Source organism: Citrobacter sp. Cpo030 (assembly GCF_030333005.1).
Lineage (GTDB): Bacteria > Pseudomonadota > Gammaproteobacteria > Enterobacterales > Enterobacteriaceae > Citrobacter > Citrobacter portucalensis.
On record NZ_JAOWGT010000048.1, the window covers coordinates 1 to 57,671 of the forward strand.

Annotated in this window: 50 protein-coding genes and 1 pseudogene (1 of these 51 running past the window's edge); 22 read left to right on the forward strand and 29 right to left on the reverse strand. The window is 51.9% G+C overall.

What is annotated here, in order from left to right:
* Positions 1–977: pseudogene (locus tag OGY37_RS06060) on the forward strand (IS3 family transposase); the annotation flags it as partial.
* Positions 978–1,274: 297 nt separating this feature from the next.
* On the opposite strand, the gene OGY37_RS06065 reads toward OGY37_RS06060, so the two are convergent.
* Complete coding sequence (locus tag OGY37_RS06065) at positions 1,275–1,520, reverse strand: hypothetical protein (RefSeq protein ID WP_057687788.1); 246 nt, start codon at positions 1,518–1,520, stop codon at positions 1,275–1,277.
* Between the two features lie 191 nt (positions 1,521–1,711).
* Here OGY37_RS06065 and OGY37_RS06070 point away from each other — a divergent pair, with 191 nt between their 5' ends.
* From OGY37_RS06070 to OGY37_RS06115, 10 genes are all read left to right on the forward strand, one after another.
* A complete protein-coding gene (locus tag OGY37_RS06070; RefSeq protein ID WP_071681678.1) occupies positions 1,712–1,921 on the forward strand; it encodes a hypothetical protein in 210 nt (69 codons plus the stop codon).
* Between the two features lie 993 nt (positions 1,922–2,914).
* A complete protein-coding gene (gene tdcA, locus OGY37_RS06075) occupies positions 2,915–3,853 on the forward strand; it encodes a transcriptional regulator TdcA (protein ID WP_286620343.1) in 939 nt (312 codons plus the stop codon).
* Between the two features lie 98 nt (positions 3,854–3,951).
* The gene (tdcB, locus tag OGY37_RS06080; RefSeq protein ID WP_003828594.1) at positions 3,952–4,941 is read left to right on the forward strand and encodes a bifunctional threonine ammonia-lyase/L-serine ammonia-lyase TdcB; all 990 of its coding nucleotides are present in this window, start codon (positions 3,952–3,954) and stop codon (positions 4,939–4,941) included.
* 22 nt (positions 4,942–4,963) lie between these two features.
* Positions 4,964–6,295 (forward strand): threonine/serine transporter TdcC, encoded by a 1,332-nt coding sequence (tdcC, locus tag OGY37_RS06085; RefSeq protein ID WP_079938296.1) that lies wholly within the window; start codon positions 4,964–4,966, stop codon positions 6,293–6,295.
* A 31-nt stretch (positions 6,296–6,326) separates the two neighbouring features.
* Positions 6,327–7,535, forward strand: a complete 1,209-nt coding sequence (gene tdcD, locus OGY37_RS06090; protein ID WP_286620345.1) for a propionate kinase — start codon at positions 6,327–6,329, stop codon at positions 7,533–7,535.
* A gap of 28 nt (positions 7,536–7,563) precedes the next feature.
* The gene (pflB, locus tag OGY37_RS06095; RefSeq protein WP_043017750.1) at positions 7,564–9,858 is read left to right on the forward strand and encodes a formate C-acetyltransferase; all 2,295 of its coding nucleotides are present in this window, start codon (positions 7,564–7,566) and stop codon (positions 9,856–9,858) included.
* Positions 9,859–9,871: 13 nt separating this feature from the next.
* Positions 9,872–10,267, forward strand: a complete 396-nt coding sequence (locus OGY37_RS06100; protein ID WP_003828585.1) for an enamine/imine deaminase — start codon at positions 9,872–9,874, stop codon at positions 10,265–10,267.
* Between the two features lie 87 nt (positions 10,268–10,354).
* Positions 10,355–11,719, forward strand: a complete 1,365-nt coding sequence (tdcG, locus tag OGY37_RS06105) for an L-serine ammonia-lyase (protein WP_286620347.1) — start codon at positions 10,355–10,357, stop codon at positions 11,717–11,719.
* Between the two features lie 342 nt (positions 11,720–12,061).
* The gene (locus tag OGY37_RS06110; protein ID WP_003828582.1) at positions 12,062–13,393 is read left to right on the forward strand and encodes an SLC5/6 family protein; all 1,332 of its coding nucleotides are present in this window, start codon (positions 12,062–12,064) and stop codon (positions 13,391–13,393) included.
* Between the two features lie 24 nt (positions 13,394–13,417).
* On the forward strand, positions 13,418–14,728 hold the full coding sequence (locus OGY37_RS06115; RefSeq protein ID WP_008785880.1) for an L-cysteine desulfidase family protein: 1,311 nt from the start codon (positions 13,418–13,420) through the stop codon (positions 14,726–14,728).
* A gap of 54 nt (positions 14,729–14,782) precedes the next feature.
* Here the strand turns inward: OGY37_RS06115 and OGY37_RS06120 are convergent, their stop codons facing one another.
* Together OGY37_RS06120 and OGY37_RS06125 are read right to left on the reverse strand one after the other, a co-directional pair.
* On the reverse strand, positions 14,783–14,932 hold the full coding sequence (locus OGY37_RS06120) for a protein YhaL (protein WP_003828578.1): 150 nt from the start codon (positions 14,930–14,932) through the stop codon (positions 14,783–14,785).
* A 26-nt stretch (positions 14,933–14,958) separates the two neighbouring features.
* Positions 14,959–15,660, reverse strand: coding sequence for a pirin family protein (locus tag OGY37_RS06125; protein WP_003024860.1), 702 nt, complete (start codon positions 15,658–15,660; stop codon positions 14,959–14,961).
* A gap of 104 nt (positions 15,661–15,764) precedes the next feature.
* Here OGY37_RS06125 and yhaJ point away from each other — a divergent pair, with 104 nt between their 5' ends.
* The gene (gene yhaJ / locus OGY37_RS06130) at positions 15,765–16,661 is read left to right on the forward strand and encodes a DNA-binding transcriptional regulator YhaJ (RefSeq protein WP_003024855.1); all 897 of its coding nucleotides are present in this window, start codon (positions 15,765–15,767) and stop codon (positions 16,659–16,661) included.
* 64 nt (positions 16,662–16,725) lie between these two features.
* On the opposite strand, the gene OGY37_RS06135 is transcribed toward yhaJ, so the two are convergent.
* The 11 genes from OGY37_RS06135 to OGY37_RS06185 all read right to left on the reverse strand — a co-directional run bounded on the left by OGY37_RS06135 (position 16,726) and on the right by OGY37_RS06185 (position 24,005).
* On the reverse strand, positions 16,726–17,091 hold the full coding sequence (locus OGY37_RS06135) for a DUF805 domain-containing protein (RefSeq protein ID WP_003828575.1): 366 nt from the start codon (positions 17,089–17,091) through the stop codon (positions 16,726–16,728).
* A gap of 125 nt (positions 17,092–17,216) precedes the next feature.
* The gene (yqjG, locus tag OGY37_RS06140; protein WP_286620349.1) at positions 17,217–18,203 is read right to left on the reverse strand and encodes a glutathionyl-hydroquinone reductase YqjG; all 987 of its coding nucleotides are present in this window, start codon (positions 18,201–18,203) and stop codon (positions 17,217–17,219) included.
* A 72-nt stretch (positions 18,204–18,275) separates the two neighbouring features.
* Positions 18,276–18,668, reverse strand: coding sequence for a DoxX family protein (locus OGY37_RS06145; protein ID WP_003024847.1), 393 nt, complete (start codon positions 18,666–18,668; stop codon positions 18,276–18,278).
* A 173-nt stretch (positions 18,669–18,841) separates the two neighbouring features.
* Positions 18,842–19,141 carry a YqjK-like family protein gene (locus OGY37_RS06150; protein ID WP_003828569.1) on the reverse strand — a complete coding sequence of 100 codons (300 nt, stop codon included), beginning with the start codon at positions 19,139–19,141 and terminating at the stop codon, positions 18,842–18,844.
* The gene (locus OGY37_RS06155) at positions 19,141–19,536 is read right to left on the reverse strand and encodes a phage holin family protein (RefSeq protein WP_003828567.1); all 396 of its coding nucleotides are present in this window, start codon (positions 19,534–19,536) and stop codon (positions 19,141–19,143) included. Before OGY37_RS06155 ends, OGY37_RS06150 begins: the two co-directional genes overlap by 1 nt.
* A 2-nt stretch (positions 19,537–19,538) precedes the next feature.
* The gene (locus OGY37_RS06160; RefSeq protein WP_003024832.1) at positions 19,539–19,844 is read right to left on the reverse strand and encodes an ElaB/YgaM/YqjD family protein; all 306 of its coding nucleotides are present in this window, start codon (positions 19,842–19,844) and stop codon (positions 19,539–19,541) included.
* 33 nt (positions 19,845–19,877) lie between these two features.
* The gene (locus tag OGY37_RS06165; RefSeq protein ID WP_032934183.1) at positions 19,878–20,246 is read right to left on the reverse strand and encodes a DUF1090 domain-containing protein; all 369 of its coding nucleotides are present in this window, start codon (positions 20,244–20,246) and stop codon (positions 19,878–19,880) included.
* 148 nt (positions 20,247–20,394) lie between these two features.
* Positions 20,395–20,763 carry an EnvZ/OmpR regulon moderator MzrA gene (mzrA, locus tag OGY37_RS06170; protein WP_162623447.1) on the reverse strand — a complete coding sequence of 123 codons (369 nt, stop codon included), beginning with the start codon at positions 20,761–20,763 and terminating at the stop codon, positions 20,395–20,397.
* 18 nt (positions 20,764–20,781) lie between these two features.
* A complete protein-coding gene (yqjA, locus tag OGY37_RS06175; protein WP_003828561.1) occupies positions 20,782–21,444 on the reverse strand; it encodes a DedA family general envelope maintenance protein YqjA in 663 nt (220 codons plus the stop codon).
* Between the two features lie 348 nt (positions 21,445–21,792).
* Positions 21,793–22,569: a transcriptional regulator ExuR gene (exuR, locus tag OGY37_RS06180; protein WP_003828559.1), complete on the reverse strand. Its 777-nt coding sequence runs from the start codon at positions 22,567–22,569 to the stop codon at positions 21,793–21,795.
* 134 nt (positions 22,570–22,703) lie between these two features.
* Positions 22,704–24,005 (reverse strand): MFS transporter, encoded by a 1,302-nt coding sequence (locus OGY37_RS06185; RefSeq protein WP_003828557.1) that lies wholly within the window; start codon positions 24,003–24,005, stop codon positions 22,704–22,706.
* Positions 24,006–24,476: 471 nt separating this feature from the next.
* Here OGY37_RS06185 and uxaC point away from each other — a divergent pair, with 471 nt between their 5' ends.
* The 3 genes from uxaC (at position 24,477) to OGY37_RS06200 (ending at position 28,085) form a co-directional block, all read left to right on the forward strand.
* A complete protein-coding gene (gene uxaC / locus OGY37_RS06190; RefSeq protein ID WP_003828556.1) occupies positions 24,477–25,889 on the forward strand; it encodes a glucuronate isomerase in 1,413 nt (470 codons plus the stop codon).
* 15 nt (positions 25,890–25,904) lie between these two features.
* Positions 25,905–27,392, forward strand: a complete 1,488-nt coding sequence (locus tag OGY37_RS06195) for a UxaA family hydrolase (protein WP_032945078.1) — start codon at positions 25,905–25,907, stop codon at positions 27,390–27,392.
* Between the two features lie 138 nt (positions 27,393–27,530).
* A complete protein-coding gene (locus OGY37_RS06200; protein WP_063941813.1) occupies positions 27,531–28,085 on the forward strand; it encodes a YgjV family protein in 555 nt (184 codons plus the stop codon).
* A gap of 16 nt (positions 28,086–28,101) precedes the next feature.
* On the opposite strand, the gene sstT is transcribed toward OGY37_RS06200, so the two are convergent.
* From sstT to OGY37_RS06220, 4 genes are all read right to left on the reverse strand, one after another.
* Entirely contained in the window at positions 28,102–29,346 is a 1,245-nt protein-coding gene (gene sstT, locus OGY37_RS06205; RefSeq protein WP_148361434.1) for a serine/threonine transporter SstT, read from the reverse strand.
* A gap of 242 nt (positions 29,347–29,588) precedes the next feature.
* Positions 29,589–30,557, reverse strand: a complete 969-nt coding sequence (locus tag OGY37_RS06210) for a TerC family protein (protein WP_003828551.1) — start codon at positions 30,555–30,557, stop codon at positions 29,589–29,591.
* Positions 30,558–30,828: 271 nt separating this feature from the next.
* The gene (locus OGY37_RS06215; protein ID WP_286620351.1) at positions 30,829–31,827 is read right to left on the reverse strand and encodes a Gfo/Idh/MocA family protein; all 999 of its coding nucleotides are present in this window, start codon (positions 31,825–31,827) and stop codon (positions 30,829–30,831) included.
* A gap of 72 nt (positions 31,828–31,899) precedes the next feature.
* Positions 31,900–32,400, reverse strand: coding sequence for a M48 metallopeptidase family protein (locus OGY37_RS06220; protein ID WP_016154609.1), 501 nt, complete (start codon positions 32,398–32,400; stop codon positions 31,900–31,902).
* A gap of 82 nt (positions 32,401–32,482) precedes the next feature.
* Between OGY37_RS06220 and rlmG the strand changes: the two genes are divergently transcribed.
* Positions 32,483–33,619: a 23S rRNA (guanine(1835)-N(2))-methyltransferase RlmG gene (gene rlmG, locus OGY37_RS06225; RefSeq protein WP_003828544.1), complete on the forward strand. Its 1,137-nt coding sequence runs from the start codon at positions 32,483–32,485 to the stop codon at positions 33,617–33,619.
* Between the two features lie 151 nt (positions 33,620–33,770).
* Here rlmG and OGY37_RS06230 read toward each other — a convergent pair whose 3' ends face one another.
* The 7 genes from OGY37_RS06230 to ebgR all read right to left on the reverse strand — a co-directional run bounded on the left by OGY37_RS06230 (position 33,771) and on the right by ebgR (position 45,759).
* Positions 33,771–35,789: an oxidoreductase gene (locus OGY37_RS06230; protein ID WP_286620352.1), complete on the reverse strand. Its 2,019-nt coding sequence runs from the start codon at positions 35,787–35,789 to the stop codon at positions 33,771–33,773.
* A gap of 229 nt (positions 35,790–36,018) precedes the next feature.
* Complete coding sequence (gene ygjK / locus OGY37_RS06235; RefSeq protein WP_286620354.1) at positions 36,019–38,370, reverse strand: alpha-glucosidase; 2,352 nt, start codon at positions 38,368–38,370, stop codon at positions 36,019–36,021.
* A 16-nt stretch (positions 38,371–38,386) separates the two neighbouring features.
* Positions 38,387–39,448 (reverse strand): protein YgjJ, encoded by a 1,062-nt coding sequence (ygjJ, locus tag OGY37_RS06240; RefSeq protein ID WP_126317361.1) that lies wholly within the window; start codon positions 39,446–39,448, stop codon positions 38,387–38,389.
* An 82-nt stretch (positions 39,449–39,530) separates the two neighbouring features.
* Positions 39,531–40,964: an amino acid permease gene (locus OGY37_RS06245; protein ID WP_286620356.1), complete on the reverse strand. Its 1,434-nt coding sequence runs from the start codon at positions 40,962–40,964 to the stop codon at positions 39,531–39,533.
* Positions 40,965–41,029: 65 nt separating this feature from the next.
* Positions 41,030–41,479, reverse strand: coding sequence for a beta-galactosidase subunit beta (locus OGY37_RS06250; protein WP_003828536.1), 450 nt, complete (start codon positions 41,477–41,479; stop codon positions 41,030–41,032).
* Positions 41,476–44,568 carry a beta-galactosidase subunit alpha gene (gene ebgA, locus OGY37_RS06255; protein ID WP_286620359.1) on the reverse strand — a complete coding sequence of 1,031 codons (3,093 nt, stop codon included), beginning with the start codon at positions 44,566–44,568 and terminating at the stop codon, positions 41,476–41,478. The genes OGY37_RS06250 and ebgA overlap by 4 nt, the downstream gene beginning before the upstream one ends.
* 207 nt (positions 44,569–44,775) lie before the next feature.
* On the reverse strand, positions 44,776–45,759 hold the full coding sequence (ebgR, locus tag OGY37_RS06260) for a transcriptional regulator EbgR (RefSeq protein ID WP_032945068.1): 984 nt from the start codon (positions 45,757–45,759) through the stop codon (positions 44,776–44,778).
* Between the two features lie 209 nt (positions 45,760–45,968).
* On the opposite strand from ebgR, the gene OGY37_RS06265 reads away from it, so the two are divergent.
* Positions 45,969–46,301, forward strand: a complete 333-nt coding sequence (locus tag OGY37_RS06265; protein ID WP_003828529.1) for a tRNA-binding protein — start codon at positions 45,969–45,971, stop codon at positions 46,299–46,301.
* A 77-nt stretch (positions 46,302–46,378) separates the two neighbouring features.
* Here OGY37_RS06265 and ygjG read toward each other — a convergent pair whose 3' ends face one another.
* Positions 46,379–47,758 (reverse strand): putrescine aminotransferase, encoded by a 1,380-nt coding sequence (ygjG, locus tag OGY37_RS06270; protein WP_057067552.1) that lies wholly within the window; start codon positions 47,756–47,758, stop codon positions 46,379–46,381.
* Positions 47,759–48,188: 430 nt separating this feature from the next.
* Between ygjG and OGY37_RS06275 the strand changes: the two genes are divergently transcribed.
* Positions 48,189–49,709, forward strand: a complete 1,521-nt coding sequence (locus OGY37_RS06275) for a methyl-accepting chemotaxis protein (RefSeq protein ID WP_063941807.1) — start codon at positions 48,189–48,191, stop codon at positions 49,707–49,709.
* A 53-nt stretch (positions 49,710–49,762) separates the two neighbouring features.
* Here the strand turns inward: OGY37_RS06275 and OGY37_RS06280 are convergent, their stop codons facing one another.
* The gene (locus tag OGY37_RS06280) at positions 49,763–50,443 is read right to left on the reverse strand and encodes a PadR family transcriptional regulator (protein WP_165612482.1); all 681 of its coding nucleotides are present in this window, start codon (positions 50,441–50,443) and stop codon (positions 49,763–49,765) included.
* Between the two features lie 235 nt (positions 50,444–50,678).
* Between OGY37_RS06280 and OGY37_RS06285 the strand changes: the two genes are divergently transcribed.
* A complete protein-coding gene (locus OGY37_RS06285; RefSeq protein WP_149281702.1) occupies positions 50,679–51,452 on the forward strand; it encodes a siderophore-interacting protein in 774 nt (257 codons plus the stop codon).
* Here the strand turns inward: OGY37_RS06285 and OGY37_RS06290 are convergent, their stop codons facing one another.
* The gene (locus OGY37_RS06290) at positions 51,453–52,301 is read right to left on the reverse strand and encodes a helix-turn-helix domain-containing protein (RefSeq protein WP_003828520.1); all 849 of its coding nucleotides are present in this window, start codon (positions 52,299–52,301) and stop codon (positions 51,453–51,455) included.
* A 67-nt stretch (positions 52,302–52,368) separates the two neighbouring features.
* On the opposite strand from OGY37_RS06290, the gene cfa reads away from it, so the two are divergent.
* Positions 52,369–53,523, forward strand: a complete 1,155-nt coding sequence (gene cfa / locus OGY37_RS06295) for a cyclopropane fatty acyl phospholipid synthase (protein WP_032934180.1) — start codon at positions 52,369–52,371, stop codon at positions 53,521–53,523.
* 225 nt (positions 53,524–53,748) lie between these two features.
* On the opposite strand, the gene OGY37_RS06300 is transcribed toward cfa, so the two are convergent.
* Entirely contained in the window at positions 53,749–55,407 is a 1,659-nt protein-coding gene (locus tag OGY37_RS06300) for a glycerone kinase (protein WP_286620362.1), read from the reverse strand.
* A gap of 561 nt (positions 55,408–55,968) precedes the next feature.
* Between OGY37_RS06300 and OGY37_RS06305 the strand changes: the two genes are divergently transcribed.
* Both OGY37_RS06305 and dhaR read left to right on the forward strand, forming a co-directional pair.
* On the forward strand, positions 55,969–57,066 hold the full coding sequence (locus OGY37_RS06305) for a glycerol dehydrogenase (RefSeq protein ID WP_003024745.1): 1,098 nt from the start codon (positions 55,969–55,971) through the stop codon (positions 57,064–57,066).
* Positions 57,067–57,156: 90 nt separating this feature from the next.
* Positions 57,157–57,671 carry the beginning of a dihydroxyacetone kinase operon transcriptional regulator DhaR gene (gene dhaR, locus OGY37_RS06310; protein WP_286620364.1) on the forward strand. The gene runs 1,411 nt beyond the window's last position, so the window shows 515 of its 1,926 coding nt (coding positions 1–515); it begins with the start codon at positions 57,157–57,159; its stop codon lies beyond the right edge, outside the window.

Sequence of the window (57,671 nt, forward strand, 5' to 3'; positions counted from 1 at the left end):
GATGCTCAGGCCGAGATCCGCCGTCTCCAGAAAGAGCTGAAACGGGTTACCGACGAACGGGACATATTAAAAAAAGCCGCGGCGTACTTCGCAAAGCTGTCCGACTGAGGTACGCCTTTATCCGTGACAACTCCTGTTGCTGGCCTGTTCGCCTGCTCTGTCGGGTGCTGGATGTTCATCCCAGTGGTTTTTACGCCTGGCTTCAGCAGCCGCATTCACAACGCCATCAGGCAGACCTGAGACTGACAGGACAGATTAAACAGTTCTGGCTGGAGTCGGGATGCGTCTATGGTTATCGCAAAATCCATCTGGATCTGCGTGACAGCGGGCAACAGTGCGGAGTAAACAGAGTCTGGAGACTGATGAAACGTGTCGGAATAAAGGCTCAGGTCGGATACCGAAGCCCGCGGGCACGTAAAGGCGAGGCCAGTATCGTGTCACCCAACAGGCTCCAGCGACAGTTCAATCCGGATGCTCCTGATGAGCGTTGGGTAACGGACATAACCTACATCAGGACCCACGAAGGCTGGCTGTATCTTGCCGTTGTTGTTGATCTGTTCTCACGCAAAATTATCGGCTGGTCCATGCAATCCCGGATGACAAAGGACATTGTCCTGAACGCACTGCTGATGGCTGTATGGCGGCGTAATCCCGAAAAACAGGTGCTGGTTCATTCGGATCAGGGCAGTCAGTACACAAGCCATGAGTGGCAGTCGTTCCTGAAATCACACGGCCTGGAGGGTAGCATGAGCCGTCGCGGTAACTGCCATGATAATGCGGTTGCAGAAAGTTTTTTCCAGTTGTTGAAACGTGAACGGATAAAGAAAAAGATCTACGGAACGCGGGAAGAAGCCCGCAGTGATATTTTTGATTACATCGAAATGTTTTATAACAGTAAGCGTCGGCATGGTTCTAGCGAACAGATGTCACCGACAGAATATGAAAACCAGTATTATCAACGGCTCGGAAGTGTCTAGATTATCCGTGGCGATTCAGTCGTCAGAGTCCGCGTGTAACTCTTTCACTGTGAGTTCGTCATTTCGAACCATAAACACCACATTAAATTCAACATTACCAGTGCCCCGCCAACGGTTAGAACTTTGACCTGACTCTGTCCAAATCACGTTGTCATCAGATAATTTACAGTCGAATGAAAAACGCTAGTTATCCGAAGGGCGCATGTATGAAACAGTAAACACTCCAGCCGTTTTCGTTTTGGCTACTTGAGTTTTACCCACACTCTCTGCAAGACCTCATTGCCATGATACAAGTCCTTAATCATTAACTTCGACGGTATACCGCCCGCCTTTGTCCTTAATTATGTACTGATATACGTCATCGCAGAACACAGTGACTGAGCCACCAAAAGCAGCAGGGAAGACACCATTCACTTTGTCACATTGATAACCAGCATTACGAATAACAGCCTGGCTTTCTGATTTCAGTTCAGGCGATCCATCACTCGCCAGCACGCAATTGGACATGCTAACCCCCAGAAATACCGCAACAATCTTTTTCATAACAGCCTCATTAGTTGAGTAAAGTTTGTGCACCATAGGCAAACACATGGATGTGCTTAGATTACTTTAATCGATTGATATTATAAAATCGATCGGTAAAATTGATCAATATGGTTACTATAATCGCCTAAGGAGATTGAAGATTGCTAAGTAGTAGTGATTGGTGAAAAACGAACATTGAGGGGTTAAGGATGAAAGGTTCTGTATTGATGTTTTGCAGTTTGTTGTTGCCGTTTAACGCCAGCGCGGGTCGAATAACGATGAGTAACCCAGATCAATCGACGATGGAAAATGGTCGGACTCTCTGTGTTTATAGCAATAGCATTTACACGTTTACCTATATCACGAAGTCGAAACATTGCCCGTACAGCAAAAGCTTCGACACGGCTGATAGCGAGTAAATTTCAGGACTATCGTTGTGATACAAAGTGGGATACAGTCTGTGATACAAGACAACACAAACGCCACAGATGCCTGACGTATGGTTGATTTTTCCTGACTTATCGGTCAGCTTCACTCTTTATAAAACCCCGCTTCGGCGGGGTTTTTGCTTTGTAGGTTTTGAATCACCGCACTGGTTGTTATGCCTGATGGCGCTGCGCTTATCAGGCCTACAAGGATGGCAGGAACGGGTTTTGTAGGCCGGATAAGGTGTTTACACCGCCATCCGGCAGACGTTTTCCCTGTCGCGTTATGATTGGTTTAACACGATTCTGGCGTTTATTTTCTCTTCATCTACTCTTTATTTGACCTTTATTTATGCGCTGAACGTCTTTTATTTGAGGGAATACGTTGTGGGATATTTCTAATTTTGTGACGACCAACACAAAACGCTGTGCGATACGTTTTTATCGAGAATAATCGAACGCAATCGATCGCCATCACAAAATTACTTGCTAATAAATCGCACAAAATCAGTGTTAATGTGATGTTACATATGATAATTGTTTGTGTTTTTTAGATTGAATTTTAATAAATGTAATGTTTCTTTACAAACAAATATGGCGAAAAAATGTGATGCATAACGTTATTTAATCGCCATAATCATTAAAATATAATTAAATTTGATAAGTTGTTTATTAAATTTAAGCGCCATCTTGCCTGATAATTGTTCTGTAATTGATTGAAATATAGCCTTTCATGGTTTTAAAAAATAGTGGAAAAAATGGAGGTGTTATAGCCATAAAAAATCGTTATCCCCCCATCTTTTTTTGATTAAAGTCAGGATAAAGCGAGATCGATAATTCATATCTATATGATTATTAAGTGATTTAAATTTTAACGATAGTCTTACAAAATGTAAGTCAAGGGGATTTGTGAGGGGTAGCACATATCCTTGTTCGCTTAATTTGGTACACTTCCTGCCGTCAACAAAGTAATTAACGCAGGTCGATATGAATACTATTACACTCCCTAAAACACAGCACTTAGTGGTCTTTCAGGAAGTCATTAGAAGCGGTTCTATCGGCTCAGCTGCAAAAGAATTAGGTTTAACTCAACCCGCTGTCAGTAAAATCATCAATGATGTTGAGGCTTATTTTGGTATTGAGTTGGTAGTACGTAAAAATACTGGTGTGACATTGACTCAGGCAGGTCAGGTGATGCTCTCATGGTCTGAATCTATTACCCGTGAAATGAAAAACATGGTTGATGAGATGAACAGCATGACGAGCAACGCGGTCGTTGATGTGTCGTTTGGCTTTCCTTCACTGATTGCCTTCACCATCATGTCCGGCATGATTAAAAAATTCAAAGAAGTGTTCCCGAAGGCGCAGGTTTCTATGTATGAAGCTCAGCTCTCCTCCTTCTTACCGGCGATTCGTGACGGACGTCTGGATTTCGCCATCGGTACGCTGAGTGATGAGATGAAACTGCATGATCTGCACGTTGAGCCGCTCTTTGAGTCAGACTTTATCCTGATTGCCAGCAAGTCCCGAACATGCACCGGCATCACCTCGCTGAGCGCGTTGAAAAACGAACAGTGGGTGTTGCCACAAACGAATATGGGGTACTACAGCGAACTTCTTACCACGTTACAGAATAATGGCATCAGCAGTGAAAACATCGTTAAAACAGACTCTGTCGTTACGATTTATAATCTTGTTCTCAATGCTGATTTCTTAACAGTAATTCCCTGCGATATGACCACACCGTTTGGCTCAAACCAGTTTATTACTATCCCGGTAGAAGAAACTTTACCCGTCGCGCGTTATGCCGCCGTGTGGTCGAAAAATTATCGAATTAAAAAAGCAGCATCTATTTTGGTGGAATTAGCCAAAGAGTATTCATCATATAATTGTCGGAGACGAAGGCAATTAATTGAAATTGATTAAAAATTGAATTTGTTTTAACACGAAATAAACGCCATCTGTCTATATCTGACAATGGTCACGGCTATCTATTTACTTTAATACCCAGGTAAGAGGTTCTAATGCACATTACATACGATCTCCCAGTTGCAATTGAAGATATCCTCGAAGCGAAAAAAAGACTTGCGGGGAAAATTTATAAAACGGGAATGCCTCGCTCTAACTATTTTAGTGAACGTTGCAAAGGGGAAATTTTCCTCAAATTTGAAAACATGCAGCGTACCGGTTCATTTAAAATCCGTGGTGCTTTTAACAAGCTCAGTTCATTAACCGAAGCTGAAAGATGTAAGGGCGTGGTGGCTTGCTCTGCAGGTAACCATGCGCAAGGCGTTTCTCTCTCCTGCGCTATGCTCGGAATCGACGGCAAAGTGGTGATGCCGAAAGGCGCTCCGAAGTCTAAAGTAGCGGCAACCTGCGATTATTCTGCAGAAGTTGTACTGCACGGCGACAACTTCAACGACACCATCGCTAAGGTTAGCGAGATTGTGGAAACTGAAGGCCGTATCTTTATTCCACCCTATGATGACCCGAAAGTTATTGCTGGTCAGGGCACTATTGGTCTGGAAATTCTGGAAGATCTGTACGATGTCGATAACGTGATTGTGCCAATTGGCGGTGGCGGACTGATTGCTGGTATTGCGGTGGCAATTAAATCTATTAACCCGACCATTAAAATTATTGGCGTGCAGTCTGAAAACGTTCACGGCATGGCGGCTTCTTTCCACGCTGGAGAAATAACCACGCACCGAACGACCGGCACCCTGGCGGATGGTTGTGACGTTTCCCGCCCGGGTACTTTAACGTATGAAATTGTTCGTGAGTTGGTGGATGACATTGTCCTGGTCAGCGAAGACGAAATTCGCAACAGCATGGTGGCATTAATTCAGCGAAATAAAGTTGTGACTGAAGGTGCCGGCGCGCTGGCATGCGCAGCATTATTAAGCGGGAAATTAGATAGCTATATCCAGAACAGAAAAACAGTCAGCATTATTTCTGGCGGTAATATCGACCTTTCTCGTGTATCTCAAATTACTGGTTTAGTTGACGCTTAATATACTTCGTTGAGGATAGGATATGAGTACTACTGATAGCATTGTATCCAGCCAGACAAAACAGTCGTCCTGGCGCAAATCGGACACCACCTGGACACTGGGTTTATTTGGTACAGCCATCGGCGCTGGGGTGCTGTTCTTCCCTATCCGCGCAGGTTTTGGCGGACTGATCCCCATTCTGATCATGCTGGTGCTAGCATACCCCATCGCCTTCTATTGCCACCGTGCGCTGGCACGCCTGTGTCTTTCCGGTTCTAACCCTTCCGGCAACATCACAGAAACGGTTGAAGAGCATTTTGGTAAAACGGGTGGCGTGGTTATCACGTTCCTCTACTTCTTTGCGATTTGTCCGCTGCTGTGGATTTATGGCGTCACCATTACCAACACCTTTATGACCTTCTGGGAAAACCAGCTGCAGATGCCAGCGTTAAACCGTGGCTTCGTGGCACTCTTCCTGCTGCTGTTGATGGCATTCGTCATCTGGTTTGGTAAAGATCTGATGGTTAAAGTGATGAGCTACCTGGTATGGCCGTTCATTGCCAGCCTGGTGCTTATTTCTCTGTCCCTGATCCCATACTGGAACTCTGCGGTTATCGATCAGGTTGATCTCAGCAATATCGCACTGACCGGCCATGACGGCATCCTGGTTACCGTGTGGCTGGGTATTTCCATCATGGTGTTCTCTTTCAACTTCTCACCGATTGTTTCTTCCTTCGTGGTCTCCAAACGTGAAGAGTATGAGAAAGATTTTGGTCGCGAGTTCACCGAGCAGAAGTGTTCTAAAATCATCTCTCGCGCCAGTATGCTGATGGTTGCCGTGGTTATGTTCTTCGCCTTTAGCTGCCTGTTCACGCTGTCTCCGGCAAACATGGCGGATGCGAAAGCACAGAACATTCCAGTACTGTCTTACCTGGCAAACCACTTCGCTTCACTGTCCGGTACGAAGTCCACCTTCGCGACCGTTCTGGAGTACGGTGCTTCAATCATCGCACTGGTTGCTATCTTCAAATCTTTCTTCGGCCACTATCTGGGCACGCTGGAAGGTCTGAACGGTCTGGTGCTGAAGTTTGGTTACAAAGGCGATAAAACGAAAGTTTCTGCCGGCAAACTTAATACCATCAGCATGATCTTCATCATGGGCTCCACCTGGGTAGTGGCTTACGCCAACCCGAACATCCTGGACCTGATTGAAGCAATGGGCGCGCCGATTATTGCCTCTCTGCTCTGCCTGCTGCCGATGTATGCCATCCGTAAAACGCCATCACTGGCGAAATACCGTGGCCGTCTGGATAACGTGTTTGTTACCGCGATTGGTCTGCTGACCATCCTGAACATCGTCTACAAACTGTTCTAATCCTTAAGCTCAGGATGAGCGGAGTAGTGAAATGAATGAGTTTCCGGTAGTACTGGTTATTAACTGTGGTTCGTCTTCTATTAAATTCTCAGTGCTGGATGCAGCAAACTGTGAAGTTTTAATGGCGGGGATCGCAGACGGTATTAACTCTGAAAATGCGTTCATAGCAATTAATGGAGGAGAGCCAGCTAAGCTGGCTCACCACAGCTACGAAGATGCATTAAAAGCAATTGCCGTTGAACTAGAGAAACGTAATTTAATGGACAGCGTGGCCTTAATTGGCCACCGCATTGCCCACGGCGGAAATATCTTTACTGAATCAGCAATTATTACTGACGAAGTTATCGATAATATTCGCCGGGTATCACCATTAGCACCGCTACATAATTATGCGAACCTGAGTGGGATCGAATCCGCTCAGCACCTTTTCCCGGGTGTGCAGCAGGTTGCGGTATTTGATACCAGCTTCCACCAGACGATGGCTCCTGAGGCCTATCTGTACGGTTTACCGTGGAAATATTTTGAGGAGTTGGGCGTTCGTCGTTATGGCTTCCACGGCACGTCGCATCGCTATGTTTCTCAGCGAGCGCATGAGCTTCTCGACCTGCAGAGTGATGACTCCGGTCTGGTTGTGGCGCACCTGGGCAACGGCGCGTCAATCTGTGCGGTACGTAATGGACAGAGCGTTGATACCTCAATGGGCATGACGCCGCTGGAAGGGCTGATGATGGGCACACGCAGCGGCGACGTCGATTTCGGCGCCATGGCGTGGATTGCCAGCGAAACCAACCAGACGCTGAGCGACCTTGAGCGCGTAGTGAATAAAGAGTCCGGTTTACTGGGTATTTCCGGTTTGTCCTCTGACTTACGTACGTTAGAAAAAGCCTGGCACGAGGGACATGAGCGTGCGCAGCTGGCGATTAAAACGTTTGTGCATCGTATTGCACGCCATATCGCCGGACATGCCGCATCGCTGCATCGTCTTGATGGGATTATTTTCACCGGCGGAATTGGTGAGAACTCGGTATTAATTCGTCGTCTGGTTATTGAACACCTTGCCGTTTTAGGTGTGAATATCGACAGCGAGATGAATAGCCTGCCAAATTCCCATGGCGAAAGAATTATCTCTAATAAAGATACTCGTGTTATTTGTGCGGTAATTCCCACAAATGAAGAGAAAATGATTGCACGTGATGCCATTGCCTTAGGCAAAATTAATACACCAGTAGAATTTGCATAATTAATTTTCAGCAGAGAGATTATTTTTCATGAAGGTAAATATCGATACCAGCGATATGCTGTATGCCGAAGCCTGGAATGGCTTTAAAGGTACGGACTGGAAAGAAGAAATTAATGTCCGTGATTTTATTCAGCACAACTATACGCCTTATGAAGGGGATGAATCTTTCCTCGCCGAAGCAACGCCTGCGACCACTGCATTGTGGGAAAAAGTTATGGCGGGCATCCGTATTGAAAACTCGACGCACGCGCCGGTTGATTTCGATACCAATATTGCTACCACGATAACCGCGCATGATGCGGGTTATATTGAACAAGAACTGGAAAAAATCGTCGGTCTGCAAACGGATAAGCCGCTCAAGCGCGCTCTGCATCCTTTTGGCGGCATCAACATGATCAAAAGCTCTTTTGATGCTTATGGTCGTGAGATGGATGCTGATTTTGAATACCAGTTTACTGAACTGCGTAAAACCCATAACCAGGGCGTATTCGACGCCTACTCTCCGGATATGCTGCGCTGCCGTAAATCCGGGGTGCTGACCGGCCTGCCGGATGGTTACGGTCGTGGTCGTATCATCGGTGACTATCGCCGCGTCGCGCTGTACGGTATCCGCTATCTGGTGCGTGAGCGTGAACTGCAGTTTGCCGATCTCCAGTCGAACCTGGAGTGGGGCCAGAATCTTGAAGCCACGATTCGTCTGCGCGAAGAGCTGTCTGAACACCGTCGCGCCCTGCTGCAAATGCAGGAAATGGCGGCGAAATACGGCTGCGATATCTCCCGTCCGGCGCGTAATGCGCAGGAAGCGGTGCAGTGGGTGTACTTTGCTTACCTGGCTGCGGTGAAATCTCAGAACGGTGGCGCTATGTCGCTGGGCCGTACCGCATCGTTCCTCGACATCTACATTGAGCGCGATTTCAAAGCGGGAATTTTAAACGAGCAGCAGGCGCAGGAGCTGATCGACCACTTCATTATGAAGATCCGTATGGTGCGCTTCCTGCGTACGCCGGAATTCGACACCTTGTTCTCAGGCGACCCTATCTGGGCGACCGAAGTTATCGGCGGTATGGGGTTGGATGGCCGCACGCTGGTGACGAAAAACTCGTTCCGCTATCTGCATACGCTGCACACCATGGGCCCGGCACCTGAGCCGAACCTGACGGTGCTTTGGTCTGAGCAGCTACCGATTGCCTTCAAAAAGTACGCCGCCCAGGTGTCTATCATCACTTCGTCTTTGCAGTATGAAAACGACGATCTGATGCGTGCCGACTTTGACAGCGATGACTATGCCATTGCCTGCTGCGTCAGCCCGATGGTTATCGGCAAGCAAATGCAGTTCTTCGGGGCGCGTGCCAACCTCGCCAAAACGTTGCTGTATGCAATCAACGGCGGCGTGGATGAGAAGCTGAAAATCCAGGTCGGGCCGAAAACGGCACCGCTGATGGATGACGTGTTGGACTACGACACGGTGATGGAGAGCCTGGACCACTTTATGGACTGGCTGGCGGTGCAGTACATCAGCGCGCTGAACATCATCCACTATATGCACGACAAGTACAGCTACGAAGCTTCGCTGATGGCGCTGCACGATCGTGATGTCTATCGCACGATGGCCTGTGGTATGGCGGGTCTGTCCGTGGCGGCGGATTCTCTGTCGGCTATCAAATACGCTCGCGTGAAACCGATTCGCGATGAAAATGGTCTGGCGGTTGATTTCGAAATCGAAGGCGACTATCCGCAATACGGTAACAACGACGAGCGCGTAGACAGCATTGCCTGCGACCTGGTCGAACGCTTTATGAAGAAAATTAAGGTGTTGCCAACCTACCGTAACGCGGTGCCGACGCAGTCCATTCTGACCATTACCTCCAACGTGGTGTACGGACAGAAAACCGGTAACACGCCGGATGGACGTCGCGCAGGTACGCCGTTTGCGCCAGGGGCGAACCCGATGCACGGCCGCGATCGCAAAGGTGCGGTAGCGTCGTTAACCTCGGTTGCCAAACTGCCGTTCACCTATGCCAAAGACGGTATCTCGTACACCTTCTCCATTGTGCCGGCAGCGCTGGGCAAAGAGGATGGAGTGCGTAAAACCAACCTGGTCGGTCTGCTGGACGGTTACTTCCACCATGAAGCACATGTGGAAGGTGGTCAGCATCTAAACGTTAACGTTATGAACCGTGAAATGTTGATGGATGCCATTGAGCACCCGGAAAACTATCCGAACCTGACGATCCGCGTGTCTGGCTATGCGGTGCGCTTCAACGCGCTGACCCGCGAACAGCAGCAGGATGTTATTTCACGTACTTTCACCCAGGCGCTTTGACGCTGGAGGGGCTATGAGAAAAGTAATTGCAACCGAATGTGCGCCAGGGGCGATTGGGCCTTACGTACAGGGTGTGGATCTGGGCAGCATGGTGTTGACGTCAGGTCAAATCCCGGTGTGTCCACAGACAGGTGAAGTGGCTGAAAACGTAGCCGATCAGGCGCGTCAAAGTCTGGAAAACGTGAAAGCGATCGTCGAGTCCGCAGGTTTGAAAGTAAGCGATATCGTGAAGACGACCGTTTTCGTTTCCGACCTGAACGACTTCGCCACCATTAACCAGGTGTACCAGCAGTTCTTTGATGAGCATAAGGCAATCTACCCCACGCGCAGCTGCGTGCAGGTCGCCCGCTTACCCAAGGATGTGAAGCTGGAGATTGAAGCCATCGCCGTACGTGGCGACACGCTGTAATCCCTTGCGGGGCGATCTCAGGATCGCCCCGATCCTTAATGAGTGTGAAACCTGGTCTTCACTGAACGGCAATCCGAGGGTGTGGATATGATTAGCGCATTCGATATTTTTAAGATTGGCATTGGACCTTCCAGCTCCCATACCGTGGGGCCAATGAACGCAGGTAAAAGCTTTATCGATCTGTTGGTCAGCTGCGGGGAACTTCCCAAAGCTACGCATATTGTGGTCGATCTTTATGGATCGCTTTCCCTGACCGGAAAAGGTCATGCGACAGATGTCGCCATCATGATGGGACTGGCCGGTAACAGTCCGCAAAACGTTAATATAGATTCTATCGCTGGTTTTACTCAGGAAGTGGCCCGTACCGGACGTTTACCGGTTGCAGAGGGCACGCATATTGTCGATTTCTCCCCAGACAAAAATATCCTCTTTCACGCCGAAACGCTGCCGCGCCATGAAAATGGCATGCGTATCACCGCATGGAACGGCACCGAGACGCTATTAAGCAAAACCTATTACTCCGTCGGCGGTGGTTTTATCGTTGAAGAGGAGCAATTTGGTCAGGCGCATGATGTTGAAGCACACGTGCCCTACAATTTTCATTCCGCCAGCGAACTGCTGAAATTGTGCGAGCGCAACGGGCTATCCGTTTCCGGCCTGATGATGCAGAACGAACTGGCGATGCGTAGCAAAGAAGAAATCGATGCTGGTTTTGCCGCCATCTGGGACGTCATGCAAGCCGGAATCGAGCGCGGCATGAACACCGAAGGCGTCCTGCCGGGTCCATTGAACGTCCCGCGCCGCGCCGTGGCATTACGCCGGTTGCTGGTTTCCAGCGATAATCTGTCCAGCGACCCGATGAACGTTATCGACTGGATCAACATGTTCGCGCTGGCCGTGAGCGAAGAAAACGCTGCCGGATGCCGGGTTGTGACGGCACCGACCAACGGAGCATGTGGGATTATCCCTGCCGTATTGGCCTATTACGACAAGTTCCGCCGTCCGGTAAATGCAAACTCCATTGCTCGTTATTTGCTGGCCGCTGGGGCGATAGGCGCGCTGTATAAGATGAACGCCTCTATTTCTGGTGCTGAAGTCGGCTGCCAGGGTGAAATTGGTGTAGCCTGTTCAATGGCGGCTGCCGGGCTGACCGAGTTGCTCGGCGGTAGCCCGTCGCAGGTTTGTATTGCGGCGGAAATCGCCATGGAGCATAACCTGGGGCTGACCTGCGATCCGGTTGCTGGACAGGTGCAAATACCGTGTATTGAACGCAATGCGATCAACGCGGTAAAAGCCGTCAACGCCGCACGTATGGCGCTACGTCGCACATCTGAGCCACGCGTTTCGCTCGATAAAGTGATCGAGACCATGTATGAAACGGGCAAAGATATGAACGACAAATACCGCGAAACGTCACGCGGTGGCCTGGCGATTAAAGTGGTTTGTACCTGAGATGAAAGGGTGCGTTTGTAGGCCGGATAAGGCGTAAGCGCCGCCATCCGGCAATTAATGATTTAATCAACATAGCAGAATAAAAAAGGTGCACTTTAGTGCACCTTTTTTGTTGTGATCGGCTTCAAAAATAGAAATTACATTCTATATATGCATATAAAAGAGAAATTATTTCTTAACTTTTAGAAATTACAGGGGTTTTTTTGTGAAGTTTTTCTCTGATCCTGCGCGTATGATTTCTTCATTACTCCAATAGCTCACCTGCACCTAAGTACTGCGTATCGCATTGATGCAGTACGAAAAAAATATAAAAACCTCTACCTACAAATTGAGCGGAAAATTATGGAAACGGCAACGAATAGTAGCGTAATACTCGACGCATCTGCTCCGGCACGTCGGGCGGGAATGACCGAAAGCGAATGGCGCGAAGCTATTAAATTCGACAGCACGGATACCGGCTGGGTCATTATGAGTATCGGTATGGCAATTGGCGCGGGGATTGTTTTTCTTCCTGTCCAGGTAGGATTGATGGGGCTGTGGGTGTTCTTGCTCTCCTCTATCATCGGTTACCCAGCCATGTACCTGTTCCAGCGCCTGTTTATCAACACGCTGGCTGAGTCCCCAGAGTGTAAAGACTACCCGAGCGTGATCAGCGGCTATCTGGGTAAGAACTGGGGCATCCTGTTAGGTGCGTTGTATTTTGTGATGCTGGTTATCTGGATGTTCGTTTATTCCACCGCCATCACCAATGACAGCGCCTCTTATCTGCACACGTTTGGTGTGACGGAAGGTTTACTGTCCGACAGCCCGTTCTATGGCCTGGTACTGATTTGCATCCTGGTGGCTATCTCGTCACGCGGGGAACAAATGCTGTTTAAAATCTCCACCGGTATGGTACTGACCAAGCTGCTGGTTGTGGCAGCGCTTGGCGTGTCGATGGTAGGGATGTGGCATCTGCATAACGCAGGTTCACTGCCGCCGATGGCGCTGCTGATCAAAAATGCGATCATCACTCTGCCGTTTACGCTGACCTCGATTCTGTTTATTCAGACCTTAAGCCCGATGGTTATCTCATACCGTTCACGCAACAAATCCATCGAAGTGGCGCGCCATAAAGCTCTGCGTGCCATGAACATCGCGTTCGGTATTCTGTTTGTTACCGTCTTTTTCTACGCCGTTTCCTTCACATTGGCGATGGGCCACGACGAAGCGGTTAAAGCTTATGAGCAGAACATTTCCGCTCTGGCGATTGCCGCGCAATTTATCAATGGTGCGGGTGCTGGCTGGGTGAAAATCGTCAGCGTTATTCTGAACATTTTCGCCGTTATGACCGCTTTCTTCGGTGTCTACTTAGGTTTCCGTGAAGCGACTCAAGGGATCGTGATGAACATTCTGCGCCGCTATATGCCGGCTGAGAAAATCAACGAAACCTTTGTTCAGCGCGGCATTATGATTTTTGCCATCCTGCTGGCCTGGAGCGCAATTGTGCTCAACGCGCCGGTACTGAGCTTCACCTCTATTTGTAGCCCTATCTTCGGCATGGTGGGTTGTCTGATCCCGGCCTGGCTGGTCTACAAAGTTCCTGCACTGCACAAATACAAAGGCGCTTCCCTGTATCTGATTATTTTCACGGGCCTGCTGTTGTGCGTTTCTCCGTTCCTGGCATTTTCCTGAGATATTTGAGCAAAGGTTGTTGTTATGTTTGAGACTACATTGAATCCATTATGGGATAGTTTTATCCGCGCAGTGCAGGAAGAAGTTAAGCCTGCGTTGGGCTGCACAGAACCTATCTCTCTGGCTCTGGCGGCGGCGGTTGCATCCTCTGAGCTGGACGGCGCGGTTGAACGCATTGACGCGTGGGTCTCACCGAACCTGATGAAAAACGGCATGGGCGTTACCGTGCCGGGTACCGGAATGGTCGGGTTACCTGTCGCGGCGGCGCTGGGTGCGCTGGGGGGAAATGCCCGTGCCGGTTTAGAGGTACTGAAAGATGCGTCGCCACAAGCGATCGCCGATGCAAAAGCGATGCTGAGCGCTGGCAAGGTTGCGGTGATGCTGCAGGAGCCTTGCGAGGATATCCTCTTTTCCCGCGCGAAGGTTTACAGCGCTGAAGGATGGGCGTGCGTGACGATTGTGGGCGGTCATACCAACATTGTGCACATCGAGACCAATAAGGGCGTAGTGTTCACCACAGAACAGAATGCTCAGGAAGAGGAACAGGAGTCGCCGCTGGCGGTGTTGTCTCACACCTCGCTGGAAGAGATTCTGGCGTTCGTGAACGCGGTACCGTTTGAGTCGATCCGCTTTATCCTCGATGCGGCAAAACTGAACGGTGCGCTGTCTCAGGAAGGACTGCGCGGTAACTGGGGATTGCACATCGGAACCACGCTTGAGAAGCAGTGTGCGCGTGGCCTGCTGGCGAACGATCTCTCCACCTCTATTCTAATCCGCACCAGTGCGGCATCGGATGCGCGAATGGGCGGGGCGACTCTGCCGGCCATGAGCAACTCCGGCTCCGGTAATCAGGGCATTACCGCGACTGTTCCAGTGATGGTGGTGGCCGAGCACTTTGGCGCGGATGAGGAGAAACTGGCACGTGCGCTAATGTTGTCTCATCTGAGCGCTATCTACATCCATCATCAACTTCCGCGTTTGTCTGCACTGTGTGCAGCAACCACGGCGGCGATGGGGGCAGCAGCGGGGATGGCATGGATCGTAGATGGTCGCTACAACACCATCGCGATGGCGATCAGCAGCATGATTGGCGACGTGAGCGGAATGATATGCGATGGCGCTTCAAACAGCTGCGCGATGAAAGTCTCAACCAGTGCTTCCGCGGCGTGGAAAGCGGTGCTGATGGCGCTGGATGATACTGCTGTAACCGGCAACGAAGGGATTGTGGCGCATAACGTGGAACAATCTATCGCTAACCTGTGTGCGCTGGCGTGTCGTTCAATGCAGGAAACCGACAAGCAGATTATTGAGATCATGGCCAGTAAGGCACATTAATCTATAGGCCGGGTAAGGCGTTGCCGCTACCCGGCATAAGTCTAAGCCGCCTGTTCAGGCGGCTTCTTCGTCTTCCAGCCGTAGTTCGGCATCGGCCACAATTGCTTCCAGCTCTGTCAGCATTTCTTCATAGCCGAAGGTAACTGTTTCCTGTTTTTTCGGCTCAACCTGAGGCTGGCGTTTTTTTGATGATTTCTTGCTCAATAGTCGTACTCCATTGTTTTCCCTGACTATACGGGCAAATCTATCAGCAAAGCGCGCAGCGGGGTATCGGCGACTAACGTTATGTTAGTTTCGTCACGAATAAATGCCCCATCGCCACAGGTGAGTGCTTCTTTTTCGGCGCCAGACGTCACCGCATGGAATCTGCCGTGAATCGACTGTAAATAAGCACGTGGCCCATGTAACTGAAAACTCAACGATTCACCTTGCTGCAGCTCAACGTGGTGCACCCATACCTGTTGGCGCAGATGCAGGCTGCCTTGTTCACCGTCCGGCGAGGCCAGCAACTGATGCTTACCGGTGCCCAGCGTGGCTTTCTGTACACAGGCGTTTTCACGCTGCGGGCAGGCGTCCAGCCAGAGCTGCATCCGGGTTAACGGTTTGTCTTTGCTGATATTGTGTTCGCTATAGCTAATCCCGGGCTGTGTCGCGAGCAGCAAAACTTCACCTGCTTTGGCCTTGATATGGTTGCCTTCGCTGTCTCGGTACTCCGCTTCCCCTTCGAGGATCAGATTGACGATATCCACCTTCGGATAGGTCCGTGGCTGGAAAGAGGCCCCCGGTGCCAGAACTTCCTGGTTCAGAACACGCAGCGAGGCATAACCCAGCAGTTTAGGATCAAAATAGTGTCCAAAGGAGAAGGTATAACGGGCCTGCAGCCAGCCGTAGTCTGCTTGCCCGCATTGTTTGGCTGTACGGGTAGTAATCATAGTTCTTGACCTCTCTTTACTTCCTTTTATGTTAAATGGCTAGACGCTGCATTGTTAGCCAGATATTCTGCCCGGTATGTTCAAATTTCCTGAATGAGAACGAGATGGCCAAAGAAAGGGCTTTAACGCTTGAAGCGTTACGCGTCATGGACGCAATAGACAGGCGCGGTAGTTTTGCTGCTGCGGCAGATGAACTGGGACGCGTTCCTTCCGCACTTAGCTATACCATGCAGAAGCTGGAGGAAGAGCTGGACGTGGTGCTGTTTGACCGTTCAGGCCACCGCACAAAATTCACTAACGTTGGGCGTATGCTGCTGGAGCGTGGGCGCGTACTGCTGGAAGCTGCGGATAAACTGACCACCGATGCCGAAGCATTGGCTCGCGGTTGGGAAACGCATCTGACCATCGTAACCGAAGCGCTGGTGCCGACGGCGGCGTTTTTCCCGCTGATCGACAGGCTTGCCGGGAAGGCCAATACCCAGCTTTCCGTTATTACCGAAGTTCTGGCCGGGGCGTGGGAGCGTCTTGAGCAGGGGCGGGCGGATATCGTGATTGCGCCGGATATGCATTTTCGCTCATCCTCAGAAATCAACTCGCGCAAGCTGTACTCGCTGATGAACGTCTATGTAGCGGCCCCGGATCATCCCATCCATCAGGAGCCGGAACCGTTATCGGAAGTCACCCGCGTTAAATACCGTGGGATCGCGGTGGCGGATACCGCCCGTGAACGTCCGGTGCTGACGGTTCAACTGCTGGATAAGCAGCCGCGTCTGACGGTGAGTACGATAGAAGATAAACGTCAGGCGCTGTTGGCAGGACTTGGCGTGGCGACGATGCCGTACCCGCTGGTGGAAGAGGATATTGCGGCTGGTCGGCTGCGGGTCGTTAGTCCGGAATCGACAAGCGAGATAGATATTATTATGGCCTGGCGTCGTGACAGCATGGGCGAGGCGAAATCCTGGTGTCTGCGGGAAATCCCCAAGCTGTTTGCGGGTAAATAGTCTGACTGTTCCGCCGGATGCGGTGCAATTGCACCTTATCCGGCCTACAAAAGGGTGTATGACGTCAGGATGGTTGTTTAGGGTCAGCGCCGAAGCGGTTGCTCCCTTGAGTCCCGTTTTGGCAGTTGAAAATGATGATCACCAGCCAGCCTACGATCGGGATCAGCAGCACCAGTAGCCACCAGGCTGAACGATCGGTGTCATGTAAACGCCGGAACTGTACTGCCCACCACGGAATAAAGACCAGAACCCCGTAAATCGTCGTTAATATGCCTTCTCCACCGGCGCGCTCCCAGCCAAACATTCTGTCCAGAATACCCAGCACGAACGTGAAGATGATGTTGACCAGCACAAACATCCAGTATTCTTTACGACGCGCGCGGCCACCAAAACCAAAGTAATTCTTTAATACGTTTAAATACCAATCCATTTTTGCCTCGTTCTGCATTCAATTACTTGTTTTTAAAGCAATCAAATTAAGAATAGCTGTGAATGAAATGATGGTAAATATTTGCGGTATTAATTATTTAGCCCCCAGATGGGGGCCAGTGTAAATCAGGCGAAACGCTCGTCACGCCCGTGGGGTTCGTTGAGGTCCTGCCACGGCCCAACAGAAATAATGCCGGTTGGGTTAATGGTTTTGTGGCTACGGAAGTAGTGATTGCGGATATGATCGAAATTGACGGTTTCCGCAATACCCGGCATCTGGTAGATATCACGCAGGAAACCGTACAGGTTCAGATAGTCGCTAATCCGGTGTTTGTCGCACTTGAAGTGGGTGACATACACGGGATCAAAGCGTACCAGCGTGGTCCACAGGCGAATGTCGGCCTCGGTTAACTGGTCGCCGGTCAGGTAACGATGTTGCCCAAGGATCTGCTCCAGTCGTGCCAGAGATTGAAAGACGTTATCCACGGCGTCGTCGTAGGCTTCCTGACTGGTGGCAAATCCGGCTTTATACACACCGTTATTAACGTTGTCATAAATCCAGCCGTTCAGCTCGTCGATTTTGCTTTGCAGGGCAGGGGGATAGTAATCTCCGGCTTTCGCGCCCAGCGCATCAAACGCGGTGTTAAACATGCGGATGATTTCTGCAGATTCGTTGCTGACAATAGTGTGGTTCTTTTTGTCCCACAGTACCGGAACGGTCACCCGACCACTGTAGTGCGGATCGGCGTGTAAATAGAGCTGATAAAGAAATTCGTGCTGATACAAGGTATCGCCGGTTGCCGCCGGGAAGTTGTCGTTAAAGGTCCAGCCGTTTTCCAGCATCAGCGGATGCACAACGGAAACGGAAATAAACGGTTCCAGCCCTTTGAGTTTACGCAAAATCAGTGTGCGATGCGCCCACGGACAGGCCAGAGAAACGTACAGATGATAGCGGTCTTTTTCGGCAGCAAAGCCACCTTCACCGGTCGGGCCAGGCGCGCCATCCGCGGTGAGCCAGTTACGGAAAGCCGATGCAGAACGTTGAAATTTTCCACCGGTTGATTTGGTATCGTACCAGGTGTCATGCCAGACGCCGTCAATCAGTTGTCCCATGATTTTCGCCTCCTCAGATAGCAAAAGCGAGGAGATATCTCCTCGCTTTTTGATGTGTTCAGTATAGCTTGATTACCACTTTTTATTCAGCACGCGGTCGATACTAAATGCGCCTGGACCGGTGATAGCCAGCAGCAGGAAACCGCCTGCGATGGTCAGGTTTTTCATGAACATCAGGGAGTTCACACCTTCCGCAAAGTTGCTGTGGAAGAGGAACGCTGTCAGCAATGTGAAGCCTGCGGTGAACAGCGCAGTTGTACGGGTCAGGAAACCGAACAGAATTGCCAGACCGCCACCAAACTCAAGCAGAATCACCAGCGGCAGCATAAATCCTGGGACGCCCATGGCTTCCATGTACTGTTGGGTACCCGCATATCCGGTGATTTTTCCCCAACCTGCGGTAATAAACAGGATTGGCATCAGAATGCGCGCTACCAGTACACCAACATCTTCTAATTTCTTCATCATACTCTCCAGGAAACCACTCAGGCGGCTTATTGTGTTTTTTTGTGCATCGACGCTGCAGAGCACGTCGTTGCTGTCGATGGAGAGAATCATAAACGTGCTTAATGAGAATTGTTAGCAAGGAAAACTGTCAGTATTTTTCAAAAATTTTGAGGTTGGGGGTAAGTAAAGGATTAGCCGCGCAGTTGCTGCTGTCTGATGGTCGATTTCACCAGACGCCAGATACTCCAGACGCTAAAGCCGCGCTTAGCCCAGCGTACCAGCAGATTCGGGTTGCGGATGGTGCGAACCGCCATAATACTGCTCCCGACCAACACCCAGCCACGCAGGTTCAGTAGCGTCTTCCAGCCACGATCGTAGACCTCGGTGGCTTCCAGCCAGTCGCGGCGAGTCGCAGACAGATCCAGCCGTTGCTGCTGGATCTGTCCAAGCAGTTGCGCCTTACGCTTTTGACGTTCGACTTTGCTGCTCATTATGCATCATCCTCCAGGGCTTGCCTGTCATTAGCGAGTTCCTGGCGTGTATGGCGTAGCAGCGTTGTTTTACGTGCTTTACGCAGCGTCCATATCCCGCCAATCAGCGCTAACAGCAACAGCACAACGGTGGTGGCAATCATGGCGTTCAGGCGGTATTGAGGGTCAATGGCCCAGATGATAAGCACCATCAGGCTCATCAGGCCAAACGCCGCGAACAGCATAGTCAGCCCAAGCATCAGCAGGATCTGGATGAGATTGGCTTTTTCCTCTTCCAGCTCAACGACGGCCAGCCGCAGCCGTGTTTCTACGATCTCAACGAGAATCGTCAGGATCCGCTGTCCAATACCCAGTACGCCTTTGCCTGGACCTTGTGCGTGTTGAGAATCAGCCATTGTTAACGGCGCGACAGCAGTACACCAAGCACCACACCGACTGCAGCGCCAATGCCGACGCCTGTCCATGGGTTTTCGCGCACGTAGTTATCGGCTTTAGCCGCGGCCTCACGGGTCTGTTTGGCAATTACATCGCTGGTTTCACTCAGACGATGGCGGCTCTCGCGCAGCGCATGTTCGGCTTTGCTGCGAATTTTACTCATCTCTTCCTTCGACTTATCGCCAGAGGAGCTAAGTACTTCTTCAAGCGTATCCGCAAGAGATTTCAGCTCAGCGCGCAGGTTTTCCGTAGCATTATCTTTCGACATAGTTTTCTCCAGTTGAGTGGCTAGTTACCGTACTTAGTAATCGCGGGTCTCGAGTTCTTTTAGCTCTTGCTGAGCTTCAGCAAGCTTGTGTTCACGCTTTGCTACCTTCTCCGCATCGCCTTTTTGCTTAGCTTCGGCTAAGTCACGTTGACGCTCGGCAATCTCATTTTTCTGCTCGGCGATCTTTTTCTGATGGTTGGCGCGCAGTTTGCTGTCAGTACAGTTTGCTCTGACTTCGCTCAGCGCTTTGTTCAGCCCATTGATACGGCTCTGATTGTTGTGTTTTTCGGCATAGCTAATCTCCCGCTGAATGTCTTGTTCTTTTTCCTGACAGAGGGTGGTGGCGTAGCTGCCGGCACTGAGAGCGAAAAGGCTAATTGCCAAAGCGATGCGGTATTTCATTCTTGAACCTTCCATTGTGATTCGACCTCGTCGTTTAGGGTCGATGCTCCAGAATAATAAAACGTTGGGTCATAAACCCAGTTTATTAATCATAGGCGCTAAACGGTGAAATCACCAAAGTGAGTGATCTAATTCAGATTTCTGGAAATTAACCAAAACGGTGTGGGGTCTCACGTAAGCGGGATAACCACTGAACCGCCTGATTATTATCATCCTGCTGAGCGATAACGAAACCGTGCGGTAACGTTCGATCCAGTACGACCTTTGCCGCTGCGCTCTGTGCACTGGAATCAAAGGTAATCAGCAGGGCGTCATTTTGCGGAGTGATGCTTTTAAAACGAATGCCGTTGGCATCCAGGTGATGCCAGATAGAGAAGCCATCAGGCATGCTGGCTCCCTGGTTTACGGCACGAATGGCAAGCGTTGACTCCTGCTGGCGAATGACCGACCAGGTCAGGAGCAACGCGCCGATGAACAACATAAAAGTGGTGGACCAGGCAAGTCGTCGGAGCGTTATGCATGATTTCAGCATAATTTACCCTCGGTTCCCGTATTTCTTTTTCCAAAGAACAACCAGTGAACCTGCCAGACCAAACACCAGTAACACCACAGGAAGCAGCATCAGGCAAGACATCAGCTGATCTTCATATTTGAGAAACACCGGTGTTTTGCCCAGCAGATAGCCCAGCGATGTGAGAATAAGGACCCAAAGCAGTCCGCTCATCCAGTTGAAGAACTGAAAGCGCGCATTGTTCAGGCCGGACAATCCTGCGATGGTCGGCAGTAATGTTCTGACAAACGCGATAAAGCGGCCGACCAGCAGCGCAGACAAGCCATGCTTATGGAACAGATGATGCGCACGCTGATGATAATGTGCAGGAAGATGAGATAACCAGTTTTGCACGGTGCGGGTATTACCCAACCATCGACCTTGTATATAGCTGAGCCAGCAACCAAGGCTGGCTGCGGTGGTGAGCAGCAGTACCGTTTGCGGAAAACCCATTGCGCCTTTGGCAATAAGTACGCCGACCAGTACCAGCAAGCTGTCGCCAGGTAAAAAGGCTGCTGGCAGCAGTCCGTTTTCCAGAAACAAAATCGTAAAGAGTACAAAATAGAGCATGCCAATCATGGAAGGATTGGCCAGCGTTTCAAAATCCTGAGCCCATAAAGCATTTAGTAATTGAGTCAGTAGTTCCATTCAATATTCCTGGAGAATCGGTTGTCGTCATGCCGGTTTTCTGGATTTTGTAACACCACGATTTTATTAATATTTTTTACATGACTTGTGGTCTGTTACAAACTCACGGCCTGAACTATTCCCTGTAAAGTTGTGAAGTTAGCAAGCTCTTAAACACAAAAATTCAAACAGCATCTAATTGTAACAAAGGTCAACGTAGTCCGTTATAGAAATTACGGTTGTTGAACTGTGATTTTGCTTATCGCAATGGAGGGAGGCGAGAGGATTTACACAGGCTGACACTTTATACCTAACGCTTACCAAGTGTCAGAAACAGGCGCGTGGTCGCGCCTGCATTGATAAGATTGTTTATTTTGCGCTGTTAGCCGCTGTATCGAGGTGAACGACCGGATTTTCGGTAAATAGATAACGGTCTGCATTGAACTCAAAATCATCGCTGGTTTCGTTAAACAGCATCTGCTTCGTGTTCTCAAGATGCTGCCACATCGCCAGTTTGGCGGCATGAGGATCTTTGCGAATCAGCGCCCGAAGGATCTGGTCATGGTCATCACACCAGTTATCAACCGTGCGCAGGTCGATGTGGTCGTGCAATTTCTTCCAGTAGGGGTTGTGAATACGCTGAGTCCACATTTTTTCAACAATCGCGGCCAGAGCCGAGTTCTGCGTTGCCAGGGCGACCTGCACATGGAACTGGAGATCCCACTCGGAGTCACGAAAGCTTTTTTCGTTACGTGATTTCTCCTGAATCTCCATCAGCTTCATGATGTCCTGTTTGGTCACCTGGGTGGCGGCAAACTCGGCAATGTTACTCTCAATGAGCTGACGCGCCTGGAGCAGCTCGAAAGGACCGTAGCTGGCAAATTCCAGGTTTTCATCTGGCGCAACATAATGTCTGGGTTGGTTGGAAATGACGTGGATCCCCGATCCTTTGCGCACCTCAACGTAGCCCTCAACCTCAAGCATGATAATTGCTTCACGAACCACGGTACGGCTGACATTTTTTTCATCGGCGATAAAGCGCTCGGCGGGGAGTTTGTCACCCACCAGATAGACGCCCTGCTCAATGCGTTCTTTCAGATCAGCAGCAAGTTGTTGGTACAAACGTCGTGGTTCGGTGATTTCCATATGCGCTCCAGGCATGATACGGCAGACTATATTTGTTATACCACTTTTGCGATTACTGCTCCACTCGCGGCGATAAAAAAGCCGCCAGATAACTGGCGGCTTCGCATTATATACCCTTGATGAACAACAGCGGGTTAATTTTGCGGAGCGGGATCGCCTGTCTGTGAGCCCGAATCGACTTCGCTGGCCGATTTGTTTTGCAAGACCGTCCAGATAACGAGTGCGCCGAGCAGGTCGAATACCGCCAGTACGGCGAACAGCGGGCTAAAGCCGATAGTGTCAGCCAGTGCGCCAACAACCAGTGCAAACAGCGTACTTGCAAGCCAGGCGGACATACCGGTCAGGCCGTTTGCCGTTGCCACTTCATTACGACCAAATACGTCAGAAGAAAGCGTAATCAGCGCACCGGATAGCGCCTGGTGAGCAAAGCCGCCGACGCACAGCAGGGCGATAGCAATGTACGGGCTGGTGAACAGACCAATCATCCCTGGGCCAATCATCAGCAATGCGCCCATGGTAACGACCATTTTACGTGAAACGATCAGGTTAACGCCGAACCAGCGCTGGAACAGAGGCGGTAAGTAGCCCCCAACGATACAGCCCAGGTCAGCAAACAGCATCGGCATCCATGCAAACATCGCAATCTCTTTCAGGTTAAAGCCGTAGACTTTAAACATGAACAGCGGGATCCAGGCGTTGAAGGTACCCCAGGCCGGCTCAGCCAGGAAACGCGGCAGCGCGATGCCCCAGAACTGGCGGTTACGCAGGATCTGACCGAGCGACATTTTTTTCGAGGTCGCGTTTTTATGCTGTGATTCCTGACCATTCAGAATGTAATCACGTTCTTCATCAGACAGTTTTTTCTGGTCGCGCGGGTGTTTGTAGAACACAAGCCAGCACATCGCCCAGATGAAGCTCAACGCACCGGAAATAATGAATGCCATCTGCCAGCTGTGCATGACGATTGCCCAGACGACCAGCGGCGGAGCAATCATCGCACCGATTGAAGAGCCGACGTTAAAGTACCCCACGGCAATTGAACGTTCTTTTGCCGGGAACCACTCAGAACTGGCTTTCAGACCCGCAGGGATCATTGCGGCTTCAGCGGCACCTACTGCGCCACGCGCCAGTGCCAGTCCACCCCAACTGCCAGCCAGTGCGGTCGCGCCACAGAAGACGGCCCACAGAACGGCGAACATCGCGTAACCAACTTTTGTGCCGAGCACATCGAGCACGTAGCCGGCAACGGGTTGCATTACGGTGTAAGCAGCAGAATACGCTGCGATGATATAGGAATACTGTTGAGTGGAGATGTGTAACTCTTCCATCAGAGTTGGCGCAGCTGCCGCCACAGTGTTACGTGTCAGGTAACCCAGCACGGTGCCAAGCGTCACCAGTGCAATCATGTACCAACGTAACCCTTTAATTTTACGCATGTAAAACCTCATCGTTTTGTTATGTCCGCGAACGAGCGGTCATCTTCCAGTTCAGGGCGGAGGATGTTCTTTTACGAGGGGGGACCGAAAAAAAGCCGGTACTCCCCGAACTTTGCCATGTCAATAATTGTGCTAATTCGGTTTCCGTACCGGTCAATCCGATGGTTATACATCGGTAATTTGCATTCCGTCGGCTTATGTATCGCGACGGCCAAAAGATAACTTGTCATACAGCTTTAAAAGGTGAGTGCCATCACAAAAGTGTGAATCTTCGTGTGGTCATTATTTCGATTCAGCAAAGCCAGCACTGGCGCGGCTTGACGCGTGATTTACCTCTTTGAGAGTAATTTTTTTGTCACCATTTGTTGATCTAACTCACGAAAATATCTTCAGTGTATGGAAATTGGTGTGATAACTTTGTCAACATCAAAACATAAGCAATCTGACGCACTCGTTGAGAGGAAGACGATAATGACCCCGTTTATGACTGAAGATTTCCTGCTGGACACCGAATTTGCCCGCCGTCTGTACCATGATTACGCCAAAGACCAGCCGATCTTCGATTACCACTGCCATTTACCACCGCAACAAATCGCTGAAAACTACCGTTTTAGTAACCTGTATGACATCTGGCTGAAGGGTGATCACTACAAATGGCGTGCGATGCGTACCAATGGCGTCGCTGAGCGCTTGTGTACCGGCGATGCGTCCGATCGCGAGAAGTTTGACGCATGGGCCGCTACGGTTCCGCACACTATCGGTAACCCGCTGTACCACTGGACCCACCTCGAATTACGTCGCCCGTTTGGTATTACAGGTAAGCTGCTTTCTCCTGCGACTGCTGATGAAATCTGGAACCAATGCAACGAGCTGCTGGCGCAGGATAAATTCTCCGCGCGCGGCATCATGCAGCAGATGAATGTGAAAATGGTCGGCACTACCGATGACCCGATCGACTCTCTGGAGCATCATGCGGCCGTTGCTAAAGACGGTACCTTTGATGTGAAAGTGCTGCCGAGCTGGCGTCCGGATAAAGCCTTTAACATTGAGCTGGCGACCTTTAATGACTACATGGCGAAGCTCGGTGAAGTGTCTGACACGGATATCCGCCGCTTCAGCGATCTGCAAGCTGCACTGACCAAACGTCTGGATCACTTCGCGGCTCACGGCTGTAAGGTTTCTGACCACGCGCTGGACGTGGTGCTGTTTGCCGAATCTAACGAATCTGAACTGGATAGCATTCTGGCGCGTCGCCTGGCGGGTGAAACCCTGAGTGAGCATGAAGTTGCCCAGTTTAAAACCGCCGTGCTGGTGTTCCTTGGTGCGGAATATGCTCGTCGCGAATGGGTACAGCAGTACCACATCGGTGCGCTGCGTAATAACAACCTGCGTCAGTTCAAACTGTTGGGCGCGGATGTTGGCTTCGACTCCATCAATGACCGTCCGATGGCTGAAGAACTGTCCAAACTGCTGAGCAAGCAGAACGAACAGAACCTGCTGCCGAAAACCATTCTCTACTGCCTGAACCCGCGTGATAACGAAGTGCTGGGCACCATGATCGGCAACTTCCAGGGCGAAGGTATGCCGGGCAAGATGCAGTTCGGTTCCGGCTGGTGGTTCAACGATCAGAAAGACGGGATGGAACGTCAGATGACGCAGCTGGCCCAGCTCGGCCTGCTGAGCCGTTTCGTCGGCATGCTGACCGATAGCCGTAGCTTCTTGTCATACACGCGCCATGAATACTTCCGTCGCATTCTGTGCCAGATGATTGGCCGTTGGGTTGCTGCAGGTGAAGCACCGGCAGATATCCAGTTGCTGGGTGAAATGGTCAGAAATATTTGCTTTAACAATGCGCGTGATTACTTCGCCATTGAACTGAACTAAGGCCCGGGTGAAGGTATGCAATACATCAAGATCCATGCGCTGGATAACGTCGCGGTAGCGCTCGCTGATTTGGCTGAAGGAACCGAAGTCACCGTTGATGGGCAGGCGGTAACCCTGCGTCAGGCGGTCTCTCGTGGCCATAAATTCGCTTTACGTGATATTGCGAAAGGCGAAAACGTCATTAAATACGGTTTGCCAATTGGCCATACGCTGGTGGACGTTGCGGCGGGTGAGCATATTCATGCTCACAACACGCGCACCAATCTGAGCGACCTGGACACGTATAGCTACCACCCTGATTTTCAGGCGGAAGTTGCACAACCGGCGGATCGCGATGTGCAGATCTACCGTCGTGCCAACGGCGATGTTGGCGTGCGCAACGAACTGTGGATCCTACCGACGGTAGGCTGTGTTAACGCCATGGCGCGCCAGATGCAGAACCGTTTTCTGAAAGAGACTAACGACGCCGAAGGAATCGACGGCGTGCATCTCTTCAGCCACACCTACGGCTGTTCACAGCTCGGCGACGACCACATTAACACCCGCACCATGCTGCAAAACATGGTGCGTCACCCGAATGCGGGTGCGGTGCTGGTGGTTGGCCTTGGTTGTGAAAACAACCAGGTTGATGCCTTCCGCGAAACCTTAGGCGAGTACGATCCTGAGCGCGTTCACTTCATGGTCTGCCAACATCAGGAAGACGAAGTGGAAGCGGGGATTGAACATCTTCACCAGTTGTACAACGTGATGCGTAACGATAAGCGTGAACCGGGTAAGCTGGGCGAGCTGAAGTTTGGTCTGGAATGCGGCGGCTCTGACGGCCTGTCCGGTATTACCGCCAACCCGATGCTGGGGCGTTTTTCTGACTACGTGATTGCTAACGGCGGCACCACCGTACTGACCGAAGTACCGGAAATGTTCGGCGCCGAGCAGCTGCTGATGGACCACTGCCGCGATGAAGAAACGTTTGGCAAGCTGGTCACCATGGTCAATGACTTCAAGCAGTACTTCATTGCTCACGACCAGCCGATCTACGAGAACCCATCGCCGGGCAACAAAGCGGGCGGTATCACCACGCTGGAAGATAAATCTCTCGGCTGCACGCAAAAAGCAGGCTCCAGCCAGGTGGTGGACGTACTGCGCTACGGCGAACGCCTGAAGACGCATGGTCTGAACCTGCTGAGCGCACCGGGTAACGATGCGGTGGCGACCAGTGCCCTGGCGGGCGCGGGCTGTCATATGGTGCTGTTCAGTACCGGTCGCGGTACACCTTACGGTGGTTTTGTGCCGACGGTGAAAATTGCCACCAACAGCGAGCTGGCGGCGAAGAAAAAGCACTGGATCGATTTTGACGCTGGACAGTTGATCCATGGTAAAGCGATGCCTCAGTTGCTGGAAGAATTTGTCGATACCATCGTCGAGTTCGCCAACGGCAAGCAAACCTGCAACGAGCGGAATGATTTTAGAGAGTTAGCGATATTTAAAAGCGGCGTAACGTTGTAGTAAATACCTGATGGTACCTGCATGCAGGTCTGCGCAAACCGTAGGCCTGATAAGCGCAGCGCCATCAGGCACAAACCGTTGCCGGATGGTGGCGAACTCGCCTTATCCGGCCTACGAGATAGAATTGGGGTTGCTTGCATGACCGCGTATTGGCTGGCCCAGGGCGTAGGTGTCATCGCCTTTCTGATCGGTATTACCACCTTTTTCAATCGCGATGAGCGCCGGTTCCGGCTGCAACTCGCTGTCTATAGCGCCACCATCGGCGTGCATTTTTTCCTGATGGGTGCCTGGCCTGCGGGAATGAGCGCAGAACTCAACACCATCCGCACACTTGTCTCAATGCATACCCGCAAACTGTGGGTAATGACCGTTTTTATTGTCCTCACCCTGGTTCTCGGGCTGGCGAAATTACAGCATGCGATGGAGCTATTGCCAATAATTGGCACGCTGGCCAGCACCTGGGCGCTGTTTCGCTGCAAAGGGTTAACCGTGCGCTGCGTCATGTGGTGCGCAACCGCCTGTTGGGTTATCCATAATTTCTGGCTAGGGTCGATTGGTGGGACGATGATCGAAGGGAGTTTTCTGGTAATGAACGGCCTGAACATTATTCGTTTCCGGCGGATGCAAAAACGCGGAATTGATCCGTTCAAAATTGAAAAAAGCGCACAAGAAGAGAACCCCTCCGCCCGATGACGGAGGGGCGTAGGGATTAGCCGCGCAGGGCGTTATTTGCCAGACGCTCGTCTTCTGCCTGGCAGGCTGCAGCGGTAAACAGGACGTCTGTAGAAGAGTTCAACGCCGTTTCACATGAGTCCTGCAATACGCCGATGATAAAGCCAACGGCAACAACCTGCATGGCGATGTCATTCGGGATACCGAACATGTTGCACGCCAGCGGGATCAGCAGCAGAGAACCGCCCGCCACGCCCGATGCACCACAGGCACACAGCGAAGCCACCACGCTGAGTAACAGCGCTGTCGGTAAATCGACCGGAATACCCAGCGTATTCACCGCCGCCAGCGTCAGTACGGTAATGGTGATCGCCGCGCCCGCCATATTGATGGTGGCTCCCAGCGGAATAGACACCGAATAGGTATCACGATCCAGATTCAGCTTCTCACACAGTGCCATGTTCACCGGAATATTTGCCGCCGAACTGCGGGTAAAGAAGGCATACACGCCACTTTCACGCAGACAGGCCAGCACCAGCGGGTACGGGTTACGGCGAATTTTCCAGAAGACCAGCAGCGGGTTGACCACAAATGCCACCAGCAGCATACAGCCTACCAGTACGGTCAGCAGTTGGGCGTAGCCCCAAAGCGTTGCGAAACCGGTGGTTGCCAGCGTGGAGGAGACCAGACCAAAGATACCGATTGGTGCGAAACGAATCACCAGTTTCACCATAAAGGTGACGGCGTTGGACATATCATTGACCAGATTTTTGGTCGTTTCATTACCGTGGCGCAGTGCAAAGCCCAGACCAACGGCCCATACCAGAATACCGATATAGTTAGCGTTAAGCAGGGCATCAACTGGGTTAGAAACCATGCTCATCAGCAGGCTGCGCATCACTTCAACAATCCCGGACGGCGGTACGATATCCCCCGCGCTGCTGGAAAGATGCAGTGTTGATGGGAAAGCAAAGCTGAAGACAACGGCGGTTAATGCCGCTGAAAATGTTCCGAGCAGGTAGAGGAACAGAATAGGGCGGATATTGGTTTTTTGCCCGTGCTGGTGGTTGGCGATAGAAGCCATCACCAGCATCAGAACCAGAATTGGCGCGACGGCTTTTAATGCGCCGACGAACAGCGTACCCAGCAAACCAGCGGCTTCAGCCGCAGGTTTTGACACCAGTGCCAGTAAAATCCCCAGTACCAAACCGATCAAAATTTGTTTAACCAGGCTCCCTTGCGCCAAACGCGAGAACAGCCCCGATGAACGTTGCGTAGTCATGTCGTGATCCTTTCATTGTGTTGTTGCCTTACCTTTGTGCGTTCTGTTGACGCATCTTTCTGGATGGGGCAAATGTTTGCATGGCTGAGTATAAGGAAAGAACGGGGTTCTGGAAGCGAAATATCCTGGATTCCGCGTTGAGATCATATTTTATAACTTTAACTTAACATTATTTTGACATGATAAACAAAAAGCCCGACGCACGCAGTGTGCTGTCGGGCTTTTCAGCTAGCAGATGAAACTTACTGTATTTGCTGCTTTTTATCGTGCTGGTGGTTGACCCACGCGTTAACAATCAGCGTCACAAACAGAATGCCAAATACCACGCCTAACGAGATAGCGATCGGGATATGGTAGAAATCGACGATCAGCATCTTAATACCGATAAACACCAGAATGACCGACAAGCCGTACTTCAGCATGGAGAAACGCTCCGCCACGCCCGCCAGCAGGAAGTACATCGCTCGCAGACCCAAAATAGCAAACAGGTTCGAGGTCAGCACGATGAACGGGTCGGTGGTCACGGCAAAGATAGCCGGAATACTGTCGACGGCAAAAATCACATCGCTCAACTCAACCAGAATCAACACCAGCATCAGCGGCGTAACAAACAGTAGGCCGTTTTTACGCACAAAGAATTTTTCATCTTCGATGGTATCGGTCATGCGCAAATGACCGCGCAGCCAGCGTACTAACGGTCTGTCGCCAATACCGGAGGCATCTTCTTTCGCCAGCGCCATCTTCACGCCGGTAAACAGCAGGAACGCGCCGAACACGTACAACAGCCACTCAAACTGGGTGATAAGCCAGCTGCCCGCGAAGATCATGATCGTACGCAGCACAATCGCACCCAGCACGCCATACACCAGTACCCGACGCTGCAACGCAGGCGGCACGGAGAAGTAGCTGAAGAGCATCAACCAGACAAAGACGTTATCTACTGCCAGTGATTTTTCGATCAAATAGCCGGTAAGGAACGCCAGCGCCTGTGGGTCGGCAACGGCGCGCCCCTGGGTTTCTGCCAGGTACCACCAGAAGGCGGCGTTAAACAGTAACGACAGAGTTACCCAGACGATTGACCAGGCCGCAGCCTGCTTCATTGACATCGTATGTGCGCCACGACGACCCTGCAACAGCAGGTCGATGGCCAGCATAATTACCACTACGACAGCGAAGCCACCCCATAACAACGGTGTGCCGACAGTATTCATTGTATTTCCCCATGCATAAAAAAAACGGCCAACGCCGAATGGCATTAGCCGCTGCTTTTTATGCATAGACCTTGCCATTCGGCAAGGTCTCACTTACAACAACAAAGGAATACGGTGGCGTATTCCTTTGTTATCGCCCGGCGACCGGATGTGGTTTTTCACACATCGTAATGACGATCAACCGACAACGAAGTTACTCCCCTTTGCGGGTTACAAAATATTACAGGCCATGCATTCAGTCAATGGCCTGCAACATTCGTTTTACACACCTTTACGCAGTCAGCGATGTTTCCGCTTCGTCTGCCGGGAAAACCACGCCGGTCTGGCGGCGAATCTCCGTTTGCAGTTTGGCGGTGGTACGGCTGACGGCCAGTGCCGGGTGATCCACTTCGCCGGATTCAACCAAATGGGCAAAAGCCTCTGCCTCATACAGCATAGTATTGATGTGTTGAGGCGTCGTCAGATCCTGCGTTTTTCCCCCGCGTGGCACGAAGCACACCTTTTGGCATTCGGAGATATGCTCGATGACCAGCGATCCCGATTCGCCCTGAATTTCACTGGCTAATACCGAGTCACTTACTTTTGAGTGCTGGAGCGTAACGCTGAAATCACCGTAATTCAGCACCACCACGCCGTGGGCATCCACGCCGCTTTCTAGCAGGCTGGCGCTGGCCTGAACGCTCTGCGGTTCGCCCCACAGCGCAACCGCTGAGGCCAGGCAGTAAAAACCGATATCCATAATCGAGCCATTGGAGAACGCCGGATTAAACGTGTTCGGGTTTTCACCGTCCAGATAGCGCTGATAGCGCGAGGAGTACTGGCAGTAATTGATAAACGCTTTCCTGATTTTTCCAACTTTTGGGAGCGATTGCTGTAACAGCAGGAAGTTAGGCAGGTAGGCGGTTTTAAACGCTTCAAACAGCACGACCTGATTTTGACGCGCGCAGGCGATAGCGGCTTCGGCTTGCGCCAGGTTGGAGGCCAGCGGCTTTTCGCAAATAACATGCTTTTTGTGCCGCAAAAACAGCTCAGTCTGCGGGAAATGCAAAGAGTTTGGACTGGCGATGTAGACGGCGTCGATCGCCTCGCTTTGCGCCATCGCTTCCAGCGAGGTAAACAGATGTTCGACTGGGTAATCGTTGGCGAAGGTCTGCGCCTGCTCAAGGCTACGAGAATAGACTGCGGTTAACTTATATTTGCCGGTTTCATGGGCGGCATCGACAAACTGGCGGGTGATCCAGTTTGTGCCAATTACTGCGAAACGTATCATAAAGGCCTTCAGGCTGCGAAAAGGGATTCTTTCGTCAATTTAGCATGCCCTGAAGACAAAGCCAGTGCGCGACTACGCAGTTTGCTTTAACGATTGTTGCGTTAACCACAGGCGGGTATCGAACTCCAGTTGGTGATACTGAGGCTCCATATGACAGCACAGCTGGTAAAACGCTTTGTCGTGCTCTTTTTCCTTCAGATGCGCCAGTTCATGAACGACGATCATACGCAAAAAGGGTTCGGGGGCATTGCGAAACACGGTGGCGACGCGGATCTCCGCTTTGGCTTTGAGCTTACCGCCCTGCACGCGAGAAACGGCGGTATGCAGCCCCAACGCATTCTTCAGAACGTGGATCTTGCTGTCATACATGACTTTATTTAGCGGCGGGGCGTTACGCAGAAACTGATTTTTCAGATCCTGGGTATATTGCCAGAGCGCTTTGTCGGTCGCGAAGTCATGCGTACCCGGATAGCGCTTCTCCAGCACAGCGCCCAGGCGCTGCTCAGCAATCAGCGTTCTCACTTGAGAAAGCAAATGTTCCGGGTAGCCCTGGAGGTAAGTTAGTTGGTTCATTCATGTCCACGCAAATCATAAAAGTGTATACTCACGCACCCTTTTCAGGGATACGCCGAAATTTTACCATTCAGGAGGGCCGATGAGCCACATAGACAACGGTTTCCGTTCGCTGTCACTTAAACGTTTCCCGGAAACGGATGACGTTAACCCGCTGCTGGCGTGGGAAGCTGCAGATGAATATCTGCTGCAACAGCTGGACGATACCGAGATTAGCGGCCCGGTGCTGATCCTGAATGATACCTTCGGCGCGCTGGGCTGTGCGCTGGCGGAACATACGCCGTACAGCATCGGCGATTCCTATCTCAGCGAGCTTGCCACACGCGAGAACCTGCGTCACAACGACATTGCCGAGTCGAGCGTCAAGTTCCTCGACAGTACCGCTGACTATCCGCAGGCGCCGGGCGTGGTGCTGATTAAGCTGCCAAAAACCATGGCGCTGCTGGAGCAGCAACTGCGTGCGCTGCGCGAAGTGGTAACGCCAGAAACGCGCATCATCGCCGGGGCAAAAGCGCGTGATGTACATACCTCGACGCTGGAACTGTTTGAAAAAGTGCTGGGTCCAACCACCACTACGCTGGCGTGGAAAAAAGCCCGATTGATCAACTGTACGTTCAGCAAACCGGAGCTGGCCGCTGCCTCGCAGACGCTCAGCTGGAAGCTGGAAGGCACCGACTGGACTATCCATAACCACGCCAACGTCTTCTCCCGTACCGGACTGGATATCGGCGCGCGCTTTTTTATCGAGCATCTGCCGGAAAACCTCGAAGGGGAGATTGTTGATCTCGGCTGCGGTAACGGTGTTATCGGTATGACGCTGCTGGCGAAGAACCCGGAAGCCAGCGTGGTATTTGTTGATGAATCGCCGATGGCGGTGGCTTCAAGCCGTTTGAACGTGGAAAGCAACATGCCTGAAGCGCTGGATCGCTGCGAGTTTATGATTAACAACGCGCTGTCTGGCGTCGAACCTTTCCGCTTTAACGCCGTGCTGTGCAACCCACCGTTCCATCAGAAGCATGCGCTGACGGATAACATTGCCTGGGAAATGTTCCACCACGCCCGCCGCTGCCTGAAAATCAACGGCGAGCTGTACATTGTGGCTAACCGTCACCTCGACTACTTCCACAAGCTGAAGAAGATTTTCGGCAACTGCGAAACCATCGCCACCAATAATAAATTCGTGGTGCTGAAGGCGGTTAAAACCGGTCGTCGTCGGTAATAGCGGGTGCCGGATGCGGCTAACGCCTTATCCGGCCTACAGTATAAATCTGCCTGATTCTGTAGGCCTGAAAGCTGCGCGCCATCAGGCAAATCGGTGCAGAGTGCCGGATGGCGGCTAACGCCTTATCCGGCCTACGAAGGACATGACGTTAAATTTCCAGTGCCAGCCTGGTGCCCTGCGCAATAGCGCGTCGGGCATCCAGTTCCATCGCCACATCGCAACCGCCGATCAGATGCACCGTTTTACCTGCCGCGTGCAGCGGATCGACCAGTTCACGGCGCGGCTCTTGTCCGGCGCAAATCACCACGTTATCCACGTTAAAGATCACCGGTTCACCGTTCAACACAACGTGTAACCCATCATCATCAATCTTCTGATAGCTGACTGCCGGGATCATTTTCACGCCGCGTGAGAGCAGGGTGGCGCGATGGATCCAGCCCGTCGTTTTACCTAAACCTTGTCCCGGTTTGCTGGCTTTTCGCTGCAGCATCACTATCTGGCGCGGGCTGCGGGATAAGTGCGGACCTTCCGGGCGTAAGCCGCCTGGCTGTTGCAGGCTGGTGTCGATCCCCCATTCCACGCAGAACTCCGCTATGTTTTGGCTGGTGGGTTCGCCGGGCTGACTCAGATACATTGCGGTATCAAAACCGATCCCGCCGCTGCCCACGATCGCCACGCGTTTACCCACTGGCGTTTTATCGCGCAGAACGTCGAGATAGCTCAGTACTTTTGGATGATCGATCCCCTCGATCGGTGGCATACGAGGCTCGATCCCACTGGCGAGGATCACTTCGTCGAAGGTGTGCAGATCGTGTGCGCTGACAAAGTGATTCAGCTTCAGGGTCACGCCAGTCACGTCGATCATCCGACGGTAGTAGCGCAGGGTTTCATAGAATTCTTCTTTTCCGGGGATCTGTTTGGCGATATTAAACTGCCCGCCAATCTCGCCATGTGCGTCAAACAGCGTCACGTGATGCCCGCGCGCTGCGGCATTAATGGCGAAGGCGAGGCCCGCAGGACCCGCACCGACAACCGCCAGGTTCTTTGGCACAGCTGCCGCAACAATCGGCATTTTGGTTTCATGGCAGGCGCGCGGATTGACCAGGCAAGAGGTGACTTTGCCGACGAAGATCTGATCCAGACAGGCCTGGTTACAGCCGATACAGGTGTTGATCTCATCCGTTCGTCCGTTTTGCGCTTTTGACAGCAGTTCGGCATCCGCGAGGAACGGACGGGCCATCGACACCATATCGGCATCGCCACGGGCCAGAATGTCATCGGCGACCTGGGGATCGTTAATGCGGTTGGTGGTGACCAGTGGGATTGTCACATGCCCTTTCAGCTTACGCGTCACCCAACTAAACGCACCGCGCGGTACTGGGGTAGCGATAGTGGGAATACGCGCCTCATGCCAGCCAATACCGGTGTTAATAATGGTGGCCCCGGCGGCTTCTATAGCCTGCGCCAGCTGGACGGTTTCGTCGAAGGTTCCGCCATTTTCCACCAGATCGAGCATCGACAGGCGGAAGATAATAATAAAGTCATTCCCGGCACGCTGGCGTACCGCTCGCACCACCTCAACGGCAAAACGCATGCGGTTGGCATACTCACCGCCCCATTGGTCATCGCGCTGGTTGGTACGCAGCGTCAGGAATTCGTTGATGAGATACCCTTCCGACCCCATCACTTCCACGCCATCGTAGCCCGCTTCCCGCGCCAGCTGTGCGCAGTGGGCAAAATCTTCAATCAACTGCAGCACTTCATCGTGCGTTAATTCATGTGGCGTAAAGCGGTTAATGGGTGCCTGAATAGCAGAAGGCGCCACCAGATGCGGCTGGTAGCTGTAACGCCCGGTGTGCAGGATTTGCAGGGCGATTTTGCCGCCTTCATCATGCACAGCATCGGTAATGACGCGATGGTGAGCAAGCTGGCTGGTGTCGTTCAGCATCGCACCGCCTTCCATTCCCACGCCGGAAAGCGCAGGCGCAATACCTCCGCTCACAATTAACGCTACGCCGTGACGGGCGCGCTCGGCGTAGAACGCGGCCAGCCGTTCTGCACCATCGGGATATTCCTCCAGTCCGGTATGCATTGAACCCATCAGCACGCGGTTTTTAAGCGTGGTGAAGCCTAAATCGAGCGGAGCGAACAGCGACGGATAGCTCATAAAGGTGTCCAGTATGTAAAATTATTGTTATGTGGTCGGATGAGTTAATAATTTAGCCGTCGCCGCGTAAAAGGGAAAAGAGGAATGCCGTGATTGTGATGGGATTCAAAAAAGGAGTGGAGCCAGAGGACGAATATGCCGGATGGCAGTGCAAGCACCTAATCCGGCCGGTGAAAATGTGTCTTTGTAGGCCGGATAAGCGAAGCGCCATCCGGCGTTATGTCACAGATTACTGTTTTTTAAGAAAATCGTTATACAGCATATAGAGATGCGCCGCGCTCCAGGAGAAATTCGGTGCGCCCTGCTGTGCGCCGGTCAGCGGGTTATAGTTTTCCTGAATCGGACCGTCGGCGGTGAGGCCTTTGGCGTGGCTGAAGAAGGTATCCGCCAGTTTTAACGCGTCATCGCGATAGCCGTAACGCTCCATCCCTTTTAGCCCGAACCAGAACTGATCCACCCAGACGCGCCCGCGCCAGTAGATATCCGCGCCGAAAGCCGGGTTGGTCAGCGCCGCCGTGCCAAGCGGGACAAAGGTGTTGAACTCTTTGGGGTCGAGCATCACCTTAACCACCGCGTCCGCATGGGGCTGCGTTGCTGCACCGTTAAACAGCGGCGACCAGCCTTCCGGTCCTTTGCCACGTTCGACGATCGGTTTACCCGCGCAGCCGTTTGCCAGCGGTTGCTCCTCAATACGAACGTCGTAAAAGAATTTTGTTTCCGGGTCGAACATGCAGGTGTTGATGTAATCTGCGAGGTTTTGCGCCAGTTGGCGATAGCGCTGCGCCTCTTCGTGTTTACCGAGCAGGGTCGCCATCTGCGCCAGATAATGGTTGTCGCTGTACATGTAGCTGGCCTGATCGACTGACTCCTGCAACAGCGAGTAACCCAGCAAATTACCGTCTTTACTGCGATTTTCGGCAAATTTCACCACCCAGTCGCTGCGTTTTCCACCGCCCGCGACGTATTTATCCAGTTGATCTTTATCGATAAAACCAAATACAGCCGCATCGTCACGACCGGACTCCCACGAGGCGGCAACCTGCGCCGGGATCTCAAGGCTGTCATACTGACCCTTATCGATCACGGTGGCGTAATTGTTCAGCCCGGAGAGCGTTTCTTCCGTGTCGCCTTTTTTCACCGTAAACAACATTTCGCCGCGGTCGGTATTGTGGGCTTTATCGCGGGTAGCGCCGTATTCCGGCACGCCGTTGCCATTATGATCGCGGTTACGCAGCCACCAGTCGTGATACGCAACCAGCTTTGGATACATCTCTTCGAGCCAGGCCTTGTCTTTGGTGACGTTGTAGACCTCCATCACCGACCAGGCTGCCAGGCTGGGTTTGGTGTTGCGCTCGTTCCAGTTACCGCCGTCGCCGCCGCGTTCCGGGCTGAGATTCCAGGCAATCAGGTCGGGAATGAATCCGGCATCCTGCGGGCGAACCGGATCACCGGGTTTAACCTGCCATGAAAAGACGGCGCGAATATTCTCTTTGGCGATCTCCGGGTTAAAGTGCGCCATAGCGAAGGCCTGCTTCCAGGTGTCCCACGGCCAGGTTTGGTTGCCGGAGAACCAGCGGCCGGTGACCGATGGCGTCACGGTATTGTGTTTTACCGCACCGCCTGGCGAGCGCCAGTTGCCGTTTAGCGTTTCAATAGCTTTTACCGCGACCCGGGTTTGTTCCGTTGTGGCATCCGGGTTAGTTAAGCCTTTTTGCAGATAATCTGCCCAGCGCTTTTGTGATGCAGCAAGATACCAGGCCGGGCGCGCCAGAATATCGCGGATCTGCAGCTGCTCTTTCGCCACATCCTCGGCGGTAAGCAGATGAGAATAGGTGGTGTAAATGGTTGTCGAACCGCTGATATGGGCCTTCCCCGTAAAGCGATGACCGTTAACCGTGGTTTTCATAGCGACAGATTTATGCACCTGATACTCCGACTCACCGGAGGTGAGCAGATCCCAGGTTGAGCGCACTTTGCCGAAGGTGACTTTCAGACCGTCGTGCGTGGCGGTGATTTTGCGCTGATAGCCAGGGAATTCGCTATCAATGGTTTTATCCGACAGCGCTTTTCCCTCTTTGGCTTCCAGTTTCTCCAGCAGCTCGCCGTCCCACACCAGATCCAGCGGCGTGTTGCTGGTGATTTTGGTTTCCAGCAGCGAGGTGCGCGGGCTGGCAAAACGCAGCGTCATCTCTATTTGCACATGCTTAGATGACAGCTTTTGCACCAGCGCGCCGGGAATGCCGTAGGCCTCAAGCGCGAAATCGACCTTTTTACCGTGCTGGTACACCGTCAGACGGTCAAAATTATTGGCCATAAAATTGATGTACTCTTCGGTCAGCAACGCCACGCCAGGAAAGCCGCCCATCGTTGCAGGGCCGTCCGGGAGCAAATGACCGTGCCAGGCGCCAAGATCGAAAAATGGATTAAAGCGCTGATGGTCGTCGTGATCGTAGTCATGCATGTAGCCCGGCGCACCGGTGCGATTAATGATGTTTTTAAAGTCGTTAGCACTGGCGGCATGTGCGGAGAAGTTCATCAGCAGGATACAGGCCAGCGGCGTAAGAATAGGTTTCATGTTCATGGTATTCCGGTCCTTGTTACCAATAGAAATATTGCATCAGGAAGATTTGGTCGCTCGGGTCGCCGGATGCATTCTGCATATAGAACCGACTGTCGAAGGCAGTAGCGAAACGGCCGCCGCCGTATTCATACCAGATACCGAACTGCATAAAGGAAGTGGTTTCGTCCTCATAGCTATCCGGTCGGTGTTTGGCGTAGCTATAAGCTGTGGAGAGGTAAACGCCTTTTAGCGCTTCATACATCGCGCTGACCATATAGCCGGTTTCGGTGCCGGACACATCCAGTCCGTCGGCGCGGCCCGTGTGGTGCCAGGCGCGGGCGGCGAAGTTGGGCGAGAGGATGCCGGTCAGGAATAGTTGTCCGGTGCCATCCGTTATCTCCAGGCCGTTCATCCAGGTTACGCCTTCGGTCAGGTCGTACTGGATGTAGCCGTTCATCATGGCCGGATAGGTATATTTATCGTCGTAGCGATCGTATTTACCAAAGTGCAGCCAGGCTTTGCTCTCGTCGTGGTGTCCGGCGGGCGTTGCTGTCACGCTGTAGCGCAAAGGACCGGTCAGGTTTTGCACCTTAATGGCGGTCATGATGTCGCGAGTGTTGGGAATGACGTAGCCCAGGTCTGGAGTGAAATCCCCCCACCATTGCAGGTCATCCAGCGAAGAGTCCTGGCGCAGGCTGAGCATCAGCTCCGTTCCGTCATTGGTACGATAACCGCCGTAAAAGCGGTTGAGCCCGCCCTCGAATCCGCCCCAGCTATGGTCAGGAACCCAGGCATTGCCCTGATGGTCCGCTTGTACGGTCCAGCCCTCGCCGTAGATCAGACCAAACCACGAACCGTGTTTTATCTCCAGGCCACCTTCTATATAGGTACCATCACTGTATTTATGTTTGTCTTGTCCTTCTAAATCCATATATCCCCCTATGCCCAATTCGCCATAAAAGCGAAATGAGGGGGAAGATATTTCTGGCGTTTTCGTGTCGTCGTGTTCTGCAGGGCGAACTTCTTCTGCACCCAGAGAGGAGACGCAGAAAAAGGGCAGGGCAATAATTGCCCTGCAACAATGGCTAATGTTTTTCATGCTTCGATCCTAAGCAAATAAAATTTAATTTTTATTGTTATAGCCTTGGCGAATATTGTTTATTGTTATTATGTTTTAGTCATTAATTGATATCTGAAGCAGGGGCCGCCTCAATAGCTTTTTCTTCTTTGGTTAGCCCTTTGATATATTTACTGTATTTCCACCAGGCAAAACCGAGGAAAATAACAATCCCACCGACGTTATAGAAAATAATGGTCATGATATTGCCGCCGGTTGGGAAGGTAGAGGCAATAAATCCGATGGTGAAAAGAACGATCAGCATCGACACCACAACAATGCCGGTCTTTTGCGAACCCATACGGAAGTCGCGCGGTAAGTGGTCCAGTTTTGCACGCAGATTCAGGTAAGCCAGCATAATAAACAGCGGCGGCAGCATCGAGGCGGCGGCGGTCATGTTGATGATGGTGTTCATTAAATCCTGCACGGTATTGGAGCCGAGCGTCGGGATAATCATCAGCGGGATAACGATCAGGAACTGGATCCATGCTGCACGGGCCGGGACGCCGTTTTCATTCAGTTCGACGGTTTTTTTACCGAAAATACCCGCCGGAATTTCAGAGAAGAAGATCTTCACCGGCGTTGCGGTCCACATCAGCAGGGAGCCGAACATCGCGGTAAAGGATACCAGGCCGACAAAGCGGTTAACGACCAGCTCCGGCAGGCCGAAATATGCCGCCAGGCCGTGGAATACCTGCACCGAACCACCGGTAAACTTCAGCTCTTTGCTGCTGACGAATACGTTAATCAACACCGAGGAGATGGAATAGAGCACGCCGATAAAAATTCCGGCAATGATAATGACCTTCACGAACGATTTGGAGCCGCCCTTGACGTCGTTGACGTACACCGCCACCGACTCCGCGCCGCCTGCCGCCATAAAAATCCAGGTGGTGATACCGAGGAAGGCCCAGTTAAAATTCGGGATCATTGCGTCTACGGTGATAGGGTCAGCAGGCTGTACGCCGCCAACCAGCGCCGTACCTGCCAGTAAAATACAGGACAGCGTCAGCAGCAGCATCAACGTGGAGGTGACCGAGGTAATCGGCCCTAACATTTTTGCACCATTGGTCGAAACCCAGGTGGAGAAGGCAAACAGCACCATACTTAACACGGTGGTTGCGAACGGCGTCAGAATGTATTCGTAGCCTAAAAAAGCATATGAGGCGTAGGCAATAACGCGGGGCAAAAGCGAGGTAAAAAAGAACAGGTTAACGAACCAGTAGGTGTAGGCAGTAATAAATGCCCAACGCCCACCCAGCGAACTTTTTACCCATGCGTAGACACCGGCTTCGGAGTTTTTATTCAGCGAAACAAATTCAGCGATGATTAAGCAAAACGGAATAAAGTAGAAAATCGTCGCGAGGAAAAACATCGGTGCGGATGCCAGACCAAGTTCAATATTATTGTTGATTACGTTATTAAAACTATAAACCGCGGCAAAGGTGAGTGAAAGTAAGCCGAACTTGCCGATGGTATTACGTTTGGTATCAGACATAGCACATCTCCGATTCCTGATTATTATAGGGTACTGGCGGCGCAACGTCGGCGCCGCCTGTGTTTTTATTTATTATGAAAATAACCATCTTCGATGGTGACTTTGAGTACGACTTTTTTCACTGCGTTATTACAAATAAAACGATAGGCTTCATGGTTGTCACAAATAACCATTTGTCCTTCGTGCACTTCGACGGTTTTTCCACAACCTTTCAGATATTCGCGATCGGTTTCATCGCGATAATATTCAACCACCTGGAGATCCTCTTTGGCGGCATACTCTATTTTTTGCTGCCCTTGCAGGTAGTAATGGATCTCAAAATAACGACGATGACCGGTAAACAGCGCATCGGTCGCGGAGTCTGTCTCCACGCGGTAGCTCAGGGAATCACCGATAGAGTGGGCGACGCCTGGCTGAATATTGTCAATATTTTCAATAGCCTCGACGCAGCGTTGCCATTTCCGACCTGAAGCATAGCGTTGCTGGAACTGCTCTAAGTTGTCGATGATCCTCATTTTGTATTCTCGCTGTGCATATTCGTGGAAAAGAACCCGGTGCCAAAGGCGCGGTTGGCGGTGGTTTGAGCGCCAGATTCGCTGCCGGAAACCGGCAACAACGTGAAGCCGTAGCTGAATGACGTAAACCAGACGCGCCAGGAATCGAGTACTTCACTTCCCCACGAGTTGGAACCTAAGCCCAACAACTGGTGATCCAGATTCAGGGTGATGTCATCGCTACGTTGCAGCGCGTTGCAGTGCTGTGCGGCAAAGATATTTTCCTGCGTATAGCGCCAGGCGCTCAGGTTGACAGGGCGCTGCGGGACCACCAGCAGGCCGTTGCCGTGGCGGTTAGTTAGCGTTGCCCAGCGCACGTCCTGACGATTGCCGTTGTTTTGCGGGAACGGATAATTTTCGAACATCTCATCCACGCTGCTGCGCCAGATGTCGATGATGTTGGCCTGCTGGCTATCGGCATAGTTTTCACCGGGGCCACGTCCGTAATACGCCACCTGGCCCAAATCACCGTTGATGCCCATCGTGAAACCGATGCACGGAATAATGTCCCGGTACTCGCCGTAAGGCTGGCCAGAAAGTTCCACATTCAGCTGACCGTCCGCGGCAATGCGCCAGCGATAAGTGCAGCGCATACCGAAATCGAATACCGGCGGGGCGATAATGGTCTGGCTGGTTATCAGCAGCGCATCATCGGTTTGCTCAAGGGTAAACTCGCGCAGATGCTCCTGCATAATCTGTAAATGATTCGGCTGCCAGAGGCCTTCGAACTCTTGCTTGTGGTTATCAATGGTCGGTTTGAAGAAATTAATCTTCGGCTCGCGGGTAATCAGCTCTTCGCCATTGACGTTCCAGGCGATCGGTTTACCTGTCAGCTTTGAGAAGGTCAGATGGAAGTTATAACCGCGAACGGTGCAGCTCTGGCGGCTGTCTTCCAGCGTCAGAGGGTTGGCGTTTTGCAGGCTAAACGGTACGGCAGCCGCCGTTCTGGCCTTCAGCGGGAACTGATAAGTCGCGATGTGATGCCCGGCTTCGCTGTATGACGTTCGGGAATCTTTCGTCACGGTGACGTTAAGGAACGCTTCGCGCGCATCCAGCTCCGGCAGTGCGCATTGCAGCAGCGCGTCGCTGTTGGGAGGAACGTCGCGCAGTTTTATCTGCTGAACAGAGAGCGTATCTCCTTCGGCGCGAACCTCAATATGCAAGGTGTAGTCGTCAAGCGTGGTGAACCAGAGTTTGTTTTCTACCCGTAGCTCGCCGCGGGCCAGATCCTGTGCGCACACTTTCACCGGCGCAATTACCTGCTTGTACTCTTTCAGTCCCGGTCCTGGGGTTTGATCGGAATAAATCAGGCCATCAAGGCAGAAGTTGTAGTTGTTCGGATAGTCGCCGTAGTCGCCGCCATATTTGTACCAGACGTTGCCGTCGTCATCTTTAGCCTGAATCCCGTGATCGCACCACTCCCATACATAGTGCCCCTGGATGCAATCATGCTGATAGAAGACGTTCTGATATTCCGTTAGCCCGCCGGGACCGTTGCCCATGGCGTGCGCATACTCGCAGATGATGCGCGGCTTAGGATGCGGATATTCACCAAACTCATTCATCAGCGGCACGCGGGTGTACATGGTGGAGATGATATCCACCACTTCGGCGTCACGATCTTCTTCGTAATGGATCAGACGCGTGTCATCCAGCGCTTTTGCAGCGTGATACATGGCGCGGATGTTACAGCCGTATCCGGATTCGTTACCGAGCGACCAGATGATGATCGAAGGGTGGTTTTTCTGCGCATGGACGTGGCGCACGATGCGCTCAACGTAGACATTTTCCCACAGTGGATCGTCGGTGATCCGACTGATATCGCCGATATTGGCGAAGCCGTGAGATTCAACGTCTGTTTCGGCCATCACGAACAGGCCGTAGATATCGCACAATTCATAGAAGCGCGGATCGTTCGGGTAATGGGCGGTGCGTACGGAGTTGATGTTGTGCTGCTTCATTAACAGCAGATCTTTTTCAACGCGATCCATACCGACCGCGCGGCCCTTAAGATGATCGTTATCGTGGCGGTTAACACCATGCAGCATCACGTAGCGGTTATTGATGTAAAACAGACCGTCGCGAACTTTGATATCGCGAAATCCAACGCGCTGTGGCACGACCTCAAGGATGTTGCCGCTGGCATCTTTCAGTGTCATCACCAGATGGTAGAGATACGGCGATTCCGCCGACCACTGCTGCGGCGCGCTAACCTTGAAATGAAAAGCGGTCTGCGTTTGTTTATCCACCTTCAGAGTGTTAATCACACCGCTATGCAGCGCCTTCTCACCGTCAAACAAGGTGTATTCGAGCGACGCTATCGCTGGCGTGGAGGCCAGGTTTTCCAGCGCAATGTCGCAGGAGAGGGTGGCGTCGCGATAGTCATCATCGAACTCGGTGCGAACGGTAAAATCCTGAATGTGGGTCGCCTGTTTGCCGACCAGATAGACGTCGCGGAAAATTCCCGCCGACCACCACATATCCTGGTCTTCAACGTAGGTGGAATCAGCCCATTGCATTACGCGAACGCACAGCAGGTTATCACCGGTCTTCACCACCGCGCTGATATCAAATTCGGCCGTCAGGCGGCTGCCTTTGCTGAAGCCAACGTATTGACCATTCACGTAAACTTCGAAGTAGGTTTCTACGCCATCAAACTTAATCAGCGTCTGTTTGCCCTGCCAGCCTTCGCTGAGGGTGAAAATACGCTGATAGGCCCCGGTGGGGTTATTGGTCGGAACGTAGGGGACATCAATCGGGAAAGGAAAACCTTCGTCGGTATACTGCAGCTTGCCGTGTCCTTCCATCTGCCACATGCCGGGGACGGTGATGCTACCCCAGTCACTCATAAACTGCGACGTAAAGGCTTCCGGCACCTGCAGCGGATGCTCAAAGAACTGAAAATTCCACTGACCGCTTAGCAGCTGAAAGAGGCTGCTGGTTTCGCGGGCAAACGAGCGAGCCTGCGCAACGGAGTCGTAAGAGAAAAAATATGCGCGTGGCGCCAGTCGATTTTCGTGGGTGAGCTGAATGTTTTCCCAGCGATTCATAAGGCCTCCCGGTGGAGAAAAATCGGAACCATTCATTGTAATGGTGGGTAAGTGTAATTGATGGTGATTTTAGTAAAAGTTTTACTAAAATATAGCGAGTGAAGTGATTTACTTTAACTGGATCACGAAAATAATTCGGACGCGGAAAAGAATGCATGACAATGCGCGCCCGGCATCAGAAGAAACCGGGCGGGTTAACGGGGGATTTCAGCGGGTGGTGCCGCGCAGTTTCAGCTTGCTGGGAACAAAAACCAGCAGGGGGAGCGCACGCCCGTCACGGGCTTTTTCGAACAGCAGGTTGACGCCCTGACTGCCCATCATTTCCGAATGGATGCGAACGGTGGAAAGCGGAGGAAAGGTGAAACGCGCCGTTGGGATATCATTAACGCTAATCAGCGAAATATCCTGCGGAATATTCAGACCGCGCTCGTGGATGGCGCGCAGAACGCCAATGGCAATCGAGTCTGAAGCCACAAACAGGGCGCTGGGATAGTCGGGTTTCGCCAGCATTTCTTTAGCCAGTTCATAGCCTGATGAACTGGAGAAACCGCCGCGATAGATGTCCTGTTCAGAAACGACCTGCTGCAGACGACCGTATTCGACAAACGCGGCTTCGCGGATATCGGCCTTGCCTGGCTGGTCTTCGCCACCGATGAAGCCAATGCGGGTGACGCCCTGGGCAATGAAGAAGTCGATGCTCTCTTTGCTGATGCGGGCCAGATCGATATCGACGGCGTCATATTCGCTGCCGGATTCATGGAAATCGATAAAGCAGATATTGTCGGTAAGTGCTGTTGCCGCCTCGCGCAGAGCGGGAGAAGGCTTACCTACAATAAGAATGCCGGTAATGTGTTTGCTCTCCGGCAGACCGCTGTGTTCATAGCAGTTGGTCAGTTCGATCCCGAGTTTCTCACACTGGGTTTCAATCCCATGGCGGATCGCGAGGTAGTAAGGATCGTTGATTTCCAAATCTTGCTGATAGCTGTAGAGCGCCAGAATATGCTGGGGGCCGAGCGCGCTGGTCTGGTTCTTTCGGGCGCTGCTGGTTTTGTACTCCAGCTTTTCCGCGATCTCCAGAATGCGATGCTTAGTCTCTTCTTTTACATTCAGCGTGGGGTCATCGTTTAAAACCCGGGACACTGTCGCCAGGGACACGCCAGCTTCGATTGCGATGTCTTTAAGTGTTGCCATGTTTGCCTTTTCCCTGAGTTACCTGCGCATTGTAAATGAAGTGCTTATCTATTCATCTGTTTTCAGTAAAAAAAGCATGATTAATTGACATGCTCGGGGTAAAACTGGGCTTTCAGAGTGTGATGAGTACGTCATTTTCCCGCTTTTGAGAACAATGCTCGGAAAATATTTTGCTAATATTTAGTAAAATTTTACCAAAGGAGAAAATAATGGATACCGTCGCATTTGCTGATTTTGCCCGAATGGAAATACGTGTTGGAAAAATCGCACAGGTAAAGCGCCATGACAATGCCGATAAGCTGTATATCGTACAGGTAGATGTGGGAGAGCGTACGCTGCAAACCGTAACCAGCCTGGTGCCTTACTACAGAGAAGAGGAGCTGATGGGCAAAACGGTGGTGGTGCTGTGTAATCTGCAAAAGGCCAAAATGCGCGGTGAGACATCAGAGTGCATGCTGCTGTGCGCGGAAACCGACGATGGCAGTGAAAGCGTACTGTTGACGCCAGAACGCCTTATGCCTGCTGGTGTGCGGATTGTTTAAGTCAGGCTAATTGCCGGATGGCGGCTACGCCTTATCCGGCCTACAAAAGATTGTCTTTTATAGGCCGGGTAAGGTTGTTACATTTGCTCCACGCTCACCCGTAATGCTGCCAGGGCTTTGCGCGTCGATCGCAATACCAGATCGCATTGCTCGATCGTTAACGTCAACGGCGGTTCGATGCGGATCGTCTTTGCATTGTTAAGCGTGCCGGCAACCAGCACCCGCTGGCGGAACATCTCACTGGCAAAGTTGTAGCCGATTTCATTATCGACAAACTCAATCGCCATCAGCATGCCCTTACCGCGTACATCATGCACCAGGTCTGGGTATTCCCGCGCAAGCTGGCGGAAACCATCCAGCAACATATCGCCTTTCTGCTCCGCCTGAGCCGGTAAATTTTGCTCCAGCAGGACGTTAATGGTGGCCAGCGCAGCTGCACAAGCGAGCGGGTTGCCGCCAAAGGTGGTGGTATGCAGGAAAGGATTGTCGAACAGGACGGAGAACACCTCTTCGGTGGCAATGGTCGCGCCAATGGGCATCACACCGCCGCCCAACGCTTTGGCCAGACACATAATGTCGGGCTGCACGTTTTCGTGTTCGCAGGCGAACATTTTGCCGGTACGCCCCATGCCGGTTTGCACTTCGTCAAGGATCATCAGCGCGCCAAACTCATCGCAAAGTTTACGAACGGCAGTCAAATAACCTTGCGGCGGCAGGATCACCCCACCTTCACCCTGGATGGGTTCGAGGATCACAGCTGCGACATCGTCACCGGTCTTTTTACACTCGCTGAGCATGGTGCGCATCGCGTTAATATCGCCAAACGGCACATGACGGAAGCCCGGCAGCAGCGGCATAAAGGGTTTACGGAAGGTAGATTTAGCCGTGGCAGACAGCGCGCCCAGTGATTTACCGTGGAATGCGCCGCTGGTGGCAATAAACGTAAATTTACCGCGCGGCGATTGATACGCTTTCGCCAGCTTCAGGGCGGCTTCAACCGACTCGGTCCCGCTGTTACAGAAAAAACTGTATTTCAGTTTACCGGGCGCCAGTGCGGCGAGAGTTTTTGCCAGCATAGCCCGAAGAGGGTCAAGTAACTCCTGGCTGTGCAGAGGTTGTTTCGCGAGTTGATTCTGTACGGCGGAAACCACGACTGGATTACGGTGCCCCACGTTGAAAATTCCAAAACCACCCAGGCAATCGACGAACTCTTGCCCCTGGGTGTCGACAAGCGTATTCAGGCTTCCCGCTTGCCACTCTACGGCTCCGTAATCCCCGCCTGCAGTTACAGATTTTCGATACTCTAAGAACCCCGGATTGACATGCTCCTTGAAGTACTCAATCACCTCTTTGTTCAATGATTTCATTTCCTCATGATCAAGCGTGCGCTTTTCGATGAGATTCAGTGCGTGTGCGCTGCAGGCCAGGGCCGATGCGCTGGAAGGTAACCTGTTCAAAATATGCTCCCGGAGCTCGCGTATCACATGATACTGATTTAAGTATTGCAGGGATTGCGCCATTCCGGCGCGCTTAGCAAAAATCGGGATAAACACCAGGAAACATCTCATTTGCGCAACATTTAATGCCGTGATTTAACATTTGCTGGCATTTTGCCCAAGTAAGGAGCCTGAAAACAGATCGAATAAACGTAAATTTGCGCTAAAAATGGGCAAGATTTGCACTGTGACGGTGCGCTGGTAGAAGTGACGTTGAATAGTTACTAGATGAAAGTATTTTAAATCAATGGATTAGAATGCGTACAGATTTTGAGGTTTAATCGCAAATTGCGATCTAAATCAAATTTAACAACTAAAGATAAAAAAATTATCGCCGAAATAACATAAGCCGAAAGAGTTAACAACCAGATAACCTGCACAGGACGCAATCATGTCTTCTCATCCCTACGTTAGTCAGCAAAATACACCGCTGGATGATGATATCACCCTCATGTCTACCACCGATTTACAAAGCTATATCACCCATGCGAACGATACATTTGTCCAGGTCAGTGGCTATCAGCTGAATGAATTGCTCGATAAGCCGCACAATCAGGTTCGTCATCCGGACATGCCAAAAGCGGCGTTTGCGGATATGTGGTACACCCTGAAGCAGGGCGAGCCATGGAGCGGGATTGTGAAAAACCGGCGTAAGAATGGCGATCACTACTGGGTGAGGGCCAATGCGGTGCCGATGGTGCGGGAAGGACGCGTGACCGGGTATATGTCGATTCGTACCCGGGCAACTGACGAGGAAATTGCGGCAGTAGAGCCTTTATATAAAGCGCTGAACGAAGGGCGTTGCAACCGGCGTATTCATAAAGGGCTGGTGGTACGCAAAGGCTGGCTGGGTAAACTGCCGGCGATGCCGATTCGCTGGCGGGTACGCAGCGTGATGGCATTCATGTTTGTCCTGCTAGCGGCCACATTGCAGCAGATGGGCGCCGAATGGCCGTTACTGCTGATGAGCGCGTTGGTGATGGTGCTGGGAACGGCTATTTTCGAATGGCAAATTGTGCGTCCTATTGAGAATGTCACCCGTCAGGCTCTGAAAGTGGCGACCGGTGAGCGGAACAGCGTGTCGCATCTTAACCGTAGTGATGAACTGGGCCTGATGCTACGAGCAGTGGGCCAACTTGGATTAATGTGTCGCTGGCTCATTCACGACGTCTCCAGCCAGGTGAGTTGCGTGCGCAGCGACAGCGAAACGCTGGCGAAAGGCAGCGACGATTTAAACAAGCATACGCAGCAGACTGTCGAGAACGTGCAGGAAACGGTGACCACCATGAATCAGATGGCGGCATCGGTGAAACAAAACTCAGAGACCGCCGCCGCGGCCGATAAGCTCTCTATTGCCGCCAGCAGCGCGGCAACGCACGGCGGTGAGGCAATGGATACCGTCATCAAAACCATGGACGATATCGCCAACAGCACCCAGCGGATCGGCACTATTACGACGCTGATTAACGATATTGCCTTCCAGACTAACATTCTGGCTTTGAACGCCGCTGTTGAAGCCGCGCGGGCGGGCGAGCAGGGGAAAGGGTTCGCCGTGGTGGCGGGAGAAGTGCGTCATCTTGCTAGCCGCAGCGCCAGTGCGGCCAATGATATCCGCAAGCTGATTGATGCCAGCGCTGACAAGGTGCAGTCCGGATCCGACCAGGTTCACGCCGCAGGACGCACGATGGACGATATTGTGGCGCAGGTGCAAAACGTCACTCAACTGATCGCCCAAATCAGCCACTCCACGCTAGAACAGTCAGATGGTCTTTCCAGCCTGACCCGCGCGGTGAATGAGCTGAGCAACATTACGCAGAAAAACGCCGAACTGGTTGAAGAGAGTGCGCAGATTTCCGCGATGGTGAAACATCGCGCTGGTCGTCTGGAAGATGCGGTTACGGTGCTGCATTAATACTAAAAATACAGGCGGAACGTTGGGCATACGGGTTCCGCCTGCTGTGCAGATTAATCCAGCTGAGTAATATCCAGCGCAGCGCGATCGATAATACCGATGATTTTTTTGATCTGCGCATCGCTGGTATCACCATGATTGACGCGTAGATCCAGCACGGCTTTGAAGTTTTCCAGCGCGCGTTTCATCTGTGGATTTTTGCGTAATTCAAAACCCACGCAGCGGGCTTTAATCCGTTCGTGGATATGTTCCAGATGTTCACGGTTTTCATCCAGCCACTGCTGGCCCTGGGTCGTGATCGCAATCTGTTTACGCCCACCTTCCTCGTCGCTGACGGTGATCAGTGCCTGATCCTGCAAGAAATCCAGTGTTGGATAGATAACGCCCGGGCTTGGGGTGTAATTACCCTGGGTCAGGGTTTCAATCGCTTTAATCAGCTCATAGCCGTGGCTGGCGTCGCGGGTCAAGATATCCAGAATCACCAGGCGTAATTCGCCGTGGCCGAAGAACCGCTGACGACGACCACCGCCGCCGCCACGACCGTGGCGATGCCCGCAACCCTGCTCGTGGTGGTGTTCTTTGTTACAGCCTTCATGGCGATGTTCTTCACCTTTGCAGCAACCTGCATGGTGCTCGTTGTGGCGGCCTTCATGGTGATGTCCTTCACCCTTGCAGCAGCCTTCGTGTTGGTGCTCTGTGTGCTTACAGCAACCTTCATGATGGTTTTGCATCATCGTCTCCTGATGTTGTTTAGATATATCTAATTTATATCTAAAAATTATCAGTTTGCAAGTCTACAAAACATATACTGTATAACGTGATGATTATTAAATGTTTTTAAATGGATGTGATAGTCAGGTAATCATAATTTAACTATATCAAAAAATGCTTGCAATATTTTTGATTAGCAATCATTATCATTTAAAAAATCAATTTAGATATATCGTATTATCTTCACAAGGCGAAAAAATGACAAAAAACACCTCACGCTACCCACAGCGCGTTCGCAATGAACTGCGTTTTCGAGAACTTACTGTCCTGCGGGTAGAGCGTATTAGCGCGGGCTTTCAGCGTATTGTACTGGGCGGTGACGCTCTGGACGGTTTTAGCTCACGCGGCTTTGACGACCATACCAAGGTCTTTTTCCCTGAACCGGGCAGCCATTTTGTACCGCCGGTTGTCACCGATGAAGGCATTGTCTGGGCTGACGGCGTACGTCCGTTATCCCGTGACTACACGCCGTTGTATGACGAAACGCGCCATGAGCTGGCACTGGATTTCTATATTCATGACGGCGGCGTGGCAAGTACATGGGCGATGAATGCCCGTGAGGGTGACAAGCTTACGATCGGCGGGCCGCGCGGTTCTTTGGTGGTACCAGAGGACTATGCGTATCAGGTTTACGTGTGTGATGAGTCGGGAATGCCCGCGTTGCGCCGACGCCTGGAGTCGCTCTGCCGTTTGGCGGTACGTCCGCACGTTACGGCGCTGGTTAGCGTGCAGGATGCGGCGTACCAGGACTATTTTGCCCATCTCGACGGATTTACTCTTCAGTGGTTTATCGGCCATGACGAGCAGGCGGTGAATGAACACTTATCGCGGCTAAGCGTGCCCGCAGACGATTATTTCATCTGGATCACCGGCGAAGGCAAGGTGGTCAAAAACCTGAGTGCTCGTTTTGAAACCGAGGCGTTCGATCAGCAACGGGTTCGCGCAGCGGCTTACTGGCATCAACGCCGTTAATCAGTAATTAGAGGGCGGAACGCCAAACGCCTGGCGGAATGCGTAGCTAAATGCCGCGGTGCTTGAATACCCAACGTCGAGTGCCACGGCGGTTACGCTTTTATTTTTCTTCAGCATTAATACCGATTCAAGTATTCGCATTTTTTGCTTCCAGACGCTGAAAGGCAATCCGGTTTCTTTTTTGAAATGGCGTGAAAAGGTACGGGCAGACATACCCAGATGCTGCGCCCAGTATTCAACAGAATGCTCCAGTGCGGGGGATTCTTGTATTGTTCGGCAGACTTTGGTTAATTCGCGATCCTGCGGCCAGGGTAATACAAAAGCGACTTCCGGGAGTTGCAGAATAATATCGACCAGCACACTAACCAGCTTGCCCTCTTTTGACTGACTATCATAATGGCCTGAAATTGAATTCGTGGCGTAATGAATAAACTCTCTGGCGAAATCACTGATAGCCACTACTTTGCATTCATTGATGCTCTCTTCAAGAAAGCCCGGTTTAATATCCAGATTTTCTAAATACACATCATCTAATGCCCAAACCGCATGCTCCGTATTATTTGGGATCCAAATGCCATAATGCGCCGGGATTATCCAGCACTTACCGGCAACATCAATGCGCATGCTGCCTTTGCGGGCGAAATGAAACTGCATAAAAGAGTGTGAATGCTGCGGTACATGGTGGTTGGCTTCCAGGACATATGAGCGAAAGAATACGTCCTGCGGCAGTTCGGTCATGGAGTTATCCGGGAAGGAGTTCCACTGTTTTTGCGCGAGAGTTTCCATAAATGAATCGTCAATGCTCCCGATGGTGTGTCCGCTACTCGATAGATCTTGTCCGCGGATCATAATACATACACTCTTTTTTCCATAATAATCTTGCGTAATAATTTTTAGCCCACTTTTGGTAAATACCATGAACTCGCTTTGTTCAGATGCTGTCATCGTCAATGAAACAAATGATAACTGGACCCGAATGGGAAAAGAGCTGCTTTCGCAAGCGGATATCAGAATTAATGGCTCGCGCGCCTGGGACATTCAACTTCATCATACCGGTTTCTTTAAACGGGTATTGCAACAAGGCTCGTTAGGGCTTGGCGAAAGCTATATGGAAGGCTGGTGGGACTGCGAACGGCTCGATATTCTGTTCTGTAAAATCCTGAGAGCAAAACTCGACCAGCAGATGCCTGGTAATCTGAAAGATATTTTACGCATTGCCAGCGCGCGCCTGTTTAATTTGCAGTCACGTAGCCGTGCATGGATCGTCGGTAAAGAACATTATGATATTGGTAACGATCTCTTTGCACTGATGCTTGATCCGCATATGCAATATTCCTGCGGTTACTGGAAAGACGCGACCACCTTAGACGATGCGCAAAATGCCAAATTAAAAATGATCTGCGAGAAGCTGCAGCTTAAACCGGGTATGCGTTTACTCGATATTGGTTGTGGCTGGGGCGGGCTGGCGGAATATGCGGCGCGTCATTATGGCGTTGCGGTAGAAGGCGTTACCATTTCCAAAGAGCAGCAGAAAATGGCGCAGCAGCGCTGTGAAGGGCTGGACGTTAACATTCTGCTGCAGGATTATCGCGATCTTGATAAACACTACGATCGCATTGTGTCCGTAGGGATGTTTGAACACGTCGGGCCGAAAAACTACGACACCTATTTCAGCATCGCCGACCGTTGTTTAAAACCGGACGGACTGTTCCTGCTGCATACCATTGGTAGCAATAAAAAAGGGATGAGCGTCGATCCGTGGATCAATAAATACATTTTCCCGAACGGCTGCTTACCGGCAATTTCCCATATTGCCGAGGCCAGCGAATCACGGTTTGTGATGGAGGACTGGCATAACTTCGGCAGCGATTATGATAAAACGCTGATGGCCTGGCATGAGCGCTTTAATCAGGCCTGGCCGGAGCTGTCATCACGTTATTCCGCCACCTTCAGAAGAATGTTTAATTATTATTTATGTGCCTGCGCAGGGGCTTTCCGCGCCAGAGATATTGAGCTTTGGCAGGTGCTGTTTAGCCGCGGCGTAGAGGGCGGGATCCGCGTTTATCGTTAACGTTCTGCCGGATGGCGGCGTTACCTTATCCGGCCTACAAGGGTTTGCACTCGCAGGCCTGATAACGCCTTATCCGGCCTACACAGGTTTGCACTCGTAGGCCTGATAAGCGCAGCGCATCAGGCACGGCGCACATTGCCGGATGGCGGCGCAAACACCTTATCCGGCCTACAAAGATTTGTACTCCGTAGGCCTGATAAGCGCAGCGCATCAGGCACTTATGGCTTAGCCCAATTCACTTTCTGCCAGCGCTTTAAATACCATCGCGACGGCGTGCGCGCCGGGGTCCATATTTCCGAGCAGGCTTTCACTGCTCAGATACGATGCGCGACCCGCATTGGCTTTACTCGACAAACAGGTTCGTTCGGCTCCCGCTTGCGCGGCGTCGAATGCGGCCTGCAAATTTTTCGGTTGTGCGAGCAGCGAAGTCAGGGCCGGTTGCAGCGCATCAATCATGGTGCGATCGCCTTCGTCTGCGCCGCCGTAAAACTTCATCTGCGCCAGTCCCGTATTCAGGGCTTCGGCAACGTTAGCTCCCTGTTCCAGTTTCTGCCCTGCGGCAGTAAAGAAAATAGACATCAGCACACCGCTGGAACCGCCCATCACCACGGTCAGACGTTCGCCAATCAGCGCGAACAGCGTGGCAAGGTTATCCAGCGGCAACTGCTGGCGATGCAACAGACCGGCAATTTCCCGCGCGCCTGCGGCAAAGGTTGAACCGGTATCGCCATCGCCGACTTTGGCATCCAGCGCATTAAGATGGGTCTCCAGATCGGAAAGGGTTGTGGTGACAAGCTCCACAATCCCGGCCACCAGGGCGTTCGCCGAAGGCTGGAATTCCACGCGTGCGCTACGCTGAGATGACGGTACACAGCTGATTTCACGCGGTGGGACCGGCGTCGGCCAGTTACTGGTTTCCACCTCGGTGAGCAGCGCTTTTTCGATGCTCTCTTCCAGCACGATGGCCGTCAGTGAAAAGCCTTTCATATCCAGCGCGGTGACCAGTGAGGCCGGGCCAATCAGCCAGTCGATACGCGGATGCAGCGGGCTGCTGGCCAGTTCGCGGGTAATGATGGCCATTTCGGCAACAGAAACGCCGCCAAGATTGTTAATCATCACCGCCAGACGGCCGGTTTCAGGCAGGGCAGCCAGCAGTTTATCCACCATCAGGCTCACCACCTGCGCACTGTTCTGGGTGTCGATAACCGAGGCGCCTGGTTCGCCGTGAATGCCCATACCCAGCTCCGCGTGGCCCAGATGATGACGCGGGGCGGCGTCGGTTTCTTGCGGCAGATGACAGCTGGAAAGCGCAACGCCCAGACTGAAGGTGTTATTGGCCGCGTATTGCGCTTCACGCAGGACGGTGGCGAGGTTGTAGCCGCGTTCGGCAAAATAGCCCGCGATTTTATGCACCAGGATGGTTCCCGCAATGCCGCGCGGGTGTTTGTTATCCGGCAGGGAGATGTCATCGCCGACAATCAGCATTTCAACGTTGTAACCAAGGCGACGGGCTTTCTCGGCAGCGAGACCGAAATTAAGACGGTCACCGGTGTAATTTTTCACGATCAATAAACAGCCCGCCTCACCGGTCACCGCCTGAATGGCGGTCAGTACCGCATCCACGCTCGGGGAGGCGAACACGTCGCCGCAGACGGCAGCGGTTAGCATGCCTTTACCGATAAACCCAACGTGCGCGGGTTCGTGCCCTGAACCGCCGCCGGAAATGACCGCCACGTTATTTTTGTTGAGGTCACGACGGACCACGATGCGAATGGCCGGATCGCTTTCCAGACGCGCCAGGTTATTCCACGGGCTGGCGATAATCGTACCGTCGATGACGTCGCTCACGAGATGGGTACGTTGATTAAAAAAGAATTGAGACATAACGGCTCCTTGAGGTTGAGTGTAAGACAAACCCCCGGAAGCATGGTCATGGTGCGGAGGCGATAGAGAGATTCTGGCGAAGTCAGCGCGGAAAAAAACAACCTTAAAATGAGTTTCATTACGGAACGTTGTTGTTGTTTTTTGTTCCGAAATGAAACTTAAAAGAACGGAGAACAACCACAATGCGAGCTCGCTCGACTTTTTTCTCTCGCGATGAATGCAGCTGACACGGCACTGTCAGCTTTTTTTTGCCGGTTTTTTGGCAAGTGAGTGGGCAAAAGAGAAAGTGAGATTCGTCTGTGCCGGAGATTTGGCGGCAAATGAACGGATCGGGATCGCAAACCTTATATTTTTTATGGTTAAGCGTTCCAATATGGAACATGTGTCGTTTTTATCTGTTTCATATCAGAACAAAAAGACGAAAGATTTTTTTGTGCACGCCTCGCCATACAGTTATTGCATCGCTCCGGTATCTCCCGTTTTCGCCGTCAGCATCAGGCCAAACAGGTTAACGCCAGGGCTCACCATGTAAAAACATGTACTTATTTGAGGATGAAAGGAATGCTAAAAGTTATTCAATCTCCAGCCAAATATCTCCAGGGTCCTGACGCTTCCACCTTGTTTGGTCAATACGCTAAAAATCTGGCGGACAGCTTTTTCGTGATTGCGGATGACTTCGTGATGAAACTGGCGGGAGAGAAAGTACTCAACGGCCTGCACAGCCACGACATTAGCTGCCATGCGGAACGCTTTAACGGTGAATGTAGCCATGTTGAAATTAATCGCCTGATTGCCATTCTGAAACAGCACGGTTGCCGCGGTGTGGTTGGGATTGGCGGTGGGAAAACGCTGGATACCGCCAAAGCGATTGGCTACTACCAGAAGTTGCCGGTGGTGGTGATCCCGACTATCGCGTCTACCGATGCGCCAACCAGCGCGCTGTCTGTTATCTATACCGAAGCCGGTGAGTTTGAAGAGTATCTTATCTACCCGAAAAACCCGGATATGGTGGTGATGGACACTGCAATCATTGCCAAAGCGCCGGTACGTCTGCTGGTGGCCGGGATGGGCGATGCGCTCTCGACCTGGTTTGAAGCGAAAGCCTGTTATGACGCCAGAGCGACCAGCATGGCGGGCGGACAGTCCACCGTGGCGGCGCTGAGCCTGGCGCGCTTGTGCTATGATACCCTGCTGGCGGAAGGCGAGAAGGCACGCTTTGCCGCGCAGGCCGGCGTGGTGACCGATGCGCTGGAGCGTATTGTCGAAGCTAACACTTACCTCAGCGGCATCGGTTTTGAAAGCAGCGGTCTGGCAGGGGCGCATGCGATCCACAACGGCTTTACGATTCTGGAAGAGTGCCACCATTTGTACCACGGTGAAAAAGTCGCCTTTGGTACGCTGGCGCAACTGGTGCTGCAAAACAGCCCGATGGAAGAGATCGAAACCGTGCTGAATTTCTGTCAGAAAGTAGGCCTGCCGGTAACGTTAGCGGAAATGGGCGTGAAAGAAGACGTTGACGGCAAGATCATGGCGGTGGCAAAAGCGACCTGTGCAGAAGGTGAAACCATCCACAATATGCCGTTCCCGGTAACGCCTGAAAGCGTACATGCCGCTATTCTGACGGCAGACCTGCTGGGACAGCAGTGGCTGGCGCGTTAATCAGTCGTCGGTAGGTTTTTATCCGGCATCTTCTCCCCTCTGACAGTCCCTGCCGGAGGGGTTGTCTATGGTTAAACAGCGGAAAGGGATATGACGGCGCACACGCATAGCATCGGGAAGGAAGTCTCTTCAGTCATTGCCCAGTCATGGCATCGTTGCAGCAAGTTTATGCAGCGGGAAACCTGGCAGGCGCCGCATCAGGCACAGGGGCTGACCTTTGAGTCGATTTGTCGTCGCAAGACGGCGCTGCTGACGATTGCTCAGGCTGCGCTGGAAGATGCCTGGGAGTTTATGGACGGCCGACCGTGCGCGCTGCTGATTCTGGATGAATCAGCCTGTATTCTCAGCCGTTGCGGTGATCCGCAGACGGTGGAACAGCTGGCGGAGCTTGGGTTTCTTGACGGCAGCTACTGTGCAGAAAGCATTATTGGCAGCTGTGCGCTTTCTCTGGCGACGATGCCGGGGCAGCCGACAAAAACTTCTGGCGATCAGCACTTTAAACAGGCGCTACATCCGTGGTCGTTCTGCTCTACGCCGGTCTTCGATAATCATGGTCGACTGTTCGGCTCCATCTCGCTGTGTTGTCTGGTGGAACATGAGTGCGT

Coding starts and splice junctions, on each gene's coding strand:
- OGY37_RS06230 (WP_286620352.1), bottom strand. CDS start 35,789: ATGAGCTATCCGTCGCTGTTCGCTCCGCTCGATTTAGGCTTCACCACG.
- OGY37_RS06065 (WP_057687788.1), bottom strand. CDS start 1,520: ATGAAAAAGATTGTTGCGGTATTTCTGGGGGTTAGCATGTCCAATTGC.
- OGY37_RS06300 (WP_286620362.1), bottom strand. CDS start 55,407: ATGTCTCAATTCTTTTTTAATCAACGTACCCATCTCGTGAGCGACGTC.
- OGY37_RS06200 (WP_063941813.1), top strand. CDS start 27,531: ATGACCGCGTATTGGCTGGCCCAGGGCGTAGGTGTCATCGCCTTTCTG.
- sstT (WP_148361434.1), bottom strand. CDS start 29,346: ATGACTACGCAACGTTCATCGGGGCTGTTCTCGCGTTTGGCGCAAGGG.
- OGY37_RS06215 (WP_286620351.1), bottom strand. CDS start 31,827: ATGATACGTTTCGCAGTAATTGGCACAAACTGGATCACCCGCCAGTTT.
- ygjK (WP_286620354.1), bottom strand. CDS start 38,370: ATGAACATGAAACCTATTCTTACGCCGCTGGCCTGTATCCTGCTGATG.
- OGY37_RS06275 (WP_063941807.1), top strand. CDS start 48,189: ATGTCTTCTCATCCCTACGTTAGTCAGCAAAATACACCGCTGGATGAT.
- yhaJ (WP_003024855.1), top strand. CDS start 15,765: ATGGCCAAAGAAAGGGCTTTAACGCTTGAAGCGTTACGCGTCATGGAC.
- OGY37_RS06250 (WP_003828536.1), bottom strand. CDS start 41,479: ATGAGGATCATCGACAACTTAGAGCAGTTCCAGCAACGCTATGCTTCA.
- OGY37_RS06185 (WP_003828557.1), bottom strand. CDS start 24,005: ATGCGTAAAATTAAAGGGTTACGTTGGTACATGATTGCACTGGTGACG.
- OGY37_RS06290 (WP_003828520.1), bottom strand. CDS start 52,301: ATGATCCGCGGACAAGATCTATCGAGTAGCGGACACACCATCGGGAGC.
- OGY37_RS06070 (WP_071681678.1), top strand. CDS start 1,712: ATGAAAGGTTCTGTATTGATGTTTTGCAGTTTGTTGTTGCCGTTTAAC.
- OGY37_RS06155 (WP_003828567.1), bottom strand. CDS start 19,536: ATGGCTGATTCTCAACACGCACAAGGTCCAGGCAAAGGCGTACTGGGT.
- OGY37_RS06210 (WP_003828551.1), bottom strand. CDS start 30,557: ATGAATACTGTCGGCACACCGTTGTTATGGGGTGGCTTCGCTGTCGTA.
- uxaC (WP_003828556.1), top strand. CDS start 24,477: ATGACCCCGTTTATGACTGAAGATTTCCTGCTGGACACCGAATTTGCC.
- tdcD (WP_286620345.1), top strand. CDS start 6,327: ATGAATGAGTTTCCGGTAGTACTGGTTATTAACTGTGGTTCGTCTTCT.
- OGY37_RS06195 (WP_032945078.1), top strand. CDS start 25,905: ATGCAATACATCAAGATCCATGCGCTGGATAACGTCGCGGTAGCGCTC.
- OGY37_RS06135 (WP_003828575.1), bottom strand. CDS start 17,091: ATGGATTGGTATTTAAACGTATTAAAGAATTACTTTGGTTTTGGTGGC.
- exuR (WP_003828559.1), bottom strand. CDS start 22,569: ATGGAAATCACCGAACCACGACGTTTGTACCAACAACTTGCTGCTGAT.
- OGY37_RS06280 (WP_165612482.1), bottom strand. CDS start 50,443: ATGATGCAAAACCATCATGAAGGTTGCTGTAAGCACACAGAGCACCAA.
- tdcA (WP_286620343.1), top strand. CDS start 2,915: ATGAATACTATTACACTCCCTAAAACACAGCACTTAGTGGTCTTTCAG.
- OGY37_RS06220 (WP_016154609.1), bottom strand. CDS start 32,400: ATGAACCAACTAACTTACCTCCAGGGCTACCCGGAACATTTGCTTTCT.
- yqjA (WP_003828561.1), bottom strand. CDS start 21,444: ATGGAACTACTGACTCAATTACTAAATGCTTTATGGGCTCAGGATTTT.
- ygjJ (WP_126317361.1), bottom strand. CDS start 39,448: ATGAAAAACATTAGCCATTGTTGCAGGGCAATTATTGCCCTGCCCTTT.
- ebgA (WP_286620359.1), bottom strand. CDS start 44,568: ATGAATCGCTGGGAAAACATTCAGCTCACCCACGAAAATCGACTGGCG.
- rlmG (WP_003828544.1), top strand. CDS start 32,483: ATGAGCCACATAGACAACGGTTTCCGTTCGCTGTCACTTAAACGTTTC.
- OGY37_RS06150 (WP_003828569.1), bottom strand. CDS start 19,141: ATGAGCAGCAAAGTCGAACGTCAAAAGCGTAAGGCGCAACTGCTTGGA.
- OGY37_RS06125 (WP_003024860.1), bottom strand. CDS start 15,660: ATGATTACTACCCGTACAGCCAAACAATGCGGGCAAGCAGACTACGGC.
- tdcB (WP_003828594.1), top strand. CDS start 3,952: ATGCACATTACATACGATCTCCCAGTTGCAATTGAAGATATCCTCGAA.
- OGY37_RS06305 (WP_003024745.1), top strand. CDS start 55,969: ATGCTAAAAGTTATTCAATCTCCAGCCAAATATCTCCAGGGTCCTGAC.
- OGY37_RS06110 (WP_003828582.1), top strand. CDS start 12,062: ATGGAAACGGCAACGAATAGTAGCGTAATACTCGACGCATCTGCTCCG.
- OGY37_RS06245 (WP_286620356.1), bottom strand. CDS start 40,964: ATGTCTGATACCAAACGTAATACCATCGGCAAGTTCGGCTTACTTTCA.
- OGY37_RS06115 (WP_008785880.1), top strand. CDS start 13,418: ATGTTTGAGACTACATTGAATCCATTATGGGATAGTTTTATCCGCGCA.
- pflB (WP_043017750.1), top strand. CDS start 7,564: ATGAAGGTAAATATCGATACCAGCGATATGCTGTATGCCGAAGCCTGG.
- OGY37_RS06100 (WP_003828585.1), top strand. CDS start 9,872: ATGAGAAAAGTAATTGCAACCGAATGTGCGCCAGGGGCGATTGGGCCT.
- OGY37_RS06265 (WP_003828529.1), top strand. CDS start 45,969: ATGGATACCGTCGCATTTGCTGATTTTGCCCGAATGGAAATACGTGTT.
- tdcC (WP_079938296.1), top strand. CDS start 4,964: ATGAGTACTACTGATAGCATTGTATCCAGCCAGACAAAACAGTCGTCC.
- OGY37_RS06145 (WP_003024847.1), bottom strand. CDS start 18,668: ATGAAGAAATTAGAAGATGTTGGTGTACTGGTAGCGCGCATTCTGATG.
- OGY37_RS06160 (WP_003024832.1), bottom strand. CDS start 19,844: ATGTCGAAAGATAATGCTACGGAAAACCTGCGCGCTGAGCTGAAATCT.
- cfa (WP_032934180.1), top strand. CDS start 52,369: ATGAACTCGCTTTGTTCAGATGCTGTCATCGTCAATGAAACAAATGAT.
- yqjG (WP_286620349.1), bottom strand. CDS start 18,203: ATGGGACAACTGATTGACGGCGTCTGGCATGACACCTGGTACGATACC.
- OGY37_RS06285 (WP_149281702.1), top strand. CDS start 50,679: ATGACAAAAAACACCTCACGCTACCCACAGCGCGTTCGCAATGAACTG.
- tdcG (WP_286620347.1), top strand. CDS start 10,355: ATGATTAGCGCATTCGATATTTTTAAGATTGGCATTGGACCTTCCAGC.
- ebgR (WP_032945068.1), bottom strand. CDS start 45,759: ATGGCAACACTTAAAGACATCGCAATCGAAGCTGGCGTGTCCCTGGCG.
- OGY37_RS06165 (WP_032934183.1), bottom strand. CDS start 20,246: ATGAAATACCGCATCGCTTTGGCAATTAGCCTTTTCGCTCTCAGTGCC.